Below are 55,661 nucleotides of genomic sequence, written 5' to 3'. Positions count from 1 at the left end.
GCCACCACCAGCGGCTACGAGGCCCTGGTGCGCTGGCAGCACCCCACGCACGGGCTGGTGCCGCCGGCGCGGTTCATCGCGCTGGCCGAGGACAGCGGCCTGATCGTCCCGATCGGCCGCTGGGTGCTCCGGGAGGCCACCCGCCAGGCCGCCGCGTGGCAGCAACCGGACGGCAGCGGCCCGCGGATGAGCGTCAACGTGTCGGTGCGCCAGTTCCAGCACCCCAGCCTGGTCGGCGACGTCGCCGAGGCGCTGGACCGCTCCGGCCTGGACCCCCGGCGGCTGACCCTCGAGATCACCGAGTCGCTGCTCGTGCAGGACGCCGCCGCCACCACCGGCAAGCTGGAGGAGGTCAAGGACCTCGGCGTCCGGCTGGCCCTCGACGACTTCGGCACCGGCTACTCGTCGCTGGGCTACCTGCGCCGGTTCCCCATCGACGTCCTCAAGATCGACAAGTCCTTCGTCGACGGCGTGGCCACGAGCCCGGAGGACCACGCGGTCATCGGCGCGATCGTGCAACTGGGCCAGACGCTCGGCCTGGACCTCGTGGCCGAGGGCATCGAGACCGCCGACGAGCTGGCCGCGCTCCGCGGTCTCGGCGTCGGGTACGGGCAGGGCTACCACCTCGGCCGTCCCCTGCCCGCTGCGGCGCACGAGGAGGAGGCGGCGGCTCCCGGGGTCGAGCGCCGCCGGCCGGACTCCCCGGGCGCCGCCCTGCGGGCCGCCCCGGCGCCCCGCGCCGCCGGGGAGGACGTCCCGGCCGCGTCCCCGCGCTGACCGCCCCGGCACGGCCGGACACCGGCGGCCGTGCCAGGGTCTGCCCGTGGACCCGTCCGCGGAGGCCGGGGGGTGAGCGCGGAGCCCTCCCCCGCGGCTGTCGACGACCTCGTCGCGCGGCTGCGCGCCGCCGGGTGCGTCTTCGCCGAGGACGAGGCCCGCCTGCTCACCGCCGCCGCGGCCACGCCGGAGGAGCTCGACGCCCTCGCCGGGCGGCGCGTCGCCGGGGAGCCGCTGGAGCACGTGCTCGGCGAGGTCGAGTTCTGCGGCCTGCGGGTCTCCGTCGGCCCCGGCGTCTTCGTCCCGCGCCGGCGCACCGCGGCCCTGGTCGGCCGGGCGGTGGCGGTGGCGCGGGCGGCGTGGGCACGGGAGGGGCGGGCGCCGGTCGCGGTGGACCTGTGCTGCGGCTGCGGCGCGGCGGGCCTCGCGCTGGCCACCGCCGTCGAGGTGGCCGAGCTGCACGCCGCCGACGTCGACCCCGCCGCGCTGCACCACGCCCGGCGCAACCTCGCACCGGTGGGCGGGCACGTGCACGGCGGCGACCTCTTCGACGCGCTGCCGGGGCGGCTGCGCGGGCGGGTCGACGTCCTGGTGGTCAACGCGCCCTACGTGCCCACCGCGGCGCTGCCCCTGCTGCCGCCCGAGGCCCGCCTGCACGAGCCGCGGGCGGCGCTCGACGGGGGCGCGGACGGCCTCGACGTGCACCGCCGCGTGGCCGCGGGCGCCCCGGCCTGGCTCGCCGCCGGCGGGGTCCTGCTGGCCGAGGCCGGGGAGGACCAGGCGCCCGTGCTGGCCGCGGTGCTCGCCGCCGCTGGTCTGCGGGCGGACGTCCACGGCCCCGGGGAGGACGGCACGGCGGTCGTCACGGGGACCCGAGGGGGCTGACCGGGTCCTTGGTCCCTGTCCGAACGCGCCGCGTGTCGCGAGGATCACTGCATGGCAGATCCGACCGCCTCCGTTCCGTCCGAGGACCGGTCCGTTCCGCCCGTCGAGCCCGTCCGGCTCGTCCCGCAGCTCTCCCGCCGTCCGGCGCCCTCGATCGTCGTCCACGTCGACGGCTCGTCCTCCGGCTACGGCGCCCTGGTGTGGGCGCTGCGCGAGGCGGCCCGCCGCGAGGGGACCGTGCTCGCCGTCGACGTCGTCGACGGCGGGGAGGGGGCGCTGAACGGACAGCGCCCGGCCGGGGAGCACGTCCGTGCTCTCGCACTCGAGCGGGTCGAGGCCCAGGTCGTGCGGGCCATCGCCGAGACCGGCGTGACCGGCCGCGTCCGCATCACCACCCTGGAGCGACCCCTGCTGGAGGCCCTGGTCGGGGCCGGCCGCGGCGGTGACCTGGTGCTGGTGAACGGTGCGGGACGCGCCCTCCTGCGGCAGGTCACGCCCCGCACCCCGACACGCCGCATCGCGCACGGCGCGTGAGCCCCCCGGCGCGCGACCAGCCCGGTGCGCACCAGGAACCCTCCGGACGGGCCGTGACCCCGCCCGGCCCGGAGGGCGTGCCCCCGGCGTTCGCCGCCGGCGTGCGGGCGGCCGCCGCCGGTGAGCACCTCGAGGCGACGCTGCACTCGATCGTCGAGGCGGCGGTCGCGCACGCCGACGCCACCTACGGCGCACTCGGCGTCCTCACCCGCGACGGACGGCGCCTGGACCGGTTCGTCATCGTCGGCATGGACGAGGAGACCCGCGGCGGCATCGGCCGCCTCCCGGCCGGCGCGGGCATCCTCGGCCTGCTGGTCGACCACCCGGAGGCGCTGAGACTCGACGACCTCGGCGCCCACCCGGCGTCGGTCGGCTTCCCCGCCGGCCACCCGCCGATGCAGTCCTTCCTCGGCGTGCCGGTGTGCGTCCGCGACTCCGTCTTCGGCCACCTCTACCTGACCGAGAAGCGCGCCGGCGGCCCGTTCACCGAGGCCGACGAGGAGGCGGTGCAGGCGCTGGCCGCGGCCGCCGGCCTGGCCATCGAGAACGCGCGGCTGGCCGAGGCCGCCGAGCGCCGCCGGGCGTGGGTGCAGGCCGGCACCGAGGTGGCGACCGAGCTGCTCTCGGGGGAGGACCCGGCCGAGGTGCTGCTCACGGTGGCCGAACGGGCCGTCGCGCTGAGCGACGCCGAGGCCGGGGCGCTGCTCATCGCGCAGGAGGGCGACCCCGAGGCGCTGACCATCGTGGCCTCGGCCGGCTACATGGCCGGCGAGCTCGACGGGGTGCGGGTCCCGCTGGAGGACACCCACGTCGGCCGGGTGCACCGCACCGGGCTGGGGGAGCTGGTGGAGGACGTCGCGGCGGACCCCGTGCTGGGCCGGCACGCCGAGGTCGCCGTCGAGCTCGTCCGCGGCGCCCGCTCCGCGGTCATCGCCCCGCTCGGCCCGGCCCTGGGGACCCTGGTCTGCCTGCGCCGCGCCGACCGCGAGCCGTTCGACGCCGAGGTCCTCGAGGCGCTGTCCGCGTTCGCCGGTCAGGCCGGGCTGGCCCTGGAGCTGGCGCGCAGCCAGCGGCGCGAGCGCCGGCTGCAGGTGCAGGCCGACCGCGACCGGATCGCCCGCGACCTGCACGACCACGTCGTCCAGCGGATCTACGCGACGGCGCTGACGCTGGACCGCATCGGCCGGACGCTGGAGGACGTCGACCCCTACGCCGCCCGCCGCATCGGGCGCAGCGTCGACGAGCTGGACGGGACGCTGGCGCAGATCCGCTCGGCGATCTTCGGCCTCCACGACGACGTCGTCCCCGAGGGCCTGGCCGCGGGGGTGGCCGACACCGTGCGGCAGGCCACCGAGGGTTCCCCGGTGCAGCCGGGGCTGCGGCTGCGCGGGGACCTCGACGGCCTGCCCGCGGGCCTGGCCGCCGACCTGCTGGCGGTGGTGCGGGAGCTCGTGACCAACGTGGTCCGGCACGCCGGCGCTGGCCGGGTCGAGGTCTCGGTCGAGGTCGGGGAGGACGGGCCGGGCGCGCCGGTGTCCGTCCGGGTCACCGACGACGGCTGCGGGCTGCCCGCGGTCACCCGCCGCAGCGGGCTGGCCAACCTGGCCGAGCGGGCCGAGCGCCGCGGCGGGCGGCTGACCGCGACCGGAGGTCCGGCGGGCACCGAGGTGAGCTGGACGGTGCCGGGGCCGGCGCGGCGGTCCTGAGCGCCCGGCCCGCCGGTCAGGAGCGGCGTCCGCGCAGCTCGGTGGCCAGGATCGCGGCCTGGGTGCGCCGCTCCAGCCCCAGCTTGGCCAGCAGGTGGCTGGTGTAGTTCTTGACCGTCTTCTCGGCCAGGCCCATCCGCTCGCCGATCTGCCGGTTGGTCAGCCCCTCCCCGATGAGCATGAGCACCGAGCGCTCCTGCTCGGTGAGCGCGGACAGCCGCCGGTCGCCGTCGGGCCCGGCGCCCGGCCGCCGCCCCGGCCAGCCGGCCAGCGTGCTGCCCCCCGCGACCGTGTGCACCGCGGAGACCAGGTCCGCGCCCCGCACCTGCTTGACCACGTAGCCGGCCGCTCCCGCCGCCGCGGCCGACGCGACCGCCGCCTCGTCGGCGTAGCTGGACAGCACCAGGCAGCGGACGCCGGGCAGCCGCTCCCCCAGCCGGCGGATGAGCTCGGCGCCGTCGCCGTCGGGCAGCCGCATGTCCACGAGGACGACGTCGGGCCGGACCGCCGGGCAGCGGGCCAGGGCCTCCGCGACGCTCCCGGCCTCGCCGACGACCGCCAGCCCGGGATCGTCCTCGAGCACCTCGGCCACCCCCCGGCGGACCACCTCGTGGTCGTCGACCAGGAACACGCGGACGGACGTACCGGTGACCACGACCGACCCCCCTCCACGACCGAGATCGGGATCACAGAGGGTAGTGCCGGGACGGCCCGTTCCGCGAGGTCAGATCGGCAGGAGTAGCGCTGCGTACAGGGTCAACCCCGGACCGAAGGCCGTCACGACCACGGGGCCGTCGACGTCGGCGAGCTCCTGGAGCACCAGCAGCACGGTGGCCGACGAGCAGTTGCCGTGCTCGGCCAGCACCCGGCGCGACGCGGCGACCTGCGCCTCGGCGAGGCCCAGCTCGTCGCGGACCACGTCGATGATCCGCGGGCCCCCGGGGTGCACCGCCCACCCGGCGACGTCCTCGACCCGCAGGCCCGCGCCGCCGAGCAGCTCGGTGACCACGTCGCCCACGTGCCGGGACAGGACGTCGGGGACCCGCGGGGACAGGCCCATGCGGAAGCCGAGGTCGGTGACGTCCCAGGTCATGTGGTCGGCCGTCGAGGGGTCGGTGCGCGCGACCACCCCGGCCAGCCGCCGCCCGCGGCCGGCGCCGGGCTCGACGACGACGGCGGCCGCGGCGTCGGAGAACAGCGCGTGGGCGACCACCTGGTCCAGGTCCCGCTGCGCCGGCTGCACGTGCAGGCTGGTCAGCTCGCAGCACAGCAGCACCGCCGGGCGCGAGCGTGCGGCGACGAAGTCGCCGACGGCGGCCAGCCCGGGCAGCGCGGCGTAGCAGCCCATGTGCCCGACCAGCAGCCGCTGCAGGCCCGCGGGCATGCCCAGGTCGCTGGCCAGCCGGATGTCCAGCCCGGGGGTGGCGTACCCGGTGCAGGTGGCGACGGCGAACAGGCCGACGTCGCCCGGCGCGAGGCCGGCGTCGTCGAGCGCCCCGGCGACCGCCTGCTTCCCCAGCGGGAGCGCCTCCTCCACGTAGCGGGCCATGCGGGCCCCGGTGCTCCACCGGCTGAGGTCCTCGTCGACCGGGTTGGCGACCGCGTGCCGGGTGCGCACGCCGGCGCTCGCCCAGATCCGGCGGGCGGCGCGGACGCCCTCGTAGTGGCGGGCGAAGAACCCCTCCCACGCCGCGTCCTGGTCGAGGGGCGCCGGGAGGGCGGCCCCGGCGCCGGTCAGCACGGCGGCGCTCACCCGCGGGGCTCCCGGGGGAACGCGCTGCTCAGCGAGGTGATCACGCCCCGACCGTACGGGCGGGGGCGGTCCGGCGCTCCTCGGGTGGCGCGCCGTCACCTGGCGGACGCGCCGCGTCGCGCCTGCGTCCGTGGCCGGCGAACAGCACCGCCGTCGTGGGCAGCTCCCGCATCCGGACGACGTCGCGCCGGCCGAGCCGCCAGGCGACCAGGTCGCGCACCGACGGGCGCAGCCCCACGAGCCGCAGGTCCAGGCCGAGGCCGTCGGCGGCGGCGAGCAGCCGGCGTCGGTCGACGAACAGGGCGGGGTCGTGGATCCCCGGCGGCGGCCCGCCGGGGACCCGCTCCATGAGCCGGACGGCGATCAGCTCCGCCAGCCGGGTGGCGGCGATCGCGTCGACGACCAGCGTGCCGCCCGGGCGCAGCAGCCGCGCGGCCTCGGCGAGCACCGCGACGTCGTCGGCGACGTGCTCGAGGATCTCCCCGGCCACGACGACGTCGGCGCAGCCGTCCCGCAGCGGCACCGCCAGCACCGAGCCGCGCACCGCGGCGACGCCGTGCTCCGCCGCGACGGACAGACCCGCGGCGTTCAGGTCCACGCCGACGTGCCGGTAGCCCAGGCGGGCCGCGTGCGGCGCCATGAGCCCGCCGCCGCACGCGAGGTCGACCAGCAGGGCGCCGGGATCCGGCGCCGGGGGGATGTAGCGGGCCCGGTGCGCGGCCAGCCAGTGCAGCATCGCGAAGCCGCCCGCGGCTTCCCACCACTGGTCGGCCAGGTCGTCGTACATGGCCGGGTCGTTGCGGCGGGGGTCGTCGATGCGCACGGGGCGGGGCTATCCCTTCTTCAGCGGGTCGTGGCCCCAGTTCATCAGCGAGTACCGCCACTTGGAGTCCTCGACGTCCTCCTTCTTCGGCTCCTGGGCCAGGTGCCGCTGGACGTAGCCGTGGACCTTCTCCATGTGGGCGTAGTCGTCGTCGGTGAGGTCGTCCCTCTTCTTGTGCAGCAGCTCGACGATGCGCCGACCGGACTCGTGCCCGGTGGACTCCCCGGAGCCGCCGCTCTTCTGCCCCACCGACCGCGACTCGTCGGTGTCGAGCCACCTCTCCAGCTCCGAGGCGCTCATGTTGACCGCCTCGTCGAAGTCCTTCCTGACGGCGTCCCGGTCGTCGTCGGCCACGGCCCCTCCTCGGTCGGTCCTCCCCCGGCGGTACCGCGGCGCCGACCTCGGGAAACGGCGACCGGGCGCGTCCCCGGGTAGGCGGGCCCCGTCCCGGGTACCCGGACGTCGTGGTGCCGGCCGGGAACGGCAACGGGAGGACGACGACGCGCGGGCGCGCCGGCGGCTTCGACGTCTCCGCCGCGACCCAGAACGCGGAGGCCCGCGGCGAGAGCCTCGACCAGGTGCTCGACCGCAACCTCGCCGAGCTGCTGCAGGAGCTGCGGGTCGCCATCACCGGCGTGCAGGTGCTGTTCGCCTTCCTGCTCGGCCTGGCCTTCACCCAGCGCTTCACCGAGCTCGACGGCTTCCAGGTCACCGTCTACACCGTCACGCTGCTCGCCACGGCCCTGGCGACGGTGGCCCTCATCGCGCCCGTCGCCTTCCACCGGCTGGTGTTCCGCCGGCGGCGCAAGGCGGTGCTCATCGCGGTGGGCGACCGGCTGCTCCTGGTGGGTCTCGCGCTGCTGGTGCTGGCGATCAGCTCCGGCGTGCTGCTCGTCCTCGACGTCGTCCTGGGCCGGGGTCCGGGGATCGTCGCGGGGGCGGGCGTCCTGCTCCTCGGGACGGCGACCTGGTACGGGCTGCCCCTGTGGGCGCGGCGCGCGGACACCGCCCACCCGACCGACGCGCAGTGGGACGGGGGGCGGCCCGCAGACTGAGCGCCGTCGTCGCCGCGCTCCCGGAGGTCGCCCGTGTCCGTCACCGTCGTCGGCAGCCTGAACGAGGACGTGCTGGTCGCGGTCGGGCGGCTGCCCGGCAGGGGCGAGACCGTCGTCGGGCGGGAGGCGGTGCTCGCCCCCGGCGGCAAGGGCGCCAACCAGGCCGCGGCCGCCGGGCGGCTGGCCGGGTCCGGGGTCGCGATGGTCGGCCGGGTCGGCGACGACCCGGCCGGCGAGCGGCAGCGGGCGGCGCTGGCAGCCGCCGGGGTGGACACCGCGCTGGTCCTCCCGACGCGGGGGCAGCCGACCGGGTCGGCGACCATCCCGGTCGAGGACGGCAGCGGGGAGAACCTCATCGTCGTCGTCCCGGGGGCCAACGGGGAGCTGACGCCGGACGACGTCGACGTCCCGGCCGTGCGGCGGGCCGCGGTGGTGCTGCTGCAGCTCGAGGTGCCCCTGGCCACCGTGCGGGCGGCCGCGGACGCGGCGTCGGGCCTCGTCGTGCTCACCCCCGCGCCGCCGCAGCCGCTGCCGCCGGAGCTGCTGCGGCGGGTGGCGGTGCTGGTGCCCAACGAGCACGAGCTGGTGCAGCTGGCCGGCGCGGACCCGGCGCCGCGGACGCCGGCGGAGCTGGCGGCCCTCGCCCGCACCCTCGGCGCCGCGGCCACCGTGGTGACCGTGGGCGCCCGGGGGGCGCTCGTGGTGCCGGAGGACGGCCCGGTGCTGCTGCAGGCGCCGCCGCCGGTCGAGCCCGTGGACACCACCGGCGCGGGCGACTGCCTCTGCGGCGCGCTGGGCGCTGCTCTGGCGCGGGGCGCGGACCTGGCCGGCGCGGTGCGCGAGGCGGTCGCGGCCGCGGCGCTGTCGACGACCGGGCCGGGCGCGCGGGGCGCCCTGCCCGACGCCGCCGCCGTCCGGGCGGTGCTGCCGCGGGTGCCCGCCGCCACCCGCGTGGACTGAGCCGGTGTCGGCGGGCGCGCAGGTGGGCAAGGCCTCCCCGACCGCACCGCCGCATCCCGAGGAGGACGCCGTGACCGAGCCCGAACGGCCGCCGCGCACGCCCGAGCGCGCGGAGGGCGACCCGCCCGGCGAGGAGGACGACGCCGGGCGCACCCCGCGACCCGAGGAGCCCGCCGAGGGGCAGCCCCTGGGCGACGGCCCCGCCGAGAGCCCCGGCGTCTGACCCGGACGGACCCGTCCCGCCCGGCGCGCGGCACGGCCCGACACCCGGACGTGCCGCGCGCCGGGTGACGTACGTCTCACCGCCCGGGAGGGTGTGGCGTCCGGCCGGGACTGTTCCCGTCGGCCGGGGACGGGCAGGGTGGCCGCGTGGACGAGGTGCAGCGCGAGGACCGGACGACCGACGACGCCACCGGCACCCCGCCGGCCCCGGCAACCGGAGCCGCCGAGGAGGCCGCCGAGCGCGTCGTCCGGCTGCTGGCCAACCCGCGCCGCACCCGCCGGGCCTGACGTCGCCGCCGCGTCGTCACAGCGGTCCCACGCTTCACCACCGCCCCGACCTGCGCGTTCGCCCCTCGGCACCCACGAGCGCGCAGCCGTGCCGGGTGCCCGGCGTGCCGCGAACTGATCCGTCACGGCAGGCGGCACGATCCCCCGTGTGACCGCCGCCGCCCTCTCCTTCGCCGACGCCGACAGCTCCGCCCCGGTCCGCCGCAGCCGCGCCGAGCGGGAGGCCATCGTCCTCGACACCGCGGAGCGGCTGTTCTCCGCCCGCAGCTCGCGCAGCGTCGGCATGGACGAGCTCGTCCGCGAGACGGGCCTGGGCAAGATGACGGTCTACCGGCTCTTCAAGAGCAAGGACGAGCTGGTCGGCGCCTACCTGGCCCGCAAGGCCGCCACGGTCCTCGGTCACATCGACGAGATCCTGCTGGCGCACCGGGACGACCCGCGCGGCGCGCTGCTCGCCGTCGTCGAGTACGTCGACGCCGACGTCACCCGCGCCGGCTTCCGCGGCTGCCCGTTCACCAACGTGAGCAGCGAGTACGACGACCCGGCGCACCCGGCCCGCAGCGCGGCCGCCGACTACAAGTTCGAGCTGCACGCCCGGCTCGAGCGGCTGGCCGAGCAGGTCGCGCCCGGTGTCGGCGAGGACCTCGCCGCCCAGGTCCACCTGATCATCGACGGCATGTACCTCTCCGGCGGCCTGCTCGGCCCGGACGGCCCGGCCGCCCACGGCCGCGCGCTGGCCGAGCAGCTGACCGACGTCGCGGTCGCCACCTCCGCCGCGGTCGCCGCCGCGCCGGTCGCCGTCCCCGCCTGACCCCCGCCGCCCGGCGGGTAGCCCCCCCGTTCGCCGGGCGGGCCCGGCGCGGGGCCCGCAGGATGGGCCGGTGACCGTGGACCGCAGCCGCCCCGACCTCGACGACACGACCGTCGAGGGCCTGGGCAGGCTCTCCGAGGCCCTGGAGACGATCGAGCAGGCCCGCGGCCAGCTCTACGGCTTCCACCAGCACTCCGGCAAGGCCGACCTGCTCCTGCAGGAGGCGGTGGAGCTGTTCCGGAAGGCCGGGCACACCGGGCTCGCCGACGACCTGGACCGCGACCTGGTCGGCCGCAACGTCATCGCCGACCGGTGGACCTTCCAGATCGTCGAGGACTACGACGCGAACTACTGGTCGGTCTTCCGCGCCTTCGACGAGCGGGCCCGCGAGGAGCTGGCCGACGGCGACCGGCACGTGTTCGAGGCGCGCATGAAGCAGCGCGAGCGCACCGCGGGGCACCCCGCGCACGAGGCCGGCCCCGCGCTCGACGACTGACGCCGTCCGGTCGCCGCCCGCCCGCCGGGGCCGCAGACTCGGGCGGGTGAGCACCCGCGAGCAGAAGATGCCCGAGCCGGACGAGCCGCGCTCCGTCGGCCCGCTCGGCAGCAGCACCTCCGGCCCGCCGGCGCCGGACTCCGACGGCCCCGAGAGGACCGGCCCGGCCGACGGCGCCGCCGGACCCTCCTGGCCGCCGGCGGAGACCGAGCCGGCGGCGCACCGGGACTGACGCCCCGCTCGCCGGGCGGAACCCCGGGGTCCGCGGTTTGAGGGGGCCCTCCCGCGGACAGTCCGCGATCATGACTGCTCCCGGTTCGCCCGCCGACCCCCGGTACCCCACCTCCGGCACGTCCGCGCCCGGCAGCGACCCGCTCGCCGGCGGCTACGGCACCCCCTCGACGTCCGCCGGCACCTCCCCCGCGGGCACCTCCTCTCCCGGCACCTCCCCCGCGACGACGCGGCCCTCCGGGCCGTCGCGCGCCGGGGCCGCCGGCCGCACCGTCGGCCGCGGCCTCGCCCTCGGCCTGCTGCTGTTCGTCACCGTCCTGCTCGTGCTGTTCGTCGTCTTCAACGGCCAGACGGTGCAGATCAGCCTCGTCTTCGGGGACGTGCAGGCGCCGCTGGTGGTGGCGCTGCTCATCGCCGCGGCGCTCGGGGCGCTGATCGCGGCGTCCGCCGGCCTCGTCCTGCGCGCCCGCCGCCGCAACCGCTGACCCTCCCGGCCCGGGACGCGCCCGACCCCTGCGGGCGTGTCCCGGCCCGCGGCCTTGCTCCTGGTTACCCGCCGGTAATAACGTTCGTTACCGGCGAGTAGGTAGCTGCTCGCCGTCCCGACGGCACGGAGCAACGGAGCCTGACCGCATGAGCCACTACACCGCGAACCTGCGGGACCTCGAGTTCAACCTCTTCGAGTTCCTCGACACCAAGGACCGGTTCGGCACCGGCCCGTTCGCGCAGATGGACGCCGAGACCGCCCGCGGCGTGCTCGCCGAGATCCGGCGCCTGGCCGAGGGCCCGGTCGCCGAGAGCTTCACCGACGCCGACCGCAACCCGCCGGTGTTCGACCCCGCCACGCACTCGGTGACGCTGCCCGAGTCGTTCAAGCGCTCCGTGCGCGCCCTCGAGGACGGCGAGTGGTACCGCCTGGACCTGCCCGAGGAGCTCGGCGGCTTCGGCGCTCCGCACGCACTGACCTGGGGCGCCTTCGAGATGGTCCTCGGCGCCAACCCCGCCGTCTTCATGTACGGCGCGTGGGCCGCCTTCGCCGCCGTCCTGCACGAGCTGGGCACCGCCGACCAGAAGCGGCTCGCCGAGCTCATGATCGAGCACAGGTGGGGCGCCACGATGGTGCTCACCGAGCCCGACGCCGGCTCCGACGTCGGCGCCGGCCGCACGAAGGCCGTGCGGCAGGAGGACGGGTCCTGGCACATCACCGGCGTGAAGCGGTTCATCACCTCCGCCGAGCACGACCTGTCCGACAACATCGTCCACCTGGTGCTGGCCCGCCCCGAGGGCGCGAAGCCGGGCACCAAGGGCCTGTCGCTGTTCGTCGTCCCCAAGTTCCACGTCGACCTCGGGACCGGCGCGCTCGGCGAGCGCAACGGCGTCCACGTGACCAACGTCGAGAAGAAGATGGGCCTCAAGGTCTCCACGACCTGCGAGCTCACCTTCGGCGACGGCCCGGTGCCGGCCAAGGGCTGGCTGGTCGGCGAGGTGCACGACGGCATCGCCCAGATGTTCAAGGTCATCGAGCACGCCCGCATGTTCGTGGGCACCAAGGCGATCGCGACCCTCTCCGCGGGCTACCAGCAGGCGCTGGCGTTCGCCAAGGAGCGGGTGCAGGGCGCCGACCTCACCGCCACGTCGAAGGACGCCCCGCGGGTGACCATCACCCACCACCCCGACGTGCGCCGCTCGCTCATGCTGCAGAAGTCCTACGCCGAGGGCATGCGGGCGCTGTACCTCTACGCGGCGAGCTTCCGCGACCAGGTCACCGAGGCCGAGGCCGCCGGCACCGCCGACAGCGAGGAGGCCGAGCTGGCCGCCCGCGTCAACGACCTGCTGCTGCCGGTGGTCAAGGGCTTCGGCTCCGAGCGGGCCACGCAGCTGCTCACGAGCGAGTCGCTGCAGACCCTGGGCGGGTCGGGCTACCTGCAGGACTACCCGATCGAGCAGTACATCCGGGACTCCAAGATCGACACCCTCTACGAGGGCACCACGGCGATCCAGGGCCAGGACTTCTTCTTCCGCAAGGTCGTCAAGGACGGCGGCGTCGCGCTGACCTGGCTGGCCTCGCAGATCCAGGCCACCATCGCCGCCGAGGCCGGCAACGGCCGGCTCAAGGAGGAGCGGGCGCACCTCGCGACCGCCCTCGGCGAGGTCCAGGCGATGCTCGCCGCGATGTTCGGGCAGCTCACCGGCGCCCAGCAGGACGTGACCAAGCTGTACGAGGTGGGCCAGAACACCACCCGGCTGCTGCTGGCCGTCGGCGACCTGGTCACCGCGTGGCTGCTGGTCCGCCAGTCCGAGGTGGCGCTGGCCGCCCTGGCCGGCGCGGTGAGCGAGAAGGACCGGCTGTTCTACGAGGGCAAGCTGGCCGCCACCCGCTTCTTCACCACCCAGGTGCTGCCGCGGCTGGCCGGCGAGCGGGCGATCGTCGAGGCCACCGACAACGCGCTGATGGAGGTCCCCGAGGGCGCCTTCTGACGGAGGACCTCGTCCTCCCGGCGGCCGCCGTCCCCTCGCGGGACGGCGGCCGCCGTCGTCTGTGGCGCCGGGAGCGGCGGACCCCACCGCGCGGTGCCCGTCCTCACGCCGCAGGGTGAGGCCGGGCACCACGCGGCGCGGGCGGTGGCCGACCCGCCGCCGGCCGTTTCGCCGGGACGACGGCGGGCATGCCTCCCGCGGCAGCGCCGTCGGACAGGAGGCACCATGACCGACCCGCAGGGCAGCGACCGCATCCAGCAGGACGTCCCGACCGCGTCGGGCTCGGGCGACAACAGCAGCACCGGGACCGGCTTCGACGACGTCCCCCTCACCCGCGACGAGGCCCTCGAGCGGGACGCCGCCTCCGGCGACGACCTGCCCGCCACGGCCGACGGCGACGTCGCCCGCGCCCGGGGCGGCGCGGCGTCCGGCGAGGTCCCCGGCCCCACCCCACGATCCGGAGGAGGCACCGACTGATGACCGAGCCCGAGAGCAGCGGCTACCACGACTCCCCCGCCACCTCGGACCCCGACGGGGACCTGGTGGACGGGACGCCCGGCCACGACCGCGGTGACGGTGGCGAGGCGGACACGACCCTGACCACCGACGCCGAGGCCCAGCGCGACGACTCCCTCGTCCGCGGCGGCAACGAGGCCGGCTGACCGGCACACGCCACGGGGCGCCCCCGATCCGGATCGGAGGCGCCCCGTGGCGTGTGCGCTGGGGTCAGACCCGGGTGGCCGCCCGGTCCGCCGTCGTCCCGACGGCGTCGTCCGCGGCGAGGTCGCGGACGCGGGTCTCGCCGTAGGCGAGGACCGCCACCAGCGTGACGACGGAGCAGACGGCCAGGTAGACGGCCACGCGCGTCGGGCTGGGCTCCTCGAAGCTGCCGAGCAGGGCGACCGCGATCAGCGGCGCGGGCGCACCGGCCACCACGGACGCCAGCTGCGCGCCGATGGAGACACCGGTGTAGCGGGCCTTGGTGCCGAACAGCTCGGCGAAGAACGCCGCCTGCGGGCCGTACATGGCGCCGTGGAAGAGCAGGCCGACGATCAGCGCCAGGACGACGAGGGCGAAGCTGCCGGTGTCGAACAGGCCGAACAGGGCGAAGCCCCAGATCCCGGTGCCGGCGGCGCCGAGCAGGTAGACCGGCCGGCGGCCGACGCGGTCGGACAGCGCGCCCCACAGCGGGATGGTCACCAGGTGCACCGCGGACGCGACGAGCAGCGCGTTCAGGGCGAACGAGGCGTCCAGGCCGAGCGCCTTGGTGAGGTAGGCCGTGGTGAACGCCGTGAGGATGTAGAAGGCGACGTTCTCGGCGATGCGCGCGCCCATGGCGACGAGCACCTCGCGCTTGTAGCGCTTGAGCACGACGGCGATCGGCGCCTGCTCGGCCGCGCCGGTCTCCCGGGCCTTCGCCTCGGCGACGCGCTGCGCCTCGAGGAACACCGGCGACTCGCTGACCGCCAGCCGCACCCACAGGCCGACCAGGATGAGCACGGCCGACAGCAGGAACGGGATGCGCCAGCCCCAGGCCTCGAAGGCGGCGTCGGACTGGAACGCGGCCAGCAGCGCGAGCACGGCGGTGGAGAGGAGCTGGCCGGCGGGCGCCCCGGCCTGGGGCCAGGAGGCCCAGAAGCCGCGGTTCTCGGGCCGGCCGTGCTCGGAGACGATGAGGACGGCGCCGCCCCACTCGCCGCCGAGGGCGAAGCCCTGCACCAGGCGGAGGAACACCAGCAGCAGCGGGGCGAGCGCGCCGACGGTCGCGTAGGTCGGCAGCAGGCCGATGGCGAAGGTGGCGCCGCCCATCATGAGCAGCGAGACGACCAGCAGCTTCTTGCGCCCGACCCGGTCGCCGAAGTGGCCGAAGACCAGCGCGCCGATCGGGCGGGCCGCGAAGCCGATCGCGTAGGTGCCGAAGGCCAGCAGGACGCCGGCGAAGTCGGAGGAGTCGGGGAAGAAGAGCGGGCCGAAGACCAGCGCGGCGGCCGAGCCGTAGAGGAAGAAGTCGTACCACTCGACGGTGGTGCCGATGATGCTCGCACCGACGACGCGGCCGAAGCTCCGTCTCTGGTGGGTCTGGGCGGGTGCGGACACGCGGTTCTCCTCGGTGGACGGATCCGGACCCGCCTGACGCTAGGAACGGCGCGGGGGCCTGCCCATGTGGCGGAGGCCAGTTCTGTGAACCAGGTCATGTGGTCCGCACCCATGTCCGGGCGCGGACCCGTGCGCCGACCGGCCGGGACGGGCGGTGTGGTCGGCACCCATCCCCGGCCCCGGAGGTGTGTGCGCCGCCGCCGTGTGAGCCACCCCGCTCGCGGCCTAGCGTCGCCGCCATGAGCGCGAAGGACCTCGAGGGACGGCGGGCGATGGTGACCGGCGGGGGGTCAGGCATCGGGCGTGCGGTCGCCGCCCGGCTGGCCGAGGCCGGCGCCGCGGTGGTCGTCGTCGACCGGGACGGCGCGGCGGCCGAGGAGGTGGCCCGCACCGTGGGCGGCAGCGCGGTCGCCGTCGACCTGTCCGACCTGGCCGCCGTCGACGCGCTCGACCTCGACGTCGACGTGCTGGTCAACAACGCCGGCTTCCAGCACGTCGCGCCGCTGCACGAGTTCCCCGTCGAGGTCTTCTCCACCATCCAGCGGCTCATGGTCGAGGCGCCGTTCCGGCTGGTCCGCGGCGCGCTCCCGCACATGTACCGGCGCGGCTGGGGCCGGGTGGTCAACGTCAGCTCGGTGCACGGGCACCGGGCGTCGCCGTTCAAGTCCGCCTACGTGACCGCCAAGCACGCGCTCGAGGGCCTGTCGAAGGTGGTGGCGCTCGAGGGCGCCCCGCACGGGGTCACCTCCAACTGCGTGGCCCCGGCCTACGTGCGGACGCCGCTGGTGGAGGGGCAGATCGCCGACCAGGCCCGCAGCCACGGGATCTCCGAGGACGAGGTCGTCGAGCAGGTCATGCTCGCCCCGGCGGCGCTCAAGCGGCTGATCGAGCCGGCCGAGGTCGCCGACGCCGTCGCCTGGCTGTGCTCCCCCGCCGCGGCCTCGGTCACCGGCACCTCGCTGCTCATGGACGGCGGGTGGACCGCCCACTGATGGCCCGACCGGGGAGGATGCCGGTCGTGGCCCGCACCGCAGCGCTGCCCGCCGACGGCCCCGGCCGCACACCCCGGGTGCCCTCGGCGGCCGCCGAGTACCTGCAGATGGTCCTCGACGACGCTGCGGCCATCGAGTACGAGGGCCCGCTGGTGCGCGCCCGGACCGCCGGCGCCGACCCCGCCACGCTGGCCGAGCTGGAGCGGGTCCGGCTGCTGGCCCTGCAGGTGCGCGCCGCCTTCGCCGCCCGCCGCCGGCGGGAGTCGGAGCTGTCGGCGCTGTTCGACACCGCGAGCGACCTCGCCACGCTGCGCGGCGTCGACTCGGTGCTCGTCGCGATCGTCCGCCGCGCCCGCCAGCTGCTGGGCACCGACGTCTCCTACCTGACGCTCAACGACGACGCCCACGGCGACACCTACATGCGGGTGACCGACGGCTCGGTGTCGGCCCGCTTCCAGGCGCTGCGGCTGCCGATGGGCGAGGGGCTGGGCGGGCTGGTGGCCCAGACGGCCGCGCCCTACGCGACGGCGAGCTACTTCACCGACGCCCGGTTCCACCACACCGACGACATCAACGGCGGCGTCCGCGAGGAGGGCCTGGTCGCCATCCTCGGCGTGCCGCTGATCCGCGGCTCGCAGGTGATCGGGGTGCTCTACGCCGCCGACCGGTCGGAGCGGACCTTCGACCGGTCCGAGGTGGCGCTGCTCGGCTCGCTGGCTGCGCACGCGGCGATCGCGCTGGACAACGCGCGGCTGCTGGAGGAGACCCGGGCCGCCCTGGAGGAGCTGTCGGCGGCCACCCGGGAGCTGCGGGAGCACACCGAGTCGGTGGAGCGGGCCGCGGGCGCGCACGACCGGTTCATCGACGTGGTGCTCCGCGGGGGCGGCGTCGAGGGCGTGGCCGCGGCGGTGACCGACGCCCTGGGCGGGCGGATCACCGTGATCGACGAGGAGGGCCGCCCGTCCCCCGCGGCCGACGGCGGCGGCGCGCTGCCGCCCGACCCGGCCGGCGCGCTGGCGCTGGCCCGCTCCACCGGCCGCACCGTGCGCGACGGCGACTGGTGGACCGCGGCGGTGACCGTGGGCAGCGACCTGCTCGGCGGGCTGGTGCTGCAGCGCGAGGGCGACCTGTCCGACGCCGACCAGCGCATCCTCGAGCGCGCCGCGCTGGTCACCGCGCTGCTGCTGCTCATCCGGCGCACCGCCGGCGAGGCCGAGGGCCGGGTGCGCGGCGAGCTGCTCGACGAGCTGCTGACCGTGCCGCTGCGCGACCCCGACGGCCTGCGCGAGCGCGCCCGCCGGCTGGGCACCGACCTGGACCGGCCGGCGTCGGTCGTCGTCGTCCGGGTGGAGGAGCGCTGCCGCGGCCGGGCGCTGGCCGCCGCCGCGCACCTGGCCGCGACCCGCGGGGGGCTCGCCGGGGTCCGCGACGGCCGCGTCGTGCTGTGCCTGCCCGACCTCGCGCCGGGAGCGGCGGCCGCGCTGGTGCGCCGCGAGGTCGCCGCGGCGGTCGGGCGGCCGGTCACCGCCGGCGGCGCCGGGCCCGCGCCCGGCCCGGCCGCGGTGGCCGGCGCGTGGGCCGAGGCCGCGCGGTGCGCCTCGACGCTGGAGGCGCTGGGCCGCACCGGGGAGTCGGCGTGCGCGGACGAGCTGGGCTTCGTCGGCCTGCTGGTGGGCGAGGGCCGCGACGTGCCCGGCTTCGTGCAGGCCACGCTGGCGCCGGTGCTCGACTACGACGCCCGCCGGGGCACCGACCTGGTGGCCACGCTGCGGGCCTGGTTCGACACCGGCGGCTCCCCCGCGCGGGCGGCCGAGGTGCTCAACGTGCACGTCAACACGGTCACCCAGCGGCTGGACCGGGTCGGCCGGCTGCTGGGCCGCGACTGGTCGGCGCCGGAACGGGCGCTGGAGGTGCAGCTGGCGCTGCGGCTGCACCGGCTGACCGCTGCCGAGGGCGCCGCCGGCTAACCGGGCGCCCCTCCGGGCGGGAAGACCGTGTTCAAGGCGTCGTGGCGCTTCCCGCAGCGCCGGCAGACCTTCTCGTCCGGGCCGCGCAGCCGCTCGTCGTCGGGGTGCCGCTGGACGTAGGCGTGCAGCCCCAGGCGGCAGAGCAGCGGCTTCGGGGTGGTCCGCGCGTCGCCGGCCATGGCGATCGCCTCCCTCGTCGCAGACCCCCAGGCTGGCACCGTCCCGTCCCCGGCCGGTGGGTCGGAGGACCCTCCTACCCTGGTCCGGTGAACGCCGTCCTCCCCCGCCTGCCGGCGGCCGAGTGGACGGCGCGGGCGGCCGCGCACCACGCGCGGGTGGAGCGGTGGACCGCGCCGCACCGCGACCGCCGCCGCCGGGGTGAGGAGCACCCGGTGCTGGACTTCCTGTTCACCTACTACTCCGAGACGCCGTCCCGGCTGCGCCGGTGGCACCCGGGGCCGGGCGTCGCGCTGGCGCCGTCGGCGCAGGGGCCGGCGCCGCACGCGGCCTGGCGCTGGTACGCGACCGGCGACGACGGCGCGGTGCGGCTCGACGTCGCGGCCTTCCTGGCCGACCGGGCGCCGACCGTCCGCTTCGTCCGGGACCTGCTCGCCGCCACCGCGTCGCGGCCGGCGCAGACCGGCTGCTTCGGGCTGCACGAGTGGGCGATGGTGCACCGCGCCGGCGAGCGGCGGCACGTGGTCCCGCTGCGGCTGGGGCAGGCGGGCACCGACGCCGTCGTGGAGGCGCACGCGATCCGGTGCAGCCACTTCGACGCGTTCCGGTTCTTCACGCCCTCCGCCGTCGGGCTCAACCGGCTGCAGCCGACGCGGGAGACGCAGGTCGCGATGGAGCAGCCGGGCTGCCTGCACGCGACGATGGACCTCTACAAGTGGGCCTACAAGCTCTCCCCCGCGGTGCCCGGTGAGCTGGTGGCCGACTGCTTCGAGCTCGCCGTCGAGGTGCGCGAGCTGGACATGCGGGCCTCGCCCTACGACCTGGCCGACCGCGGCTACGCGCCGGTGCGGATCGAGACGGCCGAGGGCAAGGCGGAGTACGTGGCCGCGCAGCGGGGCTTCGCCGAGCGCGCGGCCCCGCTGCGGCGGCGGCTGGTCGAGGTCTGCGACGCCCTGCTGGGCTAGACGCCGTCGCGGGGGCCGGCCGCGCCGACGCCCACCCCGCGGGACGCCGTCTCCCGCAGCTGCTCGACCACCCGGCCCGGCGGCGGCGTCGCCCCGCCCGACGGCGCGGCGGGACGGCGGCCCGAGCGGCGCTCGCGCAGCCGGGCGACCAGGCCCGCGATGCCGCCCGGCACGAAGAAGACGACCACCACGAACAGCGCGCCGAGCAGGAACAGCGGCTCCGACAGCGGCACCCGCAGCCAGGCCGGCAGGTCCTGCACGGCGGTCGAGGAGGCGAGGTCGGTGAGCCGACTGTCGAGGTAGGTGTAGAGGACGCCGCCGAGCACCGCGCCCCACCGGCTGCCCGCGCCGCCGAGCACCACCATGACCAGCAGGCCGAGGGTGAAGTCGGCGGTCGTCGTCCGCGGCGTGGAGCCGCCGAGCAGCAGCAGGTGCACCACCCCGCCGAGCGCGGCCAGCAGGCCGGCGAGGACGAAGACGACCAGCTTGAACGAGTAGGGCCGCAGGCCCAGCACCTCGACGCGGCGCTCGTTCTCCCGGATCGCCTGCCACACCCGCCCGGCCCGCGAGCCGGTCACCCACGCCACGACGACGTAGACGACGGCGAGGTAGGCCAGCGCCAGCCAGTACAGGTTGACGGTGTTGAGGACGCCGACGAACGCGTCGGGCACGGCCGAGCGGTCCAGCGCCAGGCCCTCCTCGCCACCGGTCAGGCCGCCGGGGTCGCGCAGGACGACGATCGACCCGACCTGCGCCATGGCCAGCGTGACCATGGAGAAGGCGATGCCCGAGACCCGCAGCGCCACCCCGCCGACCAGCAGCGGCAGGGCGGTGCCGACCACGGTGGTCAGCGCGAGCGCCGCGCCCAGGCCCCAGCCGAGCTCGGTGAGCGCCAGGTTGGCCACGTACGTGCCGGCCGCGAAGTAGAGCGCGTGCCCGAACGACAGCAGCCCGGTGAACCCGAACAGCAGGTCGTAGGACAGCGCCACCCCGCCGAAGACCAGGCACAGCGCCAGCAGTTGCAAGGTGCCGGGGCTGTTGAGGACGCCGTCGAACAGACCGGGGACCTGCAGCGTGGAGTACGGCAGGACGGCCAGGACGACGAGGACGACCAGCGGCGCCAGCCGCGTCAGCTTCGGGCTCATGCCACCCTCGCGGTCAGCCCGCCGGGGCGGGTCAGCAGGACGACGGCGAGCAGCAGGACGACCGACAGGTCCCCCACCCCGCTGGCCGCGTAGTAGTTGGCGAACTGCTGCACGAGCCCGACGAGGACCGCGGCCACCGCGGCGCCGGTGATCGAGCTCATCCCGCCGATGACGACGACGATGAAGGCGAAGATCAGCAGCGAGGTGCCCTGGCCCGGCGAGATCGAGCCGAGGTAGACCCCGCCGAGCGCGCCGGCCAGCGCCGCGAACGCGCCGCCGATGGCGAAGACCAGCGTGAACGCCCGCCGCACGTCGATGCCGAGCGCGGTGACCATCGACCGGTTCTCCACGCCGGCGCGGATGACCAGGCCGAAGCGGGTGTAGCGGAGGAAGGCCAGCACGGCGAGCAGCACGACGACGGCGCTGCCGATGAGCAGGAAGCGGTCGTTGGGCACGCTGGCGCCGAGCACCGACGTCGTGTCCTCGGCCCACGCCGGCGCCGGGAACGGCCGCGGGTCCGCGCCCCAGATCGCCCGCACCAGCGCGACCAGCGCCAGGCTCAGCCCCACGGTGACCAACACCTGCTCGATGTGCCGCTCGTACAGCGGGCGGATGAGCAGCAGCTCGATCAGCGCGGCCACGACCGTGCCGACGGCGACCCCGAAGGCGACGGCGAGGGCGAAGCCCCACCCGCCGGACCCGGCGCCGGGCAGGTTCTCCGAGGCCCACCAGGTGCCGTAGGCGCCGATGGTGAGGAAGGCGCCGTGGGCGAAGTTGAGCACGCCCATCAGCCCGAAGATCAGCGAGAGCCCCGAGGCGACGAGGAAGTACAGCGCCGCGAGCCCGAGGCCCGTGACCGTCAGCAGGACGACCGTGCTCATGCGCCGGCCTCGCCGGCGCTCGTCCGGTGCATGGACACCCGTGGCTCCGTCTCCGGTGGGCTCGCGAGCTCGCCCGCTGCGTGCGCACCCCCGCTCGTGGCGACGCCGAGCAGCTCGCGGGTGCGGTCGGCGTCGGCCAGCAGCTCCGGCGCCGGCCCGCTCCACACCGCGCGCCCCTGGTCGACGACGACGGCGTCGGTGGCCATGCGGCGCACCACGGACAGGTTCTGCTCGACGAGCAGCACCGTCACCTCCTCGGCGGCGCGGGCGAGCACGTCGGCGACCTCGGCGACCAGCAGCGGCGCCAGGCCCTTGGTCGGCTCGTCGACGAGCAGCAACTGGTTGTCGTTGAGCAGCAGCCGGGCGATGGCCACCATCTGCTGCTGGCCGCCCGAGAGGGTCCCGGCCAGCTGCCGGCTGCGCTTCTCCAGCTCGGGGAAGAGCTCGTACACGCGGTCGGGGTGGTGCGCGGAGTCGCGCCGCTCGGCCAGCGTGAGGTTCTCGGCGACGGTCAGCCCGCCGAAGACCTCGCGGTCCTCGGGGGCGTAGCCGACGCCGAGCCGGACGACGTCGTGGGTGCGCCGGCCCGACAGCCGGTGCACGCGGCCGGCGGCGTCGGTGAGCTCGATGCGGCCGGTCGAGGGCACCAGGCCGAGCACCGACTTGACCGTCGTCGTCTTGCCCGCGCCGTTGCGGCCGAGCAGCGCGGTGACGCCGCCGCGGCGGACGGTGAGGTCGACGCCCTGCAGGACGTGCGACCCGGACAGCCGGACGTGCACGTCGGAGAGCCGGAGCAGCACCGGCCGGTCGGCGGCGGTCACAGCTGGTCCCCCAGGTAGGCCTCCTGGACGACGGGGTCGGCGGTGACCCGCGCCGGGGTGTCGAGTGCGAGCAGCGCGCCGTGGTGCATGACGGCGACCCGGTCGGCGAGGCCGAGCAGGACGTCCATGTGGTGCTCGACCATGAGCACCGTCCGGCCCTCCTCGCGGTGCACGTCGGCGATGACCTGCGTGAGGCCGGCGACCTCCCCGGTGCTCACGCCGGCCATCGGCTCGTCGAGCAGCACGACGGCGGGGTCGGTGGCCAGCAGGATCGCCAGCTCCAGCTTGCGCTTGTCGCCGTGGGAGAGGGACCCGGCCAGCGCGTCGCCGCGGGCGGCGAGGCCCACCCGGGTCAGCGCCCGCTCGGCCACCTCGAACGCCCGGTCCGAGGCGCGCACCCGCTGCCAGGGCCGCAGGCTGCCGCCGAGCCGGGCCTGCGCCGCCAGGCGCACGTTCTCCCGGACGCCGAGGCCCGCGAACACCGACGAGGACTGGAAGGTCCGGCCCAGCCCCAGGCGGGCCCGCGCGGCCGGGCTCGAGCGGGTGATGTCGGCGCCGTCCAGCGTGATCGTCCCGGCGGTGACCGGCAGCAGGCCCGAGAGCAGGTTGAACAGGGAGGTCTTGCCCGCCCCGTTGGGTCCGATGACGGCGACGAACTCGCCGGGCGCGACGTCGAACGAGACGTCGGAGACGATGACCGCGCCGCCGATCGCGCAGGTCAGGCCGGCCACCCGGAGCACCGGCCCGCCCGCGGGGCGGGCGGCCGGTGCCGGGGCGGGGAGGGAGCTGGTCACTGCCCGGTCCTCGGGAGGAGCGCCCGGGTCAGGAGGTGGCGACCGGCGGCGCGGTGGCCTCCGGGTCGAGGGTCTCGACCAGCACCGGGACGAGCTGGTCACCCTGCTGCTCCAGGCGGGCCTGGAACATCGGCTGCAGGAGCGCGTGGTCCTCCTCGCGGATGGTCAGCTCGCCCTTGACGCCGTCGAACTGCCAGCCCTCGAGCGCGTCGACCATGGCGCCGACGTCGTCGCCGCCCTCCTGGAGCGCGTGCACCACCATCTGCGCGGCGGTGAAGCCGTCCGGGGTGAACAGGTCGACCGTGCCGCCGGCCTCCTCGACCCGCTCGGTCATCGCCTGGCTGACCTCGTTGTCCACGGCCTCGGCGAAGAAGTGCGACAGGTAGTCGATCTGCGTGGCCTGCGCGCCGTAGGTGGCGTAGCTGGCGCGGATGTCCAGGCCGGTGACGACGGTGGTGGAGTCGAGCACGCCCTGCTGGCCCATCGCCTGCCACATGGCCGGCGCGGTCTCCCCGGCCCAGGCGACGAAGACCAGGTCGGCGCCGGCGTCGCGGGCCTGCGAGGCGAACGGCGTGAAGTCGGTGGCGCTGGCCGGCACCAGCAGCGGGGTGACGGTGGCCCCGGCCTCGCCGAGGACGGCGGTCACGGCGCCGACGTTGGCCTGGCCGAAGGCGCTGTCCTGGGCGAAGACCAGCACGTCCTTGCCCTGCGCGTCCCCGATGAACGACTGCGCGGTGAGGATGTCCTGGTAGGTCTGCCGGCCCGACCGGAAGGTGTTGTCGTTGACGCCGGTGACCGCGTCGGTGGCGGCCGGCCCGGAGATGAACAGGACGTCGTTCTGCTCGGCCAGCGGCGCGACCTGGGTCGCCACGCCCGAGGCGGTGGACCCGGCCAGCACCCGCACGCCCTGGCCGATGAGGTCGGTGGCCTCGGCGACGGCCTTGGCCGGGTCGCCGGCGTCGTCGCGCTCGACGACCTCGATCGGCCGGCCGTCGACCTCGCCGGTGCCGTCGGTGGCGTAGTCCAGGCCGGCCTCGAAGCCCTGCAGGTACTGCTCGCCGTAGGTGGCCAGCGGCCCGGTGGAGGAGAACACGAGCCCGACCCGGATCGGCTCGCTCTCGCCGCCGCCGTCCCCGCCGCTCCCGCCCGAGGAGGCGGCGGTGGGGCTGCCGCAGGCGGCGACCGAGAGGGCAAGCGCGGCGCCCGTGGCGAGGACGGCGGTCCGGGACCGGTGGCGGGGACGCGACATGGCGAACTCCTCGGGGGTGTGCGACGGTGCACGGTTGCTGCTCCGGACGGTCCCGTCCGGCGTGGTCTGGACCACACCGTAGGGAGCCGCTCACGGGCTGCCCATGTCGGTGACCTCCACAGCCACACCCGCCCCTGTGGTGAGCGAGCACACGTCCCCGGCCGGCACGGGCCGTTCACCAGGGGGCCGTACCGTCGGACGGGTGACCTCGACCTCCGGTGACGTGCGCACCGACCGCTGGCTGCGGCTCGACGGGACGACCAACACGCGCGACCTGGGCGGCCTGCCCACCACCGACGGCGGCACCACCGCGTTCGGCCGCGTGCTGCGCAGCGACAACCTGCAGACCCTCAGCGACGACGACGTCCGGCGGCTGGTGGAGGACCTGGGCGTGCGCGAGGTGATCGACCTGCGCACCACGGCCGAGGTGCTGCTCGAGGGTCGCGGCCCGCTGCGCGCGGTCGCGGAGGTCACGCACCGGCACTTCAGCCTGCTGCCCGAGCGGGGCCACCACACCGACGTGTTCGCCGTCGAGGAGGACGAGGTCCCCGACCTGCCGGCCGACTGGGCCGAGACGGTGCTGCCGCGGCAGACCACCGAGGCCGACGAGGTCGAGCCGCCCGCGGTGCGCTCCTACCTCGGCTACCTGCACCACCGCCCCGAGAACGTGCTGGCGGCGCTGCGGGCGATCATCGCGAGCGACGGCGCGGCGGTCGTGCACTGCGCCGCGGGCAAGGACCGCACCGGCGTCGTCGCGATGTTCTCCCTGGCCGCGGCCGGGGTGCCCGACGAGGAGATCGTCGCCGACTACGCGCTGACCGCCGAGGTCATCGAGGCCCTGGTGGCGAAGCTGCGGCGGTCGCCGACGTACGCCGACGACATGACCCGCCGCGACGTCGCCAGCCACACGCCGCGGGCGGCGACCATGCAACGGCTGCTGGAGATCCTGGGCGAGCGGCACGGCGGGCCGCTGGGCTGGCTCGACGAGCACGGCTTCGGCGCCGCCGAGCAGGCCGCGCTGCGCGCGAGGCTCCGCGACTGACGCCGTTCCCGAGATCCTGAGCGGGCAGCGCGGGGCGTGTTCCAGCTCCGGATCGACCACTCAGGGGACACCGGCGACAGGCGTGAGCCCGTCCGACCGAGGGGCCAGAGACCAGATCCTGTCCTGCGGATCAGGCGGGCCGTCGCTACTGCAGGTGTCTCTGAGCGGCCCACTCAGGGACAGACCCTGGACGGTCAAGCAGAGCGCGGTGTGGCCACGAATTCATCCGGGGTCGCTCTTGCGCGCGAGCAGGACCAGGCCGGCCACCCCGAGCCCGATCGCGATGCCGGAGCACGCGATGACGATGAGCCCGATGGCCATACGCCCTTCCTCGAACCCGGGAACGCCGAGGCCGAGCATGACGACGAATCCGACCACGTCCGACAGCACACAACTGGCGTAGCCGATCCTGGTCACCACGGCAGGCACGTTCCCGGATCACCACCCCTGGACCGGCAACCTCGTTCATCCAGGTCAGCGACCTGGAGGCGGACTGGCACGGAGGCACGGGCTGTCGACGAAGCCGCCTTCAGGGGGACCTCTAGCGGACGTTGTCGAGGCTGCTCGTCGGCCGGTGTGTCCCGAGCGGCCCGCACATCTACTTCGGCGAGTCCGGGAGCGGCGGCGTGGATGCTACGGAGCAGCGGGCGAGGGGCCTCCGACTCTGGAGGCGGGAGGTCCCGAGACGTAGCGTCCCTCATGGCCAAGAAGCCCGTGGTGTGCCGACTCGGGGTCCATTCTTCCGTGTACGCGCATCCTCGCGACGAGCACCAGGGGCCGGATCAATACCGAGAGCAGGTGTGCCGTCGCTGCGGCAAGGGTCGCGACGATCACATCCTCGCCCTTCCGCGAAACTCTCCGCCAGGCCTTGGGCCAACCATCTTCGGCTGATCGTGCTGAGGCTTTCAGACAGCAGTGAGCCCCGCCGTCGTGATGAACTGGCGGGGTGCCGCCCACGGGGAGGGCGATGACCTGGCCGGGCAAGAGACACCCCGGATCCGCCTCCCCGGAACGCACCGGTCCAACTGACGTTCACCGATCCGTCGGTCACCGGGTGTGTCCCCAAGCGGCCCATCAAGGGACACGCCTACGCGACGATCTAGGGCCCACTTCGCTGCCGGCAGTGTGTGTGCATGAGCGAGCGGCACCGCCACGCGCGGCCTGGCTGGCCGCTGCTGATCGGCTCCCTCCCGCTCGTGTGCTTCTTGACCACCCTTGGCAGCTTCGGTGCCTGGTTCGGGCTGATGACCCAGTGCACCAACACCTACGACTGCACCACAACCAGTTGCGTCCCATGCCGCGAGACCAGTACCTGGCTGAACATCGGCTGGGCTGTACAGAGCGTGCTACTGCTGATCGGCACGGCCCTGGCTGTCCTCGGTGCACGCCGGCTCCACCTGCGCGCGGTCCGGCTGGCTGCCCTGCTCCTCGGCCGGGGGAGCATCCTGCTGTTCGCCGTCACCACCTCACTCGCCGGCCTCAGCTTCTAAGCCCGTGTCCCCAAGCGGCCCACTCAAGGACACCTGGCCGAGGACACCTGGCCGCCCTCAGCGAGAGCGTGCCGACAGGCCGGGATGGGCAATTCGTCTCTACTGCCACCGCGATGGCCAGGGCCAGAGTGGTCACGTCCTGGAAGCCCGAATCTCCGCCGGTGCTGCTGTGCGCTCGCGGCTCCGTCTCGGTCTGCGACTTCCCCCGCATCCGCATCGAGGACAGGCCATGACCACAGTCGAACAACGAGCCGGCATCCGTCCGTTCCACGTGGAGGTCCCGGAGGAGGCGCTGGCCGACCTGCGCCGCCGCCTCGCGGCGACGCGCTGGCCGTCCCGGGAGCTGGTCGAGGACCGCTCCCAGGGCGTGCAGTTGGCGACGATGCAGGCGCTGGCCCGCTACTGGGCGACCGACTACGACCTGCGCCGGGTCGAGGCCAGGCTGAACGCGGTGCCGCAGTTCACCACCGAGATCGACGGAGTGGACATCCACTTCATCCACGTCAGGTCACGGCACGAGAACGCGTTGCCACTGATCATGACGCACGGCTGGCCCGGCTCGGTCATCGAGCTGCTGGAGACCGTCGGCCCGCTGACCGACCCCACCGCGCACGGCGGCGCCCCCGAGGACGCCTTCCACCTGGTGCTGCCGTCGCTGCCCGGCTACGGCTTCTCGGGCGAGCCGACCGAGCTCGGCTGGGATGCCGGCCGCACCGCGCTCGCCTGGGCGGAGCTGATGCGTCGCCTCGGCTACACCCGCTACGTCGCGCAGGGCGGCGATCTGGGCGCCATCGTCACTGATGTGATGGCCCGCCAGGCACCCGAGGGGCTGGTAGGCATCCACACGAACTTCCTCGTGACGGTGCTGGCCGACCCCCCGCCGGAGGAGTCCGAGCAAGAACGCGCGGCTGCGGCTGCACTCGCCGAGTTCCAGGCCACCGGCTTCGCCTACTTCCTGGAGATGACCAATCGGCCGCAGACGATTGGCTACGCCCTGCTGGATTCACCCGTCGCCCTGGCGGCCTGGATGCTCGACCACGACACCGACAGCTACTACAAGATCTCCCGCGCCTTCCTCGACGGGCAGCCCGTGGGCAACCTCACGCGCGAGCACATCGTCGACAACATCACGCTGTACTGGCTGACGGGCACCGGGGCCTCGGCCGCCCGGTGGTACTGGGAGTTCGGACGGTTCGTGGCCGCAGCCCAGGCGTCCGGCCAGGCTCCTCCTGAGGTCTCGGTTCCGGTCGGCTTCACCACCTTCCCTGGTGAGATCTGGCGTACTTCGCGCAGCTGGGCCGAGAGGAGCTACCCCAACCTCACTTACTTCAACGAGGTCGACAGGGGCGGCCACTTCGCCGCCTGGGAGGAGCCGGCGCTCTTCACCTCCGAGGTGCGGGCCGCGTTCCGCCCGCTGCACACATCGGCGATCCCCGAGCCGCGTCGCTGATCATCGCCCGGCTTCAGGGCCACGACCTGTCCCTGAGGCCGCCTCCAGAGACAGCGGCCAGCCCGCAAGATCCGCAGGACAGGCCCTAGTCCGCCGTCCGCGGGGCCGGGGCCGGCGGGCGGTCGCGGTGCTTGTGCCGGTACATGGCCGCGTCCGCCTCGCGCAGCAGCCGCTCGGCGTCGCCGCCGGGGCCGGTGTGCACGGCGACGCCGGTGCTCGTGCCGACCGCCGCGGGCACGCCGTCGAGCCGGAACGGCTCGGTGAAGGCCGCCGCCACCCGGCCGACGACCGCCTCGGCGTCGGCCGGTGCGGCCAGCCGGGGCAGCAGGACCGCGAACTCGTCGCCGCTGAGCCGGCCGACGGTGTCACCGGGGCGCACCGCGGCCCGCAGCCGGGCCGACACCTGGCGCAGCAGCTCGTCGCCGGCCGCGTGGCCGAGGGTGTCGTTGACCGCCTTGAACCGGTCGAGGTCGCAGAACAGCACGCCGACGGAGCCGGTGGGGGCGACGGCGGCGAGCGCGGCGGCCAGCCGGTCGCGGAACAGCACCCGGTTGGGCAGGCCGGTGAGCGCGTCGTGGGTGGCCTGGTGCCGGACGGTCTCCAGCAGCCGGGCCTTCTGCAGCGCGGTGGAGGCCTGGTCGCCGACACCGCGCAGCCGGGCGAGGACGTCGGCGTCGAGGGCCTGGCTGACCTCGCCGTCGGCCCAGCTGGCGGTGACCACGCCGAGGAACGTGGTGCCGGCGAGCAGCGGGACGGCGACGACGTCGGTGAGGTGCATGGCGGCGAGCAGGTCGCGCATCGGGGCGCTGGCGCCGGTCGCGCTGACCACGCGGGGCTCGCGGTCGGTGAGGATGCCGAAGACCTCGGGCACGTCCCCGGCCCGCAGGGTCGCCGACCGCAGGACCTCCTCCTGCCCCGGGGACAGCCCGGCACAGGACTCCGCCCGCAGGACGCCGCCGGCCGGGTCCCACAGCAGGACGCCGGAGCTGCCGCAGCCCACGATCCCGGGCAGCGCCCGGGCGACCACGGCGCAGACCTCCGCCGCCCCGCCCGCCTGGGCCAGGCCGTGGGCCAGCTCCAGGAGGGCGCCGGCCCGGCGGGCCTCGAGCCGGCTGTCCTCGAGGGCCAGCACGAGGTCGAGGGCGGCCGCGGCGTGGCCGGCGTAGGCGGCGAGCATGGACCGCTCGTCGCCGAGGCCGCCGTCGCCGGGGCGGTGGAGCGCGGCCAGCCGGCCGTGGGTCCGGCGGGCGGAGGCGACGTCGACGGTGACCGCGCCGGGGCCCAGGTCGTCGCCGGCGAGCAGCCGCGCGACCAGCGGCGGCACCTCGTCGGGGGCCAGGCCCGAGCTGTGCACGAGCGGGGCGCCGCCGCGCGGGGAGGAGACGGCGAGCAGGTAGGCGGGGGCGAGGACGGCGGCGGCCGCGCGGTCGACGATCCGCCGCAGGACGGTCTCGAGGTCCCCGCCCTCGACCAGGTCGGTGGCCGCCGACTGCAGGCTGCGGACCTGCTGGCGCAGCGCGACGAGCTCGGGGTCGGCGGCGTCCGGGCCGCGGCGCCGGCGCGGCCACCGGCCGCGGCGCTCCCAGGTCAGGTGGTAGACGCAGGCCGCAGCACCGGAGGACTCGCACTCCTCGTGGACGACGGCGGCCGGGGCCAGGCCGAAGATGGTCGGCACCATGCTGATCAGCCCGCGCGCGTAGTCGCAGTCCAGCCGCGAGTGCACGTACCCCTCGTGCAGCCGGTAGCGCAGCGTCGCGGACGTGGCGTCGGACCGGAGCACCTCCATCGTGGAGGTGGTGGAGAAGTTGGCGACCGCGCGCGGCAGCCGGGCGAACACCTGCCGCGGTGAGCCCATGGCCCGCACGAGGACGACCAGGCTGGGGTTCATCCCGGTGCGCAGGGACTCCGCGCCGAGGCGGTACATGGCGCCGGGGTCGCCGAGGACCTCGGTGGCCGCGGCGAACAGGCGGATCCGGGTGTCGTAGCTGGTCCACGTCGCGGGCCGGGACAGCTCGGCGGCCGTGAACGGCACGCCCGCGCGGCGCAGGACCTCCTCGACCGCCTCGTCGCCGGCCTGCTGGCGGACGAAGGCGAGGACCAGCCCGGTGGTGGCACCCGACGTCTCACGGGCCTCCACCGGTGGGACGGTCCCGTCCGCGGGTCCTGCTGCGCTCACGCCGGGACGATCGGCAGGCGGGGCCGCCGGGTTGAGCGGGGCGGTGAGGTCCGGGGCGCCGCTCCCCCGTGCGGGGGAGCCCCCCCGGACAGCAGTCGGCCCCGGGCTGCGGAGGCAGACCGGGGCCGTGCAGGTACGCCGCCCAGGAGGCGGCCCGCCGTCAGAACCCGCGCGTGTAGAACGAGTTGCTGTTGGCCATGGTGAGCAGCTCGTCGCGCATCGCCGGGCTGCTGCTGCGGGCGAGGGCCCGGTCGATGGCCCGCCGCGTGCGAGCCGCCTGCCGACGCTGCCGCCAGGTGGTCCCGATGGACATGTCCGTGTCTCCTCTTCGGCGCTTCTTCGTCGTCGTGCACCTGTAGTAAAGCAGGTGAGGCCGCGAGTATTCCGAAGGATCACAGGGCGTGTCAGCAGATGTCCGACGATCGTTCACCCCAGAGGGTGGGATCGGTCACGATGCGACGGCGTCCGGCCGCCGGCACCGGCGTCAGGCGCGGGCGAGCACCGCCCGGGCGGCGGCCCGGCCGGCCCGCGGGTCGTCGGCGGCCAGCGCGGCGGCCGCGGCCTCCCGGCAGGCGGCGAGGTCGACCGTGGCCAGCCGCGCGCCGACCCCGGCGACGGCGGAGCCGGCGCAGGACAGCGAGGTGACGCCGAGGCCGACGAGGACGCAGGCGAGCAGCGGGTCGGCGGCGGCCTCGCCGCAGACGCCGACCGGCTTGCCGGCCCGCCGGCCCGCAGCCGCGGTCAGCTCCACCAGCGCCAGCAGCGCCGGCTGCCACGGGTCGGTGAGGTCGGCCAGGTCGGCGGAGAGCCGGTCGGCGGCCAGCGCGTACTGCGACAGGTCGTTGGTGCCGATGGACAGGAAGTCGACGTGCCGGAGCACCCGGTCGGCCAGCAGCGCCGCCGAGGGCACCTCGACCATGACGCCGGGCACCAACCCCCGCTCGCGCACCCGGGCGGCGAAGTCCGCGGCCTCGCCCTCGGTGGCCACCATGGGCGCCATCACCCAGGGCGTGGCACCGGTGCGGCGGGCGGCCTCGGCGACGGCGTCGAGTTGGCGGTCGAGCAGGCCGGGGTCGCGGCGGGCCACCCGCAGACCGCGGACGCCGAGCGCGGGGTTGGCCTCCTCGGGCGGCGTCGCGAACTCCAGCGGCTTGTCCGAGCCGGCGTCGAGGGTGCGCAGGACGACCCGGCGGCCGGCCGCGGCCTCGAGGACGTCGGCGTAGCCGCGCGCCTGCTCCTCGACGGTCGGCTCGGCGGCCCGGCCGAGGAAGGCGAGCTCGGTGCGGAACAGACCGACACCCTCGGCGTGCGCGGCCAGCGCCGCCCGGGTGCCGTCGCCGTCCTGCACGTTGGCCAGCACGGGCACCGGGACGCCGTCGCGCGTGGCGGCCGGCCCCTGGTAGGCGGCCAGGGCCTCGGCCGCGCGGCGGGCGGCGTCGAGCTGGCCGGCGGCCACCGCCGGGTCCGGGTCGACGGTGACGGTGCCCTCCTCGGCGTCGAGCAGGACGGTCGCGCCGGCGGGGACGGCGTCCAGGCCCTCGACCGCGACGACGAGGGGCAGGCCCAGCTGGCGGGCGATGATCGCGGTGTGGCTGGTGGTCCCGCCCAGGCGGGTGGCCAGCCCGACGATGCGGGCGGGGTCGAGGCCGGCGGTGTCGGCCGGGGCGAGGTCGTCGGCGAGCAGGACCGAGGGCTGCGCGGGCGCGGGGACGCCGGGCTCGCCCTGGCCGGTCAGCTCGGCGACGACGCGGTCGCGGACGTCGCGCACGTCGGTCACCCGCTCGGCCATGACGCCGCCGAGCGAGGTGAAGACGTCGACGAACTGTTGTGCGGCCTGCACCGTCGCCACCGCGGCGGGGACGCCGGTGCCGATCCGCTGCTCCACCGCGCCGAGCAGCCCGCGGTCGCGCGCCATCCCGGCGGTCGCCGACAGCACCTCGGCCGTCATCCCGGTCGCCGCGGCGGCCCGGTCGGCCAGGCGGCCCGCGACCGTCTCGGCGGCCGCGGTGAAGCGCGCCCGCTCCTCCTCCCGTGCCGGCTCCGGCAGCTCGTCGAACGCCTCGGCGGGCAGCCGGACGGCGCCGGAGGGGCGGACGACGGGGCCGAGGACCACGCCGGGGACGACCGGGGTCCCGGTGAGGACGGTGCTGGCGGCGGTGGTGGACATGCGGACCTCGCGTGGGTCGGAGGGATGTCGGTCGGGGACCTCGTCGTCCGTCGGTGACCACAATCACGAAAACGTGTTGACTTGTCAACGTAACCAACGTACAACCACAAAGACACAAGCCCGTTCCCACACGTTCGGGCACTGCCGCCGGTCTCCTCAGGATGCCGGTGACCACCGAGGGGGTCGACGGGTGTACGCCGAGGAGCGTCAGCAGGCCATCGCCACGCTGGTCGCCGAGCAGGGGCGGATCGCGGTCACCGCGGTGGCCGAGCAGTTCGGGGTCACCACCGAGACGGTGCGCCGGGACCTCGCCGTCCTGGAGCGGGCCGGCGTCCTGCGGCGCGTGCACGGCGGCGCCGTGCCCGCCGGGTCGCTCACGCTCATGGAGACGGCGCTGGCCGAGCGCAACGCCACCCGTGCCGAGGCCAAGCGCAAGATCGCCTCGGCGGCGCTGGACCTGCTGCCCGGCCGCGGCGGCAGCCTGCTGCTCGACGGCGGCAGCACCACCGCCGCGCTGGCCGAGGTCCTGCCGGTCGACCGGTCGCTGTTCGTGGCCACCAACGCGGTGCCGATCGCCGCCCGGCTGGCCAACGCGCCGGGTGTGACGCTGCACCTGCTCGGCGGCCGGGTCCGCGGGCTCACCCAGTGCGCGGTCGGCGAGACGCCGGTGCGGGCGCTGGCCGAGCTGCGGGTCGACGTCGCGTTCCTCGGCACCAACGGCATCACCCCCGGCCACGGCCTGACCACCCCGGACGAGGCCGAGGCCTCGGTGAAGCGGGCGATGGTGCGCTCCGGGCAGCGGGTGGTCGTGCTGGCCGACAGCAGCAAGCTCGGCCGCGAGCACCTGGTCCGCTTCGCCTCCCTCGACGACGTCGACGTCGTGGTCACCGACGACGGCGCCGACCCCGCGGTCCTCGACGAGCTGGACGCCGCGGGCGTCGAGGTCGTGGTCGCGTGAGCGGGGGACGCGTCGTCACGCTGACGGCCAACCCGAGCCTGGACCGGACGCTGGCCCTCCCCGGCGCGCTGGCCCGCGGCGAGGTCGCCCGCCTGGGGGCGAGCTCCACCGAGCCCGGCGGCAAGGGGGTCAACGTCGCCCGCGCGCTGGCCGCCGCCGGCGCCGACGTCCTCGCCGTCGTGCCCGCCGACCCCACCGACCCGCTGGTCGCCGCGCTGCACGCGCTGGACCTGCCGCTGGTCACCGTGCCCACCGGAGCCCCGGTGCGCACCAACTACTCGCTCACCGAGCCCGACGGCACCACCACCAAGTTGAACGAGCCGGGCACCCCGCTCGACGCCGGCCTGCGCGCCGCGCTCGCCGCCGCCGTGGCCGCGGCCGCCGCGGGCGCGCGCTGGGTGGTGCTGTCCGGCTCGCTGCCGCCCGGCACGCCGGAGGACTGGTACGCCGAGCTGGTCCGCGCCGTCCGGGGCACCGGCGCCCGGGTCGCCGTCGACACCTCCGAGGCGCCGCTGCGGGCGCTGCTCGCCGCCGGTCCGGCGTCCGCGCCGGATCTCCTCAAGCCCAACGCCGAGGAGCTGGCCCAGGTCGCCGGCACGACCGAGGCCGCGCTGCTCGCCGACCCCGCCGTCCTCCTCGCGGCGGTGCGGGCGCTGCACGCCGGCGGCGTCGGCGAGGTGCTGCTGACCCTGGGCGGTGCCGGCGCGGTGCTGTCCACCGCCGACGGCGTGTGGTCGGCGCGCGCGCCGCGGATCGCCGTCCGCAGCACCGTCGGGGCCGGCGACTCGAGCCTGGCCGGCCACCTGCTGGCCGACCTGGCCGGCGCCCCGCCCGCCGAGCGGCTGCGCCGCGCGGTCGCCACCGGCTCGGCCGCCGCCGCGCTGCCGGGTTCCGCCGTCCCCACGCCGCAGCAGGTCCACCCGGACGCCGTCGAGGTGTCCCCTGGCCTGCCCGGCACCCCTCCCCACCCCGAGCCCGTCCCGGCCGCCGGCCGCGACGTCCCCTGACGCCCCGGAAGGTCCGTCATGTCCGCACTCATCACGCCCGAGCTGGTCGTCCTCGACGCCGACCTCGGCTCCGACAAGGCCGCGGTCGTCCGCCGGCTGGCCGGCCTGGTGGCCGACGCCGGCCGGGCCACCGGCGCCGAGGCGCTCGCCGGCGACGCGCTCGCCCGCGAGGCGCAGGCCGCCACGGGCCTGCCCGGCGGCATCGCCATCCCGCACTGCCGGTCGGCCGCGGTCACCCAGGCCTCGCTGGCCTTCGCCCGGCTCGCCCCGGGGGTCGACTTCGGCGCCGCGGACGGCCCGGCCGACCTGGTCTTCCTCATCGCCGCGCCCGCCGCCGGGGACGCCGACCACCTCACCCTGCTCTCCGCGCTCGCCCGCGCGCTGGTCCGGCCGGACTTCGTGGCCTCCCTGCGGGCCGCGGGCTCGGCGGAGGACGTCGTCCGGCTGGTCGAGGAGGTCGTCTCCCCGCAGCCCGCGGCCGGCGCGACCGCCGCCCCCTCGGTCCCGGCCCCCGCCACCGCCCCGGCCGCCGCGGCGCCGTCGGCCGCCCCCGCCGACGCTCCTGCCGCCGCCCCGGCCGTGCGGCGGAGGCTGGTCGCCGTCAGCGCCTGCCCGACCGGCATCGCGCACACCTACATGGCCGCCGACAAGCTCACCGCCGCGGCGCAGGCCGCCGGCGTCGACCTGGTGGTCGAGACCCAGGGCTCCTCGGGCGCCACCCCGCTGGACCCGGCGGTGATCCGCGACGCCGAGGCGGTGGTCTTCGCCGTCGACGTCGGCGTCCGGGACCGCGACCGGTTCGCCGGCAAGCCGGTCGTCCAGGCCGGCACCAAGCGCGCCATCAACGACCCCGACGGCATGATCCGCGAGGCGCTGGCCGCCGCCGACGACCCGAACGCCCGCCGCGTGCCCGGTGGCACCGGCGGTGAGGCCGCCGCGGCCGCCCCGGCCGGCCGGCCGAGCACCGGCGCGGAGATCCGCCGCTGGCTGCTCACCGGCGTCAGCTACATGATCCCGTTCGTCGCGGCCGGCGGCCTGCTCATCGCGCTGGGCTACGCCTTCGGCGGATACCAGATCCAGCTCACCGACCCCGATTCCGCGGCAGGGCAGAGCTACGCTCTGAACTGGGTGCTCAACAACAGCTTCCTCGACCTCCCGAGCGCCTCGGGCGTCGAGGGCCTCAACGACGGCTTCCTCGGCTACCTCGGCGCGATCTGCTTCGTGCTGGGAGGGGCGGCCTTCGGCTTCCTGGTGCCGGCGCTGGCCGGCTACATCGCCTACGCGATCGCCGACCGACCCGGCATCGCCCCGGGCTTCATCATCGGGGCGGTCTCGGTGACCATGAGCGCCGGCTTCCTGGGCGGCCTCGTCGGCGGCATCCTCGCCGGCCTGGTAGCCCGGTGGATCGCCTCCTGGCGGCTGCCCTCCGGTGTCCGTGGCCTCCAGCCGGTCGTGATCATCCCGCTGCTGGCCACGCTGATCTCCAGCGGCATCATGGTCGCGCTGCTCGGCCGCCCGCTGGCCGCCGCGCTCGAGGGCCTCGGCAACTGGCTCAACGGCCTGAGCGGCACCTCGGCGGTCCTGCTCGGGATCATCCTCGGCCTGATGATGTGCTTCGACCTCGGCGGCCCGGTCAACAAGGCGGCCTACCTGTTCGCCACGGCCGGCCTGGCCTCGCAGACCAGCGGCTCGCTGGTGATCATGGCCACGGTCATGGCCGCGGGCATGGTCCCGCCGCTGGCGATGGCGCTGTCCACCGCCGTCCGGCCCCGCCTGTACACCCCGGCCGAGCGCGACAACGGCAAGGCCGCCTGGCTGCTGGGCGCCTCGTTCATCTCCGAGGGCGCCATCCCGTTCGCCGCGGCCGACCCGCTGCGGGTCATCCCGTCGATGATGCTCGGCGGGGCCACCACCGGCGCGATCGTCGCCTCCAGCGGCGTGGAGCTGCGGGCGCCCCACGGCGGCATCTTCGTGTTCTTCGCGATGAACAACGTGCTGGTGTTCGTGCTCGCGCTGGTCGCCGGCACTGTGGTCGGCGCCCTGGCGGTCACCATCGCCAAGAGCATCGGCCGGCCGAAGGTCGAGGACGTCCCCGAGGACGCCGTCGACCTGGCCCACGCGCACACCGCGACGACCGTCAGCGCGCCCGCACGCGCCTGACACGGCAGGCTCGACCCCACCCACCCACCCCGAGCAGCGAGGACACCCACCCCATGCCCAGTCAGACCGTCACCGTCGGCTCCCGGGTCGGCCTGCACGCCCGCCCCGCCGCGCTCATCGCGGAGGCCGTGGGCAAGGCCGGCGTCCCGGTCACCCTGGCCACTCCTGGAGGCAACCCCGTCGACGCCGGCTCGCCGCTGATGATCATGACGCTCGGCGCCCAGAAGGGCGCCGAGGTCACCGTGACCAGCGACGACGCCGCGGTGGTCGAGCACATCGCCGGCCTGGTGGCCCAGGACCTCGACGCCGAGTGACCCGACCGGCGGGAACGGCCGTTCCTGCCGCCCCCGGACGGACGACGGCGCCCGCCCCCTCGGCCGAGGGGGCGGGCGCCGTCGTCCGTGCGGCTACTGCTGGTCCGGGCGCGGGACGTCGCCGCGCCAGGCGCCGGTCTCGGTGCCGCGGCTCTCGATGAACTCCTTGAACCGCTGGGCGTCGGCCTTGACCTGGCGGTCGTCGAAGCCGAGCGCGGCGCCGGCCTTCTCCACGATGCCCTGCGGCTCCCAGTCGATCTGGATCATCACGCGGGTCTTGCTGTCGTCGAGGCGGTGGAAGGTCACGACGCCGGCGTGCTTGGCCTCGCCGCCGGTGCTCGCCCAGGCCACCCGCTCCTCGGGGTGCTGCTCGGTGATCTCGGCGTCGAACTCGCGCTTGACGCCGTCGATGTTGGTGACCCAGTGGGTGAGCGTGTCGTTCACCTGGGTGATGCGCTCGACCCCGCCCATGAACTGCGGGAAGGACTCGAACTGCGTCCACTGGTCGTAGGCGACACGGATGGGGACGTCGACGTCGACGGATTCCTGCACGCTGGCCACGGGAACGTTCCTCCTTGCTCGGGACTCGTTGCGGTCGCGGATCCCCTACCCCACCTCGCTGGAGCGGACACACCGACCGGCCTGGTCAGCGCAGCGCCGCGGCCACGCTCCCCCGCACCGGGGCGCCCTCGAGCAGCAGCACCTGCGCCAGGTGGTAGGCGTCCGGCTGCCCCGCCCAGGTGCCGGTGGCCACCTCGCCCGACGGCGTGAGCTCGTGGTGCCAGTTGCCGGTGGCCGGGTCGGCGAAGCGCTCCTCGCCGTGCGCCCGCCAGGCCGCGGCCAGGTCGGCGTAGCGGTCCTCGCCGGTGACCGCGCCGAGCACGGTGGCCGCCGCCACCGCCTCGCACAGCACCCAGTGCATCCGCGCGGTCACCACCGGCCGGTCGTCCCAGCCCAGCGTGTACGGGAAGCCCGGCTGCCCGTCGGCGGCCCAGCCCCGGCCGGCGGCGGCGTCGAACAGCCCGACCGCGTCGTCGAGCAGCCAGGCGGGCGCGCTGTCGCCCAGCGCCGCGCGCAGGTGCAGGCACAGCCGCGACCACTCGAACTGGTGCCCGACGGTCACGCCGTAGGGCCGGAACGGGTCGGCCGGCCGGTCCCGGTTGTGCTCGGGCAGCGGCGTCCAGGCGGCGTCGTAGTGCTCCGGGAGCCGCCAGTCCCGCTCGCGGGCCCAGCCGTGCACGATCCGCTCCGTGCTGCGCAGCGCGTGCCCGCGCAGCCGGGCGGCGTGCTCCCCGCCGAGCGCGTCGGCCGCGGCCAGCGTGGCCTCGACGCCGTGCATGTTGGCGTTGGCACCGCGGTAGTCCGACAGCCGCGACCAGTCCGCGGTCCACTCCTCGACGGCCAGGCCCGCGTCGTCGTCCCAGAAGTGCCGGTCCCACACCGCCAGCGCCTCGTCGAGCAGCGCCGCGCCCCCGTCGACGCCGGCGGCCGTGGACGTCGCGCCCGCGAGGACGGCGAAGGCGTGCACGTACGCGCTCTTCGTGTCGTCGTCCTCCGCCGCCCGCCAGCCGCCGTGCGTCCCGTCGTGCAGCGGCCCCTCGCGCAGCGCCGCGAGGCCGTGACGGACCAGTTCCTCCGCACCGGGCCGGCCCAGCAGGGTCGCCAGCGCGAAGACGTGGGTCATCCGCGCGACGATCCAGGTCTCCTGCGGGCGGCCGGGCACGAGGGCGCCGTCGGCACCGAGGTAGCCGAACCCGCCCTCGGGCACCCGGGCGCGGGCGGCGGCGGCGAGCAGCCGGTCGAGGTCTGTCACCCCGCCAGCCTGCCCGCGATCATGGCGCCGTGACCACCCGGCGGACCGGATCGGTGGTCACGGCGCCGTGATCGCCGACGACCGGGCCGGAGGAGCAGCAGTGGACGCGTACGTGGTGACCGGCGGCGGGAGGGGAATCGGGCGCGCGGTGGCCGAGCGGCTGCTCGCCGGCGGGGCCGCCGTGGTGGTCGTGGACCTCGACCCGGACGCCGTCGGCTGGGTGGCGGGCCACGCCGCCGCGGGACGGGTGGCCGCGGTCGTCGGCAGCGCCGCCGACGAGGAGGTGGCCGGGCGCGCCGCGGACCGGGCGGAGGAGCTCGGGCGGCTGGCCGGGTGGGTGAACAACGCGGCGGTCTTCCGCGACGCCGGCCTCGGCACCGCGCCGGCGGGCCAGGTCCTGGACCTGGTGACCGCCAACCTGGCGCCGGCGGTGGTCGGCTGCGCGGTCGCGGTGCGCCGGTTCCGCGGCGCCGGCACCGGCGGGTCGATCGTCAACGTCTCCAGCCACCAGGCGCAGCGTCCGGTGCGGGGCGCGCTGCCCTACGCGACGGCCAAGGCCGCCGTCGAGGGGCTGACCCGGGCGGCCGCCGTCGACCACGGCCCGGACGGCATCCGGGTCAACGCCGTGGCGCTCGGCTCCATCCGGACCGAGCGTTACGACGCCGCGCTCGCCGCGCAGGACGGGCAGGCCGCCGAGCGCACGCGCCGCCAGATGGCCGCCCTGCACCCGCTCGGCCGGGTGGGCCGGGCGGAGGAGGTCGCGGACGTGGTGGCCTGGCTGCTGTCGGACGCCGCGGGCTTCGTCACCGGGGCGGTCGTCCCCGTCGACGGAGGACGTGCGGCGTACGGCCCCGACCCCGAGGAGCGCTGACCCCGGGGCCGGGCCGCCACGCGTCAGAACGTCAGCGCCAGCCCCGGGTCGGCCAGGAGCGCACCGACGTCGGCGAGGAACCGGCTGCCGAGCTCGCCGTCGATGATCCGGTGGTCGAACGACAGCGCCAGCTGCGTCACCTGCCGGACGGCGACCCTCCCCTTGTGCACCCAGGGCATCTCGCGGACCGCGCCGAAGGCCAGGATCGCCGACTCGCCGGGGTTGAGGATCGGCGTCCCGGTGTCGACGCCGAACACCCCGACGTTGGTGATGGTGATCGTCCCGCCGGCCATGTCCGCCGGCGCCGTCCGCCCGGCCCGCGCCGTCTCGGTGAGCTCGGTGAGCGCCCCGGCGAGCTCGGCCAGCGACAGTCGCCCGGCGTCCTTGACGTTGGGCACGACCAGCCCGCGCGGGGTGGCCGCGGCGATGCCGAGGTTGACCTGCCCGTGGACGACGATCTCCTGCGCCGCCTCGTCCCAGGAGCTGTTCACCATCGGGTGCCGGCGCGCGGCCAGCAGCAGCGCCCGCGCCACGAACAGCAGCGGGCTGACCTTGACCCCGGCGAACTCCGGCCGCGCCGCCACCCGGGCGCGCAGCTTCATCGTCCGGGTGACGTCGACGGTCAGGAACTCGGTGACGTGCGGCGCGGTGAACGCGCTGGCCACCATGGCCGCCGCCGTCGCCTTCCGCACGCCCTTCACCGGGATCCGCTGGTCACCGGCGGTCGCGGCCACGGGCGCGGGCGCCGCGGCGGGGGCCGACGGGGCGCTGGCGGCCGCGGTGACGTCCTCGCGGGTGATGACCCCGCCGGCGCCGCTGCCGGTCAGCGCGGTGAGGTCGACGCCGAGGTCGCGGGCGAGCTTGCGCACCGGCGGCTTGGCCAGCGGGCGCACCGAGCCGCGGCCGGGCGCGGCCGACCGCGACGGGGCGGCCGCCTCGGCGCGGGCGTGCGCCTCGGCCTGCCGGCCCACCTCCAGGCCGCCGTGCCGCACCGGCTTGACCGTGGCGTCGGGGGCGGTGGCCAGCAGCGGCGGCCGCTCCTGACCGCCGGAGCCGTAGTCGGCGCCGGCGGGCGCGGGTGCGGCGGCGTGCACGGCGGGCGCCGACCGGCGCGGGCGCCGGCGGGCCTCGGTGTTGCGCGGGCCGTAGCCGACGAGCACCGCCGTCCGGCCGCCCGGGGCGGCCCCGCCGATCAGCCCGGCCCCGGCCTCCCCGCCGTCCGCCGCGGGAGCCGCGGGGGCGGGGGCAGGGGCGTCCTCGCCGCCGACGTCGATCGTGATGATCGGCGTGCCGACGTCGACGGTCGTGCCCGCCTCGTGCAGCAGCTCGGTGACCGTCCCGGCGTACGGCGAGGGCAGCTCGACGGCGGCCTTCGCGGTCTCCACCTCGCACAGCGGCTGGTTGACCGTGACGGTGTCGCCCACCGCCACCAGCCACTGCAGGATCTCGCCGTCGGTCAGCCCCTCCCCGACGTCGGGGAGCTTGAACTGGCGCAGCTGCCCCATCAGGACGCCACCACCCGGTCGACGGCGTCGAGCACGCGGTCGAGGTCGGGGAGGTACTCCTCCTCCAGCTTCGACGGCGGGTAGGGGGTGTCGTAGCCGCCGACCCGGAGCACCGGCGCCTCCAGCGAGAAGAAGCACTGCTCGGTGATCCGCGCGGCGATCTCCGCGCCGAGGCCGAGGGTCACCGGCGCCTCGTGGACGACGACGCAGCGGCCGGTGCGGCGCACCGACTCGACCACCGGGTCCAGGTCCAGCGGCGAGAGGGTGCGCAGGTCGACGACCTCCAGCGAGCGGCCCTCCTCGGCGGCGGCGTCGGCGGCCTGCAGCGCCGTCTTCACCATCGGGCCGTAGGCCAGCACGGTGACGTCGTCGCCGCCGCGGACCACCCGGGAGGCGAACAGCGGGTCGGGCGTGGCGTCGGTGTCGACCTCGGCCTTCTCCCAGTACCGCCGCTTGGGCTCGAGGAAGACGATCGGGTCGGGGTGCGCGATCGCCTGCTGGATGCCCCAGTAGGCGTCGACCGGGTTGCTGACCGCGACCACCTTGAGCCCGGGGGTGTGCGCGAAGTACGCCTCGGGGCTCTCGCTGTGGTGCTCGACCGCGCCGATGCCCCCGCCGAACGGGATGCGGACGACGATCGGCATCGCCAGCTTGCCGCGCGAGCGGGCGTGGATCTTGGCGACCTGGGTGACGATCTGGTTGTAGGCGGGGAAGACGAACCCGTCGAACTGGATCTCGCAGACCGGCCGGTAGCCGCGCATGGCCAGGCCGACGGCGGTGCCGAGGATGCCGGCCTCGGCCAGCGGGGTGTCGACGACGCGGTCCTCGCCGAAGTCCTTCTGCAGGCCGTCGGTGATGCGGAAGACGCCGCCGAGGCGGCCGATGTCCTCGCCCATGAGCACGACCTTGGCGTCGTCCTCCATGGCGCGGCGCAGGCCGAGGTTGAGGGCCTTGCCGATGGTGAGCGTCTCGGTGCCCATCAGTGTCCCGCCCCCTCGAAGCTCGCCTGGTAGGCCTCGAAGGCCGCCTGCTGCGCGGCCAGGTGCGGCGTCTGCTCCGCGTACACCTGGTCGAACATCGCCGTGCCCGGCGGGTCGGGCATCTCCAGCGTGCCCTTCCGGATGCGCGCGGCCAGCTCGTCGGCCTCGGCCTCGACGGCGTCGAAGAACTCCTGGTCGGCGATGCCGCTGCGGGACAGGTGCGCCTTCACCCGCGCGATCGGGTCGCGCAGCTTCCACTCCTCCAGCTCGCTGGCCAGCCGGTAGCGGGTGGGGTCGTCGGAGGTGGTGTGCGCGCCCATCCGGTAGGTGAACGCCTCGACGAACGTCGGGCCCTGGCCCTCGCGCGCGGCGGCCAGCGCCGCCCGGGTGACGGCGAGGACGGCGAGGACGTCGTTGCCGTCGACCCGCACGCCGGGGAAGCCGAAGCCGGCCGCGCGCTGGTACAGCGGCACCCGCGACTGGCGCTCGAGCGGGACGCTGATCGCGTACTGGTTGTTCTGGCAGAAGAAGACGACCGGGGCCGAGAAGCTGGCCGCCCAGATCATCGCCTCGTTGACCTCGCCCTGGCTGGTGGCGCCGTCGCCGAGGAAGGCGAGCGTGGCGCTCTCCGCGCCGTCGCGCTGCAGGCCCATGGCGTAGCCGGTGGCGTGCAGGGTCTGCGCGCCGATGACGACGGTGTAGAGGTTGAACCCGGTGTCCACCGGGTCCCAGCCGCCGTTGTCGACGCCGCGGAACAGGCTGATGACGTGCAGCGGGTCGACGCCGCGCACCCAGGCGACGCCGTGCTCGCGGTAGGTGGGGAAGGCCGTGTCGTCGGCGGCCATCGCGCGGCCGGCGCCGATCTGGGCGGCCTCCTGGCCCAGCAGCGAGGCCCAGATGCCGAGCTCGCCCTGGCGCTGCAGGGCGGTGGCCTCGACGTCCCAGCGGCGCACCAGCACGAGGTCGCGGTACAGCCCGCGCAGCTCCTCGTCGCTGATCTCGAGGGAGTACTCGGGGTGCTCGACCCGCTCGCCCTCGGGGGTCAGCAGCTGCACCAGGTCCGGTTGCTGCGGCAGGTGGGGCGCCGCCGCACCGGGTACGGGGTCCACCGCCTCCGTCGTCACGCTCGGCACGCTCACGCGCTCCTCCTCGCCGTCGGCCGCGCCGCCGGGGTCGCCGGCCGGTCGCGGTGCTGGACGTCCTGTGTGGGCACCGGGGTGTGGCACCACTCACACATCGTGGCACGACCGACCCCCTGTGGAGCACATCACCCCTCTCCCGGATTGCGCAAGGTCGGAACGGCGGACTGCGCAGGATGACAACTGCTCGGACGTCCGAACGTGTCAGACTGAGCACATGCCGCCCGGTCCGGACCGTCTGGACGCCACCGACGCCCGCCTGGTGCAGGCGCTGACCGACGACCCCCGCGCCACGGTCATGGCCCTGTCCCAGCGGCTCGGGCTGGCGCGCAACACGGTGCAGGCGCGGCTGGCCCGGCTGGAGTCCAGCGGCCTGCTGGCGCCGTTCGACGCCCGGGTGCGGCCCGAGGCGCTCGGCTACCGGCTCGGCGCCTACGTGACCGTGCAGGTCGTGCAGCGCAGCCTCGAGGAGGTCGCGGCCGCGCTCGCCGCGCTGCCCGAGGTCCTCGAGGTGACGGCCCTGTCCGGGGCCGCCGACCTGCTGGTGCGCGTGGTGGCGGTGGACGCAGACGACCTGTGGCGGCTCACCGAGCAGGTGCTCGCCGTCCCCGGCGTGGAGCGCACCGACACCGCGCTGGCGCTGCGCCGCTACGTCGACCACCGGGTCGCCCCGCTGCTGGAGCGGGCTGCGGGGGCGGACGCGGCACCGGCCGGGTAGGACGGGTCCGACCGCCGACGCCGCCCCGAGGAGCCCCGTGGCCACCCCGCTGCCCGACCTGCTCGACGTGCTGCTGCGCACCTACGGCCCCTGCGGCGAGGAACAGGCGGTGCGCGACGTCGTCCGGCGGGAGCTCGAGCCGCCGGCCGACGAGGTGTCGGTGGACGCCGCGGGCAACCTGGTCGCGCTCCTGCACGGCCGGGACCGGTCGGCCCCGGCCGTCCGCGTCATGGCACACCTCGACGAGCTGTCGATGATGGTCAAGCGGGTCGAGCCCGACGGCACGCTGCGGGTGAGCTCGCTCGGCGTCATGTACCCGGGCAACTTCGGCCTCGGCCCGGTCGCCGTCCTCGGCCGGCGGGAGACGCTCACCGGCGTGCTCACCCTCGGCTCGGAGCACACGACCACCGACAGCATGCGCATCTGGGAGACCAAGCCGGACCAGGGCGGCAAGGCCATGGACTGGTCGCACGTCTACGTCTTCACCGGGCGCTCCGCCGAGGAGTTGGCCGCGGCCGGCGTGCACCCCGGCACCCGGGTGTGCGTGCACGCCGACCGGCGCGGGCTCACCCGCTTCGGCGACTTCGTCGGCGGCTACTTCCTCGACGACCGCGCCGCGCTCACCGCCCTGGTCGGCGCCGCCCGGCTGCTGCGCGGGCGCCCGCACGGCGACGTGTACCTCGTGGCCACCACCAGCGAGGAGATGGGCGGCATCGGCGCCTCCTACGCCGCGCGGACCCTGCCCGGCGACCTCACCGTCGCCCTCGACGTCGGCCCCGCGGAGGCCGAGTACCAGGTCACCGTCGACGGCGGGCCCGTCGTCGCCTACGCCGACGACGCCGTCGTCTACGACCGGGCCGTCGCCGACGCGCTGGTCGACGCCGGTCGCGAGCTCGGCGTGGACCCGCAGACGGCGGTGTGGCAGTCCTTCGACTCCGACGCCTCGCAGGCGAAGGCCTCGGGCCAGACGGCGCGGGCGGCGCTGCTGAGCCTGCCCACGTTGAGCACGCACGGCTACGAGGTGCTGCACACCGGCACCGTCGACCGGACCGCCCGGCTGCTCGCCGCCTTCCTCGCCCGCCCGCTGCCGCTCGGCTGACGCTCAGCCCGTCACGCGGCGGACGCGCACCGGGCCGCGGGCGGTGGCGACGTCGACCACCGCGCCGCGCTGGGTGACCTCGACCCCGCCCCGCCGCGCGAGCCGTCCGGCGGCCGCGCGGGCCTGCGGCATGAGGTCGCGCCAGCCTTCGGGATCGACCGCGCGGGCCGCCTCCGACGGGCAGATCGTGGCGCCCGGTGCGCGGGCGTCGAGCAGCGCGTCGATGGCCCGCTCGAGGGCCGCGCCGGCGTCGTCCACTCCCCCAGGATGCGCCCGTTTCCCCTGGTGAGCGCGGCGGGTACCACCGACGGCATGGCGAGGCGAACCCCCGTGGGGACGTTCGGCAAGGGCAGGCGCGGGATCAGCACGCTCGGCTGGGCGGTGCGCGGCGCGGCCGCCGGGGCGGCGGGCAGCACCGCGCTCAACGCCGTCACCTACCTGGACATGACCGTCCGCGGCCGCGGGACCAGCTCGACGCCCGAGCAGACCGTGGAGAAGCTCGCCGAGAAGGCGCACGTGCCGATCCCCGGCGACGACGAGACGCGGCAGAACCGGGTCCAGGGGCTCGGGCCGATGACCGGCCTGGTCGCGGGCGTCGGCGTGGGCGTCGTCGTCGGACTGGTCCGCGCCTCGGGCTTCCGGTCACAGCCGCTGGTCGGGACGCTGCTCACCACGCTCGGCGTCCTGGTGGCGGCCAACGGCCCGATGACGGCGCTGGGCATCACCGACCCGCGCAGCTGGTCGGCCACCGACTGGGTCAGCGACCTCGTCCCGCACCTGGTCTACGGCGCCGTCGTCAAGACCACGATGGACGCCTTCGACCGCCCCTGAGCCGGTGCACCTCCGCGGAAGTGCACCGGGCAGGTCCGCGGAGGTGCACGCTCAGCCGGCCGTCGCCGTCCAGCCGCGGGGGTCGACGTCGCCGGGGACGGGGGCGGCGGGGTCGTAGGGCGTGCGGGTGAAGACGAACGTGCCCAGGTCCAGGTGGTCGTCGGCGATCCGCAGTGGCTCCCCGGCGTAGTAGCCGTCCAGGCCCACCCAGGTGCCGTCGGCGTCACGGCGGAAGCGGCTGGCCCGCCCCGAGCGGCCGGGCAGCGGGCCGAGGTGCAGCAGGCCGCCGTCCACCGCGCGCAGCGCGTGCGGCGCCGGGCCCCAGTACCAGGTGCCCAGCTGCTCCAGCGGCACCGGCGGCTCGGCCGGGCGCCACGGCTCCGCCACCCGCGGCTCGGCGGCGCGCAGGTCGGCGAGCAGGCCGGGGACGAGCACGTCCAGGCCGCTGGTGGTGTTGGCCAGGGAGACGCCGCCGGTGCCCTCCTCGCGGTCGACGAACACGCCGGCGAGGAAGCCGGGCATCGAACCGCCGTGGCCGGTGAGCGTGCGGCCGTCGACCCGCAGCACCTGCAGGCCCAGCCCGTAGGCCGACCAGGCCGGGGAGGAGCCGTCGACGCCGGCCGGCACGGCCATCTCCTCGAGCGTCGCCGGGGACAGCACGTCGCCGGTGTCGCCGAGCAGGAAGGCGGCGAAGCGGGCGAGGTCGGCCAGCGTCGCCCACAGCTGCCCGGCGGCGGCCATCACGCCGGCGTCGTGTTCGGGCTCGGGCAGGACGACGTCGGCCCACGGGTGGACGGCGTACCCCTGCGCGGCGCGGCCGGACGGGCGCGGCGTCGTCCGGGTCATCCCCAGCGGGGCGAGCACCTCCGCGGTCACGACGTCCTCCCACGACCGCCCGCGCAGCCGCGCCACGAGCTCGCCGAGCAGGCCGAAGCCGAGGTTCGAGTAGTGGAAGCGCCGGGCCTCGCCCAGGACGACGTGCTCCCCGGACAGCCGCAGGTCGGCCAGGGATCCGCCGGGCACCCGCTCCCACCAGCCGCCCGGGCTCTCCGCGGCGGCGCCGGCCAGGTGCGAGAGCAACTGCCCGACCGACCGGTCGCCGAACGGCGTTCCGGGCACGTGCCGGTCCAGCGGGTCGTCGAGGGCCAGCCGGCCCTCGTCCCGCAGCCGCATGACCGTGACGGCGGTGACGGTCTTGCTGATCGAACCGAGCCGGTACTGGATGTCGGTGTGCGGCTCGTCGACGTCGCCGCGGCCGGCCGACCAGGCCAGCCCGCCGTCGCGGACCACGCCGGCGACCAGGCTGGGCGCCCGCCCCTCGCGCTGCACCCGGGCGGTGCGGGCCAGCAGGGTGCGGGCGGTCGAGGGCAGCACGGGTTCCGGCATGACCGGAACCGTAGGTCAGGCCCGGACGGGCGCCGCCAGCCGCCCGGTGCGCCCGGCCCAGCGCTCGAACACCACGGTGACCAGCGGCGGGACCGAGGCGGCCAGCGCGAGCAGCGTCGTCCACCGGGACCAGCCGAGCACCCGCGCGGCGACCAGCGCCACGACCACGTAGGCGACGAACACCGCGCCGTGGACCGGCCCGAACACCTGGACGCCGGCCTCGGAGGTCTCCGGCACGTACTTGACGTACATCCCGGCCAGCAGGCCGACCCAGGACAGGGCCTCGGCGACGGCGACGGTGCGGAAGGCCAGGGCGACGGTGCGGGGGTTCATCGGTGCGCGGTCCTCGGGTCGGGGGCGGTTCCGGAGGGTCAACGCGGCAGCGGGCGGCGACGTCCCGATCTCCGGGTGTGAGGTGCGTGGCAGGGTCGGGCCGTGCGGGGTCTGGCGCGGCGGGAGTTCTGCCTGGTCCTGCTGCGCCGGATGGCGGACCTGCGGCCGGACCTGGTGGCCGCGGCCCTGCCCTGCCTGGGCGCGACCCGCGCCGAGGCGCACGCGGCGCACACCCGCTGGCAGGCGCTGCACCACGCGCGGCGGGCGCCGCGTGGCGTGGCACTGCGCGCCGCCGTCCTCGGGCCCGCCGAGGAGGTGGAGGACCGCCGGTTCGGCGACCTGGACCTCGAGGTCCGGCGCTGGCCGCTGCCGCTGTGGCCGCACCTGCGCTGGGAGGTGCTCGCAGCCCCCGGCGGCAGCGTGCTGCACGAGCACCTGGTGCGGGCGCCGGGCTCCCCGGTCCCGCCGGCGGCCGACGGGCGGCTGCGGGTCTGGGAGCACGTGGTGGCCGACGTGAGCCGCCTGCCCGGCGCGCAGGAGGTGGACCCGAGGGTGGTCACCCGCTGGGAGGTGCGGCTGCCCTCCGGCGCGACGGCGGCCTTCGTCTGGGGCCTGCTGCAGCGGGTCCGGACGTGATCCGTCCCGGCACCCGGTGACGTGGGGGCAGGGAGGTCCTCACCCGATCCGGCGGGCGCCGGCGTAGCCGCCCATCACGTCGATGCCGGCGACCTTGACGACGTCGCCCGACGTCGGCGCGTGCACCATCTGGCCGTTGCCGATGTAGATGCCGACGTGGCTCACCGGGCTGTAGAAGAAGACCAGGTCACCGGGCTGCAGGTTCGCACGGGAGACCGGGGTGCCCATCGTCGACTGCATCTTGCTGGAGTGCGGGAGGCTGATCCCCGCGGCACGGAAGGCGTACTGGGTGAGGCCGGAGCAGTCGAACGCGTTGGGGCCGGCGGCCGCCCACACGTAGGGCTTGCCGCGCTGGGCCATGGCGGTGGCGACGACGGTCCCGGCGACGCCGCTGGCCGGCGCGGCCGCCGGCGCCGGCTCCTCCGCGGACGACGACCCGGAGGCCGACGCGGTGTCCTCGCGCTCCTCGTCGCGGCTGGCGCGGGCGTCCTCGGCGGCGTGCGCCGCGGCGGCGGCCTCGAGGGCGGCGCGCCGCTCGTCGGCGGTCAGCCGGGCGTAGTCGGCCTGGTAGGCGGCGATCTGCGCCTCGAGGTCGGCCTGCTGGGCGGCCACGGCGTCGTACTGACGCTGGGCCTCGGCGGCGGCCTCGGTGGCGGCGGCCTGCGCGGCGGTGGCGGTCTCGGTGGCGGCCGCGGCCCGGCCGAGCAGCTCGCCCTGGTAGCCGGCGACGCCCTGCAGCAGCGTGACGCGGTTGACGAACTCGTCGGCGTCCGCGCTGGTCATGAGCGCCTGCAGCGAGCCCATGCTGTCGCCGGTGTACGCCGACCGGGCGATGCCGACCACCTGCCGGCGGGCGGTGTCCACGGCGGCCTGGGCGGTGGCCAGCTCCGCGGCGGCGGCGTCGGCGGCGGCCTGCTGGGCGGCGAGCGCCTCGCGGGCCTCGTTGAACTGCTCGGTGACGACCTCGAGCTCGTGGCCCCGGGCGGCGACCAGCTGCGCGGCCTCGGCGGCCGTCGTCGGCTCCTCCGCCCCGGCCGGCGCCGGGACGGCACCCAGCCCGAGACCGATGCCGAGGGCGCCGACGAGGGCGAGGGCGGCCCGGCGGCCGCGGGAGCGGCCGGTCGCGGGCATGCCGGGGACGGACGTGCGCAGGGACGCCACGCGGCGGTCTCTCCTTCTCCCAGGCCGCCTACCGGGTTAGCTGACGGGTTCGGGCGTGGAGTCGCCCGGCGCGTGCGGACACGCGCTACACCCCAGGACTGCGATGGGTCCCCGGCCCGGTCCCCGCGGAGGGGATCCGGCTCGACGGCGTCCGCGGGGTGTCACCCGGACTGGTGACGGAGCGCCCCGTTGGACGTACTGAGCGTAAGGTCCGTGACCGGCGTGTGACAATCACCGCGGTGTAATTACATCGGTCACGAACGGTGATGGGGTGGCTCCGGGAGGTTGCCGACCCCCGCCGGTTTGCGCGGCCGCGGGGACGTGTACCGATTGCTGCATGTCCTCTTCCACGCGGATGCGTCTGGCCCGGCCGCTCGTCGCGCTCGCCCTGTTCGGCTCCCTGGTCGCCTGCGGTGACAACACCGACTTCTCGCGCGGCCCGACCAACTGCGACGCCTCCGGCGAGAACGCCAGCAACGAGAACGACGCCAGCTGCCAGGAGACCGGCCAGAACCCCGGCAACGACGCCCCCACCACCGACGACGCGAGCACCGACGACTGAGCGCCGCCCGGTCCCCGGCGGGCGCCGGGCCGCCGGGACTGGTGGCATGGGCGCGTGAGCCCGGGACGCAGGTGGACGGCGGCCCGGGTGCGCGCCGAGACGCGGACGCTGCTGGCCGGTGCCCGCCGTCTGCTGCACGGCCGTGACCTCGCGCTGATCGGCGCGGGACTCACCTTCTACGCCGGCATCGCGGTGGTGCCGCTGGTGCTGGTCTCCGTCCGGCTGACCGCGCTGGCCACCTCGGCCGAGGAGGTGCGGGCGCGCAGCGGGCGGCTCGCCGAGCTGCTGCCGGCGTCGCTGGGCGCGCCGGACGCGGTGGCCCGGCTGGTCGACGCCGGCGTCCGGCTGGACCTGCTGGGGTTCGCGCTGGCGCTGCTGCCGCTGTCGCTGTACGGCGAGGGGCTGCGGCGGGCGCTGATGCGGTTCAGCCGGCGGCGGGAGAACCTCACCGGCTGGCGGGGCCGGCTGCTCGCGCTGCCCCTGGTCGTGGCGACGCCCCTGCTGCTGTACCCGCTGCTGCTGGCCGCCACGGTCATGGCCGACCTGGCCCGCGAGGACGGCGCCGGGCCCGCGATCGGGCGGTTCGCCGTCGGCTACTACTCGGTGCTGTTCGTGCTGACCGTGCCCATCCTGTGGGGCTACGGCGTGGTGGCCGGCGGCCGGCGCCGGTGGGGCGCGCTGGTCAGCGGCGCGCTGTTCACCGCCGCGTGCCTGTCCGGGTTCCTGCAGGGCTTCGTGCTGTTCCTGTCCCTGCCGCTGGACCTCGGCGCGCCCTTCGGCGGCCTGGTCGTGGTCGGCGCCGTGGTCGCCATCGGCCTGTGGCTGTTCCTGCTGCACCTGGTCCTGCTGGCCGGGTGGCTGCTCACCCAGTCCCTGGACGAGCGGCTGGGGCGGCGTCAGGCGTCCGGTCGCCAGGGTGAGCCCGGTCCGCCACCCGGCGCCGGGAGCTCGGTCGCGGGCGCGGGCGGCTCCGGTGCGGGCGGCTCCGGTGCGGGCACCGCCGGCGCCGGCGGCACCTCGGTCGGCGGAGGCGGCTCGGGCGCGGGCGGCGGCTCCGGCGCCGGGGGCGGGGTCGACGGCGATGGCGGGGACGACGGCGGGGGCGGGGAGGACGGCGGCGGGGACGACGACGGCGGGGTCGTCCCGGGGGCGCTCGGGGGCGCCGGGTCGGCCGGCGGTGCGGGCTCCGGCTCCACGTAGTCGCTGCCGTTGCTCACCAGGATCGACACCACCTGGCCGGGCACGGCACGGCCGCCGCGGGGCGGGCTGGTGCCCAGGAGGGCGCCGGACGGCTCGTCGCTGTCGACGCGCACCGTCCGCGGGGTGAACCCGGCGTCGGCCAGTGTCCGCTCGCAGGCGCGCACGCTGGAGCAGCCGGGCACCGGGCGGGTGTTGCCGTTCTGCACGGTCTCGTCGGCCGGCGGGAACTCGCCGCTGCCGCGCGCGGTGAGGATCGGCTCCATCGCGTCGTGCCAGATGGTGGCGCCCTTTCCGCCACCGAAGCCGCCGACGTCCTCGTTCTGCTTGGGGTTGAGGACCATGACGCTCGCGGTGATCTCGGGCGTGTAGCCCACGAACGCCACCGAGTAGTTGTCCTGCGAGGTGCCGGTCTTGCCGGCGATCTGGTGGCCGCGGACGTAGGCGCGGGCCCCGGTCTGTCCCGGGTTCCCCGGCTCGACGTCCTTGCGCAGCATCTGGTTCATCGTGTTCGCCACGCCCGGCGGGACCGCCTCGGGCGTGCACCGGTCGCCGACCGCGAGCGGGTCGCCGCCGGCGCCGGCCGCCGGCTCGCCGTTCTGGTCGAGGACGGCGGTCACCGGGACGACGTCGCACTGCGTGCCGCCGGCGGCGAACGTCGAGTAGGCGCTGGCCAGCGCCAGCGGGCTGGTCGCCTCGGCGCCGAAGGTGAACGACCCGCGGTTCTCGTCGATGATCTGCTGCGCCAGGCCGGGCGGGCTGAACTGGAACAGCCCCGCCGCCTCGGCCATCCGCACCGGCTCCTCGACGCTGCCGAGGGCGTCCTCGAGCGCGAGGAAGTAGGTGTTGGAGGACTGGTACAGCGCCGTCGTCAGGTCCAGCGTCGGGCGGTAGCCGGACCCGGCGTTGCGGACGCAGTACCGGCCGTCGGTGTCCCGGCCCTCGCAGGGGCCGCTGTAGACCCGGGAGACGTAGGGGTCGGGGGCGGTGAGCGTGTAGTGGGAGGAGTAGCCCCGGGCCAGGGCCGCGGCGGCGACGAAGACCTTGTACGTGGAGCCCGAGCCCTGGCTGGGCGCCACGTTGAGGTTGAACGACTCCTGGGTGCGGTCGGCGAGGTCGTAGCCGAAGGTCCGGTTGACGCTCATCGCCAGCAGGTGGCCGGTGCCGGGCTCGACGGCGGTGAACATCGCGGCCAGCGAGTCCTCCCGCGGCAGGGTCTCCAGCACCGCGGCGTCGCCGGAGCGCTGCAGCTCGGGGTCCAGCGTGGTCTGGACGGTGTAGCCGCCGTTGTCCAGCTGCTCCTGGCTGAGCCCGAGCTCCTGGATGAGGTACCGCTGCACGAAGTCGCAGACGAACGGGCCGACGGTGGCCTGGACGCAGCCCCGGGGCGGGGCGGGCGCGGGCGCCAGCCCGAGCGGCGCGGCCGCGGCCGCGGCCGCCTCGTCGGCGGTGACGAAGCCCTGCTCGGCCATCCGGGACAGGACCTCGTTGCGCCGCGCGGTGGCCGCCTCGGGGTCGGTGAACGGGTCGTCGTTCACCGGGCTCTGCACGAGGCCGGCCAGCAGGGCCGCCTGCGGCAGGGTGAGCGCGGCGGCGTCGACGCCGAAGTAGGCGCGGGCGGCCGGCTGCACGCCGTAGGCGTTCTGGCCGAAGTAGACGATGTTGAGGTAGCGGGCGAGGATCTCGTCCTTGCTGTAGAGGTCCTCCAGCGCCAGGGCCAGACGCGCCTCGCGCAGCTTGCGGCCCACCGTCTGCTCGGTGGCGGCGGTCCGCTCCTCGGGAGTGTCGGCGGTCTGCAGCAGCGTCTGCTTGACCAGCTGCTGGGTGAGCGTCGAGCCGCCCTCGGCCACCTGCCCGGCGGCGATGTTGGTGACCAGCGCGCGCAGCGTCCCCTGCACGTCCAGGCCGCGGTGGCCGTAGAAGCGCGAGTCCTCGATGGCCACCATGGCGTCCTTCATGACGTCCGCGATCTCGGAGGGCTCCACGGGGTCGCGGTTCTCGTCGTAGAAGTACGTGATCGGCTCGCCGTTCGCGGCCAGGAGCACGGTGTTCCCCGGCGGCGGGGCGTCGGTGAACTCGGTGGGCAGGTCACCGAGCAGCCCGGTGGACTGCTGGGCGGCGATCGCGGGACCCCCGATCCACGGGAGGAGCAGGCCCGCCACCAGTGCCCCGGCGACCACGATCGTCGCGGCCAACCGGAGCAGCGTGCCGGCCCGGCTGTCCTGCCGGTCCATGGGCCTCCCTCCCGTGCGCGCACACTGCAACAGAGATCACGTCCGGCCACAACGACCCGCGCCGTGCGGTGCTGCGGTCGGGGGACGCTCAGACCTCCAGCAGGGCGGGCAGGTCGTCGCGGTGCAGCACGACCAGCGTGCTCACCGCCCGGGTGAGCACGACGTAGAGCCGGGACAGCCCGCGCGGCTCGGCGGCCGCGATCGCCGCCGGGTCGGCCACGACGACGGCGTCGAACTCCAGCCCCTTGGCCAGGGTGGCGGGCACGACGGCGAGGCGCCCGGCCGCCGAGCCGTCGTCGGCGAGCACCGCCGCCGGCAGGCCCGCGGCGGCCAGCAGCCGCGCCACCCCGGGCACCGCGGCGTCGGCGCAGACGACGCCGACCGACCCGGGGCCGGCCGCGAGGTCGGCGACCACCTCGGCCAGCGGCCCGGCGAGGTCGGCGACCGGCCGGACGGCGAGCGCACCGGGGTCCCGGCGCACGGCGGTGGCCGCCGGCAGGCCGGGCGCGATCGCCGGCAGCAGCCGGTTGGCGTAGTCGAGCACCTCCCCCGGCACCCGGTAGCCGCGGGTCAGCGGCCGGACGGCGGTGTCCGGGCGGCCCAGGCCGGCGAGCGTCGGCGCCCAGTCGGCCGGCGACCAGGGGCTGGTGGCCTGCGCGAGGTCGCCGAGCACGGTGAGCGACCCGGCGGCCAGCCGGCGGGCCACCGCGCGGCACTGCATGGGCGAGAGGTCCTGCGCCTCGTCGACGACGACGTGCCCGTAGCCCGCCGTCCGCTCGAGCAGCCCGGCCACCTCGTCGACGAGGACGGCGTCGGCGTCGGTCCACGCCGTGGCGCGCACCGAGCGCGCGGCCGGGCGGTGCAGCAGCGCCTGCTCGTCGTCGGTGAGCACGCCGCGGGCGGCGCGGGCCAGGACGGCGGGGTCGCCGAGGAGCTCCGCGACCAGGCCGGCGGGGTCGCGGGCGGGCCAGACGGCGTCGCAGAACTCGCGGACCTCGGGGCTGCGCGCAGCCCGGCGGGTCTCGGCGTCGGTCGGGCTGCCGCCGGCCTCCTCGCTCTGCCGCCGGGCGTCCTCGGCGAGCAGCAGCGCCAGCCGCTCCCGCCCGGCGGCGTGGTGCAGCCGCTGCTGGTCGTCGGCCACGCGGCCGCGCCGCCGCAGGTCGTCGACGTACCGCTTCAGCCGCTCCACCGGCACCCGGTGGCGGCGGCCGGCCAGCGGGACCAGGACGTCGTCGGCGGGCTTGGCGATCGAGCCCCACAGCGCCCGCTCGAGCACCTGCGCCATGCGGGCGTCGCCCTTGAGGACGGCGACCTCCGGGGCGTCCTGCGCCCGGACCGGCACCCGGCCGGTCAGCTCGGCGACCGTCGTCTGGTCGACGTCGACCTCGCCGAGGGTGGGCAGCACCTGCTCGATGTAGCGCAGGAACGCCCGGTTGGGTCCGACGACGAGGACGCCGGTCCGGGCCAGCTGCCCGCCGTGCGTGTAGAGCAGGTAGGCGGCGCGGTGCAGACCGACGGCGGTCTTGCCGGTGCCCGGCGCGCCCTGCACGCACACCGACTCGGCCAGCGGGGCGCGGACGATCTCGTCCTGCTCGGGCTGGATGGTGGCGACGATGTCGCGCATCGGGCCGCTGCGCGGGCGCTCGATCTCCTGGAGCAGGACCCGGCTCGAGGTGTCGTCGCGGAGCAGGGCGCCGTCGCCCTCCTCGCCGACTCCGAGCAGTTCGTCCTCGTAGGAGGTGAGCTCACCGCCGGCGAAGCCGAACCGGCGGCGGCGGACCAGGCCCTGCGGATCCGCGGCGCTGGCCCGGTAGAACGGCCGGCTCATCGGCGCCCGCCAGTCGATGACCACCGGCCGGCCGGCGGCGTCGCGGACGTGCCGCCGGCCGATGTGGAAGGTCTCCCCGGCGCCGTCGGTGCGGCCGAAGAAGGGCGGCACGCCGGGGTCGGCGGCCAGCGAGCGGAGCCGCTCGGCGCGGGCGGCGCCGAGGCGCTCGGAGGCCCAGGCGTCGACGCCGGCGTCCACGACGGTGGAGGCGGCGGTGCGCATCTCGGCGAGGCAGTCCTCGGCGAGGGCCAGGTGGGCACGCTCGGCGGTGAGGACGGGGTCCGTCGCGGGGTCGGTCACGGTCGTGTCGGTCGGTGTCGCTGACACGGCCGGTGGACGTTACGCCGTCGTGTGCTGCTCGTCACACCCGCCCCCGGGCCGGGGGGGGGGGGGGGGGGGGGGGGGGGGGGGGGGGGGGGGGGGGGGGGGGGGGGGGGGGGGGGGGGGGGGGGGGGGGGGGGGGGGGGGGGGGGGGGCGGGGGGGGGGGGGGGCGGGG

The 55,661-nt window shown here is 76.1% G+C and carries 57 protein-coding genes, 1 pseudogene and 1 riboswitch (1 of these 59 running past the window's edge); of the genes and pseudogenes, 32 read left to right on the top strand and 26 right to left on the bottom strand.

What is annotated here, in order from left to right:
* The 4 genes from ACI796_RS16875 to ACI796_RS16860 form a co-directional block, all read left to right on the top strand.
* A protein-coding gene (locus tag ACI796_RS16875; RefSeq protein WP_456942379.1) for a putative bifunctional diguanylate cyclase/phosphodiesterase crosses the window boundary here: on the top strand, positions 1-777 show its 3' end. 1,413 nt of this gene lie to the left of the window's left edge; only the last 777 of its 2,190 coding nucleotides appear in the window; the start codon falls outside the window, past its left edge; the stop codon is at positions 775-777.
* 72 nt (positions 778-849) lie between these two features.
* A complete protein-coding gene (locus ACI796_RS16870; RefSeq protein ID WP_456942378.1) occupies positions 850-1,662 on the top strand; it encodes a putative protein N(5)-glutamine methyltransferase in 813 nt (270 codons plus the stop codon).
* Between the two features lie 51 nt (positions 1,663-1,713).
* Entirely contained in the window at positions 1,714-2,196 is a 483-nt protein-coding gene (locus ACI796_RS16865) for a universal stress protein (protein WP_456942377.1), read from the top strand.
* A 53-nt stretch (positions 2,197-2,249) separates the two neighbouring features.
* Entirely contained in the window at positions 2,250-3,902 is a 1,653-nt protein-coding gene (locus ACI796_RS16860; RefSeq protein WP_456942376.1) for a GAF domain-containing protein, read from the top strand.
* Positions 3,903-3,918: 16 nt separating this feature from the next.
* Here the strand turns inward: ACI796_RS16860 and ACI796_RS16855 are convergent, their stop codons facing one another.
* From ACI796_RS16855 to ACI796_RS16840, 4 genes are all read right to left on the bottom strand, one after another.
* Positions 3,919-4,557: a response regulator transcription factor gene (locus ACI796_RS16855; protein WP_456942375.1), complete on the bottom strand. Its 639-nt coding sequence runs from the start codon at positions 4,555-4,557 to the stop codon at positions 3,919-3,921.
* Between the two features lie 69 nt (positions 4,558-4,626).
* Positions 4,627-5,655: a type III polyketide synthase gene (locus tag ACI796_RS16850; RefSeq protein ID WP_456942374.1), complete on the bottom strand. Its 1,029-nt coding sequence runs from the start codon at positions 5,653-5,655 to the stop codon at positions 4,627-4,629.
* Positions 5,656-5,695: 40 nt separating this feature from the next.
* Complete coding sequence (locus ACI796_RS16845; RefSeq protein ID WP_456942373.1) at positions 5,696-6,478, bottom strand: methyltransferase domain-containing protein; 783 nt, start codon at positions 6,476-6,478, stop codon at positions 5,696-5,698.
* 9 nt (positions 6,479-6,487) lie between these two features.
* A complete protein-coding gene (locus ACI796_RS16840) occupies positions 6,488-6,832 on the bottom strand; it encodes a DUF3140 domain-containing protein (protein ID WP_456942372.1) in 345 nt (114 codons plus the stop codon).
* A 110-nt stretch (positions 6,833-6,942) separates the two neighbouring features.
* On the opposite strand from ACI796_RS16840, the gene ACI796_RS16835 reads away from it, so the two are divergent.
* The 11 genes from ACI796_RS16835 (at position 6,943) to ACI796_RS16785 (ending at position 13,681) form a co-directional block, all read left to right on the top strand.
* Entirely contained in the window at positions 6,943-7,533 is a 591-nt protein-coding gene (locus ACI796_RS16835; protein ID WP_456942371.1) for a DUF6328 family protein, read from the top strand.
* 33 nt (positions 7,534-7,566) lie between these two features.
* Positions 7,567-8,493, top strand: a complete 927-nt coding sequence (locus ACI796_RS16830) for a PfkB family carbohydrate kinase (protein WP_456942370.1) — start codon at positions 7,567-7,569, stop codon at positions 8,491-8,493.
* 70 nt (positions 8,494-8,563) lie between these two features.
* Entirely contained in the window at positions 8,564-8,716 is a 153-nt protein-coding gene (locus tag ACI796_RS16825; protein WP_456942369.1) for a hypothetical protein, read from the top strand.
* 146 nt (positions 8,717-8,862) lie between these two features.
* Entirely contained in the window at positions 8,863-9,003 is a 141-nt protein-coding gene (locus tag ACI796_RS16820; protein WP_456942368.1) for a hypothetical protein, read from the top strand.
* Positions 9,004-9,151: 148 nt separating this feature from the next.
* Entirely contained in the window at positions 9,152-9,814 is a 663-nt protein-coding gene (locus tag ACI796_RS16815; protein WP_456942367.1) for a TetR/AcrR family transcriptional regulator, read from the top strand.
* A gap of 70 nt (positions 9,815-9,884) precedes the next feature.
* Entirely contained in the window at positions 9,885-10,310 is a 426-nt protein-coding gene (locus ACI796_RS16810; RefSeq protein WP_456942366.1) for a hypothetical protein, read from the top strand.
* Positions 10,311-10,356: 46 nt separating this feature from the next.
* A complete protein-coding gene (locus ACI796_RS16805; protein WP_456942365.1) occupies positions 10,357-10,542 on the top strand; it encodes a hypothetical protein in 186 nt (61 codons plus the stop codon).
* 70 nt (positions 10,543-10,612) lie between these two features.
* Positions 10,613-11,026, top strand: coding sequence for a lipopolysaccharide assembly protein LapA domain-containing protein (locus ACI796_RS16800; RefSeq protein WP_456942364.1), 414 nt, complete (start codon positions 10,613-10,615; stop codon positions 11,024-11,026).
* 148 nt (positions 11,027-11,174) lie between these two features.
* Entirely contained in the window at positions 11,175-13,019 is a 1,845-nt protein-coding gene (locus ACI796_RS16795; protein ID WP_456942363.1) for an acyl-CoA dehydrogenase, read from the top strand.
* Positions 13,020-13,244: 225 nt separating this feature from the next.
* Positions 13,245-13,496 (top strand): hypothetical protein, encoded by a 252-nt coding sequence (locus ACI796_RS16790; protein ID WP_456942362.1) that lies wholly within the window; start codon positions 13,245-13,247, stop codon positions 13,494-13,496.
* Positions 13,496-13,681, top strand: a complete 186-nt coding sequence (locus ACI796_RS16785; RefSeq protein ID WP_456942361.1) for a hypothetical protein — start codon at positions 13,496-13,498, stop codon at positions 13,679-13,681. The genes ACI796_RS16790 and ACI796_RS16785 overlap by 1 nt, the downstream gene beginning before the upstream one ends.
* A gap of 64 nt (positions 13,682-13,745) precedes the next feature.
* Here the strand turns inward: ACI796_RS16785 and ACI796_RS16780 are convergent, their stop codons facing one another.
* Complete coding sequence (locus ACI796_RS16780; protein ID WP_456942360.1) at positions 13,746-15,116, bottom strand: MFS transporter; 1,371 nt, start codon at positions 15,114-15,116, stop codon at positions 13,746-13,748.
* A gap of 239 nt (positions 15,117-15,355) precedes the next feature.
* On the opposite strand from ACI796_RS16780, the gene ACI796_RS16775 reads away from it, so the two are divergent.
* Both ACI796_RS16775 and ACI796_RS16770 read left to right on the top strand, forming a co-directional pair.
* Positions 15,356-16,108, top strand: a complete 753-nt coding sequence (locus ACI796_RS16775; RefSeq protein ID WP_456942359.1) for a 3-hydroxybutyrate dehydrogenase — start codon at positions 15,356-15,358, stop codon at positions 16,106-16,108.
* Positions 16,109-16,125: 17 nt separating this feature from the next.
* Entirely contained in the window at positions 16,126-18,075 is a 1,950-nt protein-coding gene (locus tag ACI796_RS16770) for a helix-turn-helix domain-containing protein (RefSeq protein WP_456942399.1), read from the top strand.
* On the opposite strand, the gene ACI796_RS16765 is transcribed toward ACI796_RS16770, so the two are convergent.
* Positions 18,072-18,254, bottom strand: a complete 183-nt coding sequence (locus ACI796_RS16765) for a hypothetical protein (RefSeq protein ID WP_456942358.1) — start codon at positions 18,252-18,254, stop codon at positions 18,072-18,074. The genes ACI796_RS16770 and ACI796_RS16765 overlap by 4 nt on opposite strands.
* An 87-nt stretch (positions 18,255-18,341) precedes the next feature.
* Here ACI796_RS16765 and ACI796_RS16760 point away from each other — a divergent pair, with 87 nt between their 5' ends.
* A complete protein-coding gene (locus ACI796_RS16760) occupies positions 18,342-19,217 on the top strand; it encodes a 3-methyladenine DNA glycosylase (RefSeq protein WP_456942357.1) in 876 nt (291 codons plus the stop codon).
* Here the strand turns inward: ACI796_RS16760 and ACI796_RS16755 are convergent.
* Genes ACI796_RS16755 through ACI796_RS16735 form a run of 5 tightly spaced genes read right to left on the bottom strand, consistent with a single transcriptional unit; the run spans position 19,214 to position 24,107 of the window.
* The gene (locus ACI796_RS16755) at positions 19,214-20,362 is read right to left on the bottom strand and encodes a branched-chain amino acid ABC transporter permease (RefSeq protein WP_456942356.1); all 1,149 of its coding nucleotides are present in this window, start codon (positions 20,360-20,362) and stop codon (positions 19,214-19,216) included. The genes ACI796_RS16760 and ACI796_RS16755 overlap by 4 nt on opposite strands.
* Positions 20,359-21,243, bottom strand: a complete 885-nt coding sequence (locus tag ACI796_RS16750; RefSeq protein ID WP_456942355.1) for a branched-chain amino acid ABC transporter permease — start codon at positions 21,241-21,243, stop codon at positions 20,359-20,361. The genes ACI796_RS16755 and ACI796_RS16750 overlap by 4 nt, the downstream gene beginning before the upstream one ends.
* Positions 21,240-22,064 carry an ABC transporter ATP-binding protein gene (locus ACI796_RS16745; RefSeq protein ID WP_456942354.1) on the bottom strand — a complete coding sequence of 275 codons (825 nt, stop codon included), beginning with the start codon at positions 22,062-22,064 and terminating at the stop codon, positions 21,240-21,242. Before ACI796_RS16745 ends, ACI796_RS16750 begins: the two co-directional genes overlap by 4 nt.
* Positions 22,061-22,858: an ABC transporter ATP-binding protein gene (locus ACI796_RS16740; protein ID WP_456942353.1), complete on the bottom strand. Its 798-nt coding sequence runs from the start codon at positions 22,856-22,858 to the stop codon at positions 22,061-22,063. Before ACI796_RS16740 ends, ACI796_RS16745 begins: the two co-directional genes overlap by 4 nt.
* 28 nt (positions 22,859-22,886) lie before the next feature.
* The gene (locus tag ACI796_RS16735) at positions 22,887-24,107 is read right to left on the bottom strand and encodes a substrate-binding domain-containing protein (RefSeq protein ID WP_456942352.1); all 1,221 of its coding nucleotides are present in this window, start codon (positions 24,105-24,107) and stop codon (positions 22,887-22,889) included.
* A gap of 202 nt (positions 24,108-24,309) precedes the next feature.
* Between ACI796_RS16735 and ACI796_RS16730 the strand changes: the two genes are divergently transcribed.
* Positions 24,310-25,149, top strand: a complete 840-nt coding sequence (locus ACI796_RS16730; RefSeq protein ID WP_456942351.1) for a tyrosine-protein phosphatase — start codon at positions 24,310-24,312, stop codon at positions 25,147-25,149.
* 222 nt (positions 25,150-25,371) lie between these two features.
* Here ACI796_RS16730 and ACI796_RS16725 read toward each other — a convergent pair whose 3' ends face one another.
* Complete coding sequence (locus ACI796_RS16725) at positions 25,372-25,569, bottom strand: hypothetical protein (protein ID WP_456942350.1); 198 nt, start codon at positions 25,567-25,569, stop codon at positions 25,372-25,374.
* Positions 25,570-26,282: 713 nt separating this feature from the next.
* Here ACI796_RS16725 and ACI796_RS16720 point away from each other — a divergent pair.
* Both ACI796_RS16720 and ACI796_RS16715 read left to right on the top strand, forming a co-directional pair.
* Positions 26,283-26,639, top strand: coding sequence for a hypothetical protein (locus ACI796_RS16720; RefSeq protein WP_456942349.1), 357 nt, complete (start codon positions 26,283-26,285; stop codon positions 26,637-26,639).
* A gap of 229 nt (positions 26,640-26,868) precedes the next feature.
* Entirely contained in the window at positions 26,869-28,089 is a 1,221-nt protein-coding gene (locus tag ACI796_RS16715; protein WP_456942348.1) for an epoxide hydrolase family protein, read from the top strand.
* An 85-nt stretch (positions 28,090-28,174) separates the two neighbouring features.
* Here ACI796_RS16715 and ACI796_RS16710 read toward each other — a convergent pair whose 3' ends face one another.
* From ACI796_RS16710 to ACI796_RS16700, 3 genes are all read right to left on the bottom strand, one after another.
* Positions 28,175-30,265 carry a diguanylate cyclase domain-containing protein gene (locus ACI796_RS16710; protein WP_456942347.1) on the bottom strand — a complete coding sequence of 697 codons (2,091 nt, stop codon included), beginning with the start codon at positions 30,263-30,265 and terminating at the stop codon, positions 28,175-28,177.
* A 160-nt stretch (positions 30,266-30,425) separates the two neighbouring features.
* Positions 30,426-30,578 (bottom strand): hypothetical protein, encoded by a 153-nt coding sequence (locus ACI796_RS16705; protein WP_456927398.1) that lies wholly within the window; start codon positions 30,576-30,578, stop codon positions 30,426-30,428.
* Positions 30,579-30,749: 171 nt separating this feature from the next.
* Complete coding sequence (locus ACI796_RS16700; protein WP_456942346.1) at positions 30,750-32,432, bottom strand: putative PEP-binding protein; 1,683 nt, start codon at positions 32,430-32,432, stop codon at positions 30,750-30,752.
* A gap of 190 nt (positions 32,433-32,622) precedes the next feature.
* Here ACI796_RS16700 and ACI796_RS16695 point away from each other — a divergent pair, with 190 nt between their 5' ends.
* From ACI796_RS16695 to ACI796_RS16680, 4 genes are read left to right on the top strand one after another with little or no spacing between them, the layout of a single operon-like run.
* Entirely contained in the window at positions 32,623-33,390 is a 768-nt protein-coding gene (locus tag ACI796_RS16695; RefSeq protein ID WP_456942345.1) for a DeoR/GlpR family DNA-binding transcription regulator, read from the top strand.
* Entirely contained in the window at positions 33,387-34,397 is a 1,011-nt protein-coding gene (locus ACI796_RS16690; protein ID WP_456942344.1) for a 1-phosphofructokinase family hexose kinase, read from the top strand. Before ACI796_RS16695 ends, ACI796_RS16690 begins: the two co-directional genes overlap by 4 nt.
* Positions 34,398-34,415: 18 nt before the next feature.
* Positions 34,416-36,557 carry a PTS fructose transporter subunit IIABC gene (locus ACI796_RS16685; RefSeq protein WP_456942343.1) on the top strand — a complete coding sequence of 714 codons (2,142 nt, stop codon included), beginning with the start codon at positions 34,416-34,418 and terminating at the stop codon, positions 36,555-36,557.
* A 53-nt stretch (positions 36,558-36,610) separates the two neighbouring features.
* Complete coding sequence (locus tag ACI796_RS16680) at positions 36,611-36,871, top strand: HPr family phosphocarrier protein (protein ID WP_456942342.1); 261 nt, start codon at positions 36,611-36,613, stop codon at positions 36,869-36,871.
* A gap of 93 nt (positions 36,872-36,964) precedes the next feature.
* Here ACI796_RS16680 and ACI796_RS16675 read toward each other — a convergent pair whose 3' ends face one another.
* Together ACI796_RS16675 and ACI796_RS16670 are read right to left on the bottom strand one after the other, a co-directional pair.
* Entirely contained in the window at positions 36,965-37,432 is a 468-nt protein-coding gene (locus ACI796_RS16675) for an SRPBCC family protein (RefSeq protein ID WP_456935240.1), read from the bottom strand.
* Between the two features lie 85 nt (positions 37,433-37,517).
* Positions 37,518-38,684, bottom strand: a complete 1,167-nt coding sequence (locus tag ACI796_RS16670) for an AGE family epimerase/isomerase (protein WP_456942341.1) — start codon at positions 38,682-38,684, stop codon at positions 37,518-37,520.
* A gap of 100 nt (positions 38,685-38,784) precedes the next feature.
* On the opposite strand from ACI796_RS16670, the gene ACI796_RS16665 reads away from it, so the two are divergent.
* Entirely contained in the window at positions 38,785-39,555 is a 771-nt protein-coding gene (locus ACI796_RS16665; RefSeq protein WP_456942340.1) for an SDR family NAD(P)-dependent oxidoreductase, read from the top strand.
* A gap of 23 nt (positions 39,556-39,578) precedes the next feature.
* Here ACI796_RS16665 and ACI796_RS16660 read toward each other — a convergent pair whose 3' ends face one another.
* From ACI796_RS16660 to pdhA, 3 genes are read right to left on the bottom strand one after another with little or no spacing between them, the layout of a single operon-like run.
* On the bottom strand, positions 39,579-41,060 hold the full coding sequence (locus tag ACI796_RS16660; protein ID WP_456942339.1) for a dihydrolipoamide acetyltransferase family protein: 1,482 nt from the start codon (positions 41,058-41,060) through the stop codon (positions 39,579-39,581).
* On the bottom strand, positions 41,060-42,040 hold the full coding sequence (locus tag ACI796_RS16655) for an alpha-ketoacid dehydrogenase subunit beta (protein WP_456942338.1): 981 nt from the start codon (positions 42,038-42,040) through the stop codon (positions 41,060-41,062). Before ACI796_RS16655 ends, ACI796_RS16660 begins: the two co-directional genes overlap by 1 nt.
* Positions 42,040-43,179: a pyruvate dehydrogenase (acetyl-transferring) E1 component subunit alpha gene (gene pdhA, locus ACI796_RS16650; RefSeq protein ID WP_456942337.1), complete on the bottom strand. Its 1,140-nt coding sequence runs from the start codon at positions 43,177-43,179 to the stop codon at positions 42,040-42,042. The genes ACI796_RS16655 and pdhA overlap by 1 nt, the downstream gene beginning before the upstream one ends.
* Positions 43,180-43,396: 217 nt before the next feature.
* On the opposite strand from pdhA, the gene ACI796_RS16645 reads away from it, so the two are divergent.
* Positions 43,397-43,897, top strand: coding sequence for an Lrp/AsnC family transcriptional regulator (locus ACI796_RS16645; RefSeq protein ID WP_456942336.1), 501 nt, complete (start codon positions 43,397-43,399; stop codon positions 43,895-43,897).
* 37 nt (positions 43,898-43,934) lie between these two features.
* A complete protein-coding gene (locus ACI796_RS16640) occupies positions 43,935-44,996 on the top strand; it encodes a M42 family metallopeptidase (RefSeq protein ID WP_456942335.1) in 1,062 nt (353 codons plus the stop codon).
* 3 nt (positions 44,997-44,999) lie between these two features.
* Here ACI796_RS16640 and ACI796_RS16635 read toward each other — a convergent pair whose 3' ends face one another.
* The gene (locus ACI796_RS16635; RefSeq protein ID WP_456942334.1) at positions 45,000-45,254 is read right to left on the bottom strand and encodes a DUF3253 domain-containing protein; all 255 of its coding nucleotides are present in this window, start codon (positions 45,252-45,254) and stop codon (positions 45,000-45,002) included.
* Positions 45,255-45,308: 54 nt separating this feature from the next.
* Here ACI796_RS16635 and ACI796_RS16630 point away from each other — a divergent pair, with 54 nt between their 5' ends.
* The gene (locus tag ACI796_RS16630; RefSeq protein ID WP_456942333.1) at positions 45,309-45,827 is read left to right on the top strand and encodes a hypothetical protein; all 519 of its coding nucleotides are present in this window, start codon (positions 45,309-45,311) and stop codon (positions 45,825-45,827) included.
* 51 nt (positions 45,828-45,878) lie between these two features.
* Here the strand turns inward: ACI796_RS16630 and ACI796_RS16625 are convergent, their stop codons facing one another.
* Positions 45,879-47,213, bottom strand: coding sequence for a serine hydrolase domain-containing protein (locus ACI796_RS16625; protein WP_456942332.1), 1,335 nt, complete (start codon positions 47,211-47,213; stop codon positions 45,879-45,881).
* Between the two features lie 15 nt (positions 47,214-47,228).
* Complete coding sequence (locus ACI796_RS16620) at positions 47,229-47,546, bottom strand: DUF3817 domain-containing protein (protein ID WP_456942331.1); 318 nt, start codon at positions 47,544-47,546, stop codon at positions 47,229-47,231.
* A gap of 102 nt (positions 47,547-47,648) precedes the next feature.
* Here ACI796_RS16620 and ACI796_RS16615 point away from each other — a divergent pair, with 102 nt between their 5' ends.
* The gene (locus ACI796_RS16615; RefSeq protein ID WP_456942330.1) at positions 47,649-48,182 is read left to right on the top strand and encodes a hypothetical protein; all 534 of its coding nucleotides are present in this window, start codon (positions 47,649-47,651) and stop codon (positions 48,180-48,182) included.
* 39 nt (positions 48,183-48,221) lie between these two features.
* On the opposite strand, the gene ACI796_RS16610 is transcribed toward ACI796_RS16615, so the two are convergent.
* Positions 48,222-49,343 (bottom strand): C40 family peptidase, encoded by a 1,122-nt coding sequence (locus ACI796_RS16610; protein ID WP_456942329.1) that lies wholly within the window; start codon positions 49,341-49,343, stop codon positions 48,222-48,224.
* An 11-nt stretch (positions 49,344-49,354) separates the two neighbouring features.
* Positions 49,355-49,487, bottom strand: a riboswitch (cyclic di-AMP (ydaO/yuaA leader).
* Positions 49,488-49,680: 193 nt separating this feature from the next.
* Here ACI796_RS16610 and ACI796_RS16605 point away from each other — a divergent pair.
* A complete protein-coding gene (locus tag ACI796_RS16605; protein ID WP_456942328.1) occupies positions 49,681-49,905 on the top strand; it encodes a hypothetical protein in 225 nt (74 codons plus the stop codon).
* A 54-nt stretch (positions 49,906-49,959) separates the two neighbouring features.
* Positions 49,960-50,778, top strand: a pseudogene (locus tag ACI796_RS16600) (YhjD/YihY/BrkB family envelope integrity protein); the annotation flags it as partial.
* A gap of 23 nt (positions 50,779-50,801) precedes the next feature.
* On the opposite strand, the gene ACI796_RS16595 reads toward ACI796_RS16600, so the two are convergent.
* On the bottom strand, positions 50,802-53,336 hold the full coding sequence (locus tag ACI796_RS16595) for a transglycosylase domain-containing protein (protein WP_456942327.1): 2,535 nt from the start codon (positions 53,334-53,336) through the stop codon (positions 50,802-50,804).
* 88 nt (positions 53,337-53,424) lie between these two features.
* Positions 53,425-55,464 (bottom strand): HelD family protein, encoded by a 2,040-nt coding sequence (locus tag ACI796_RS16590; RefSeq protein ID WP_456942326.1) that lies wholly within the window; start codon positions 55,462-55,464, stop codon positions 53,425-53,427.
* Between the last annotated feature and the right edge of the window lie 197 nt (positions 55,465-55,661).

The sequence above is a fragment of the Geodermatophilus sp. SYSU D00525 genome (assembly GCF_054050475.1).
Note: the sequence above shows the minus strand (reverse complement) of the source record. Positions and strands in the feature narration are given on the sequence as shown.

Coding starts and splice junctions, on each gene's coding strand:
- ACI796_RS16865 (WP_456942377.1), top strand. CDS start 1,714: ATGGCAGATCCGACCGCCTCCGTTCCGTCCGAGGACCGGTCCGTTCCG.
- ACI796_RS16800 (WP_456942364.1), top strand. CDS start 10,613: ATGACTGCTCCCGGTTCGCCCGCCGACCCCCGGTACCCCACCTCCGGC.
- ACI796_RS16795 (WP_456942363.1), top strand. CDS start 11,175: ATGAGCCACTACACCGCGAACCTGCGGGACCTCGAGTTCAACCTCTTC.
- ACI796_RS16790 (WP_456942362.1), top strand. CDS start 13,245: ATGACCGACCCGCAGGGCAGCGACCGCATCCAGCAGGACGTCCCGACC.
- ACI796_RS16785 (WP_456942361.1), top strand. CDS start 13,496: ATGACCGAGCCCGAGAGCAGCGGCTACCACGACTCCCCCGCCACCTCG.
- ACI796_RS16775 (WP_456942359.1), top strand. CDS start 15,356: ATGAGCGCGAAGGACCTCGAGGGACGGCGGGCGATGGTGACCGGCGGG.
- ACI796_RS16770 (WP_456942399.1), top strand. CDS start 16,126: ATGCCGGTCGTGGCCCGCACCGCAGCGCTGCCCGCCGACGGCCCCGGC.
- ACI796_RS16765 (WP_456942358.1), bottom strand. CDS start 18,254: ATGGCCGGCGACGCGCGGACCACCCCGAAGCCGCTGCTCTGCCGCCTG.
- ACI796_RS16755 (WP_456942356.1), bottom strand. CDS start 20,362: ATGAGCCCGAAGCTGACGCGGCTGGCGCCGCTGGTCGTCCTCGTCGTC.
- ACI796_RS16750 (WP_456942355.1), bottom strand. CDS start 21,243: ATGAGCACGGTCGTCCTGCTGACGGTCACGGGCCTCGGGCTCGCGGCG.
- ACI796_RS16735 (WP_456942352.1), bottom strand. CDS start 24,107: ATGTCGCGTCCCCGCCACCGGTCCCGGACCGCCGTCCTCGCCACGGGC.
- ACI796_RS16720 (WP_456942349.1), top strand. CDS start 26,283: ATGAGCGAGCGGCACCGCCACGCGCGGCCTGGCTGGCCGCTGCTGATC.
- ACI796_RS16715 (WP_456942348.1), top strand. CDS start 26,869: ATGACCACAGTCGAACAACGAGCCGGCATCCGTCCGTTCCACGTGGAG.
- ACI796_RS16705 (WP_456927398.1), bottom strand. CDS start 30,578: ATGTCCATCGGGACCACCTGGCGGCAGCGTCGGCAGGCGGCTCGCACG.
- ACI796_RS16700 (WP_456942346.1), bottom strand. CDS start 32,432: ATGTCCACCACCGCCGCCAGCACCGTCCTCACCGGGACCCCGGTCGTC.
- ACI796_RS16685 (WP_456942343.1), top strand. CDS start 34,416: ATGTCCGCACTCATCACGCCCGAGCTGGTCGTCCTCGACGCCGACCTC.
- ACI796_RS16680 (WP_456942342.1), top strand. CDS start 36,611: ATGCCCAGTCAGACCGTCACCGTCGGCTCCCGGGTCGGCCTGCACGCC.
- ACI796_RS16660 (WP_456942339.1), bottom strand. CDS start 41,060: ATGGGGCAGCTGCGCCAGTTCAAGCTCCCCGACGTCGGGGAGGGGCTG.
- ACI796_RS16655 (WP_456942338.1), bottom strand. CDS start 42,040: ATGGGCACCGAGACGCTCACCATCGGCAAGGCCCTCAACCTCGGCCTG.
- ACI796_RS16645 (WP_456942336.1), top strand. CDS start 43,397: ATGCCGCCCGGTCCGGACCGTCTGGACGCCACCGACGCCCGCCTGGTG.
- ACI796_RS16630 (WP_456942333.1), top strand. CDS start 45,309: ATGGCGAGGCGAACCCCCGTGGGGACGTTCGGCAAGGGCAGGCGCGGG.
- ACI796_RS16625 (WP_456942332.1), bottom strand. CDS start 47,213: ATGCCGGAACCCGTGCTGCCCTCGACCGCCCGCACCCTGCTGGCCCGC.
- ACI796_RS16620 (WP_456942331.1), bottom strand. CDS start 47,546: ATGAACCCCCGCACCGTCGCCCTGGCCTTCCGCACCGTCGCCGTCGCC.
- ACI796_RS16605 (WP_456942328.1), top strand. CDS start 49,681: ATGTCCTCTTCCACGCGGATGCGTCTGGCCCGGCCGCTCGTCGCGCTC.
- ACI796_RS16595 (WP_456942327.1), bottom strand. CDS start 53,336: ATGGACCGGCAGGACAGCCGGGCCGGCACGCTGCTCCGGTTGGCCGCG.